Source organism: Chromatiales bacterium (assembly GCA_020445605.1).
In the GTDB taxonomy this organism is placed as follows: Bacteria; Pseudomonadota; Gammaproteobacteria; order JAGRGH01; family JAGRGH01; genus JAGRGH01.
This window is the reverse complement of record JAGRGH010000044.1, coordinates 1-54,131: the sequence shown is the minus strand read 5'-3', so window position 1 is coordinate 54,131 and position 54,131 is coordinate 1. Positions and strand designations below refer to the sequence as shown.

The following is a 54,131-nucleotide window of genomic DNA, read 5'->3' as shown; positions in this document are numbered from 1 at the left end:
GGCGCAGCGTTGCTGCCCCAAAATACGTCAGGCAAGGCGCGAGGAGAGAGGTTTGGCGTGTCTAAATGAACGACGAGCAACGCAGCATGACGGATTTTGGGGCGCAACCCCGCGGGACGGGGCCGTTGTGGTGTCCAACCGCGTTGCTGTTCGCTGATGTACGTCCAGTACACTGCGCTCACAGCGCCTTGTTGGCCACAACAACGGCCACCGTCGCTGCGTCATGCGTAGTGTGAGCAGGCCCTAGGACCCGATGGGCCTGATCGCATTCGACGGCGTCAGTTGCGGACTGGCGCGTACGCCCGAACGCGGCTCGAACGTCGCGCGGCTGTACGCGCTCTACGAGAGCCCCAACAAGCGGTTCTTCCCCGGTGGCTGGCCGCGGGTCGCCGTGTTCGCGGGGCGCCTGCGCGAGCGGCTGCGCCGCGGCGGGCATTCGATCGTGGATTCAGCACACAACGCCGTCGGCCAGTACCGGGCCGACGGCGATCGCATGCTGGATATCGCCGGATTCGGCTGTGGCGGCGCGCTGGCCGTGGAACTCACCCATGTGATCGCGGCCGACCCGAACCTGCGCGACGTGCAGATTCGCTTCGTCGCGCTCTGGGATGTGCTGCACGCCAACCGCGATCGCTGCCCGTACGCCGACGAACACCACCATCGCAGCCTGCACGCGCGCACGTTCAAGGCCGCGCATGTCATGGCGATCGACGAATCGCGCCGGGACTACGAACTGCAACGCCAGCCGCGCGCCTACGAGATGTGGTTTCGCGGCAACCACGACGACATCGGCGGCTGCGAGGGCAGCCGCGCACTGGCCGACCTGACGCTGGCGTGGATGTTGCGCAAGGCGCGGCTGCTGCGCCTGCCAATCCGCCCCGGCGCAATTGGCGGGCTGAAGCCCGACGCGCAGGCCGACATCTCGGTTCCAGCCGATGCCACGGAGTTCACCCGTCGCGAGGTCATGGAGAACGACCGCGTGCACGAGTCGGTCGGCTTCCGGATTGGCCCGCAGTTCAACAACCCGGACCCGGACCTGATCCGGATACGGCGTTGAGCCGCCGTGGGCACCGTCGGCAGACGGCGGCCGCAGACAGCCGCTCGTCGCAGGCATCGTGAGCGAGTACCTGCTCGCCGCCGGCTTCGCCGCCTACCTGCTCGGCGTGCTGGTGCTGGGATTTCGGGCTTGGCGACGTACGCGCGACCGCGCCGATTATCTGCTTGGCGGGCGCTCGCTCGGGCGGGTGGTCGCAGCGCTCTCGGCCGGGGCGTCGGACATGAGCGGCTGGCTGCTGCTCGGCCTGCCCGGATTTGCCTATGCCTCCGGCGTGCAGGCGCTTTGGCTGGTCGCGGGGCTCCTGATTGGCGCGTGGCTGAACTGGCGGTTTGTCGCGGCCCGGCTGCGCGAGCAGACCGCGCGCATGGGTAACGCACTGACGCTGCCGGCGTGGTTCGCCGCGCGGTTTCCCGATCGCGCCCGCGCGCTGCGGCTCGCGGCGAGCGTGCTGATCGTGTGCTTTTTCCTGTTCTACACGGCGTCCGGACTGGTCGCGGGCGGCAAGCTGTTCGGCACGGTGTTTGGCTGGGACTACCGGCTCGCGGTCGTGATCGGCGCGGCGATCATCGTGCTCTACACGGTGTTCGGCGGCTTCCTCGCCGTGTCTTGGACCGACGTCTTCCAGGGCCTGCTGATGCTCGCGGCGCTGGTGCTGACGGCGCTGCTGGCGACGGCCCTGCCGGACGCCAACGGCACGGTCCGGCCGGCAGACCGGCTGCTCGATCCGTTCGCGAGCCCCGATGGCGGCGCCATCGGCCTGCTCGGCATCGTCTCGCTCGCCGGCTGGGGGCTGGGTTACTTCGGCCAGCCGCACGTGCTCGCGCGGTTCATGGCGCTGCGCGATGCGGGGCTCGCGACCGGCGCGCGGCGGATCGGCATCGGCTGGGCGGCCACGGCGATGCTCGCGGCGGTCTGGGTGGGGCTCGCCGGCACGGTGCTCGCACCCGGCCTCGACGGCACCAGCCGGGAAACCGTGTTCATCGTGCTGGTGGAGCAACTGTTCCACCCGGCGGTTGCCGGCCTGCTGCTCGCCGCGGTGCTGGCCGCGATCATGAGCACGGCGGATTCGCAGCTGCTGGTGTGCGCCTCGGCGCTGGCCGATGACCTGCCTGGGCTGGCGGGCGTGCAACTGGACGAACGGCGGGCGCTGATGGCCAGCCGCGCGGCCGTCGTCGGCATCGCCCTGATCGCCACTGCGCTGGCATGGTCGCCGGACAATGCCGTGCTCGATCTCGTCGCCTATGCCTGGGGCGGGCTGGGCGCGGTATTCGGGCCCGCAATCCTGTTCGCGCTGTATTCACGGCGGGTCACCGGTACCGCCATTCTGGCCGGGATGCTGATCGGCGCCATCGCGATCGTTGCCTGGCACAACCTCTCGGGCGGGCTGTTCGAGCTTTACGAACTCGTGCCGGCGTTTGTGCTGGCGAGTGTCGTGATCGCGGTATTTTCCCGCCGCGCCCCGGCGCGATAGGCCTCGGGCCCGACCAACGGTCGGGAGATCGCGCCCGGATTCACATTTTGTGACGCGGTGCCGTAGACTTATCGTTCTAAAAATAAGAACATGAACCCATGCTCGGCGACCTGTTCACCTCCAAGATGCGGGTCAACATCCTGATCCGGCTGTTCCTGAACCCGGAGGCGCGCACGTATCTGCGGGAACTCGCGCAGGACTACGGCGCCTCGCCCGGCCACGTACACAACGAGTTGCAGCAGCTTTCGAGCGCCGGGCTGCTGCGCGCCGAGCGCGACGGGCGTCAGATCGTCTACCGTGCCGAACAGCGCCATCCGCTGTTTCCGGAGTTGCAGTCCATGGTGCGCAAGTCCCTGGGGATGGACCGCATCGTCGACAGCATCGTCTCTCGGCTGGGCAGCCTGCACGCGGCCTATCTCGTCGGTGACTACGCCAACGGCCGCGACACCGGGATCATTGACCTGGTGCTGGTCGGTGATATCGATCGCCACAACCTCGACGACCTGGTGATGAAAACCGAGCGTTACATCGGTCGGCGTATCCGCACACGTGTACTGACCGCCGACGAGTTCACGGCCATGGCCGACGGCGAATCACTGAATCCGCGCCTGCAGGTCTGGATCCACACCGGGGCGGAACTATGAGCGGGGCGCCCGACGAGACCGTGTACGACGCCAGCAGCCATCGTCAGGCGCTGTGGGCCGTCGCGGGCTGGCGCCAAATGTTTGTCGACCTCTGGCAGTCGCGCGAGCTGATCGGCCGACTGGCGGCGCGCGACATCGCCGTGCGCTACCGCAATGCGTTTCTCGGGCTGTTGTGGGCTGTAATCGTGCCGCTCGCCACCGTCGCGCTCTTTACCTTCCTGACATCGAAACGGGTGCTGCCAATTGGTGCGCCGCCGATCCCCTATCCGGCGTTTGCGTTGTCCAGCCTCATCGTCTGGCAGCTGTTCGGCAACACGCTGGCGGCATGCACTGCAAGCCTTGCGGGAGCCGGATCGCTGGTGACGAAATCGAGTTTCCCCAAGGAGTCGCTCGTCTTTGGTGCTGTCGGCCAGCCATTGCTGGACTTCGCGATCAAACTCCCGCTCGTGGCCGCGGCGTTTCTGTACTACGGCGTGACGCCGGACTGGAGCATTGTCCTGTTGCCGCTGATTCTCCTGCCCGCGATCCTGCTTGCGACGGGTCTCGGATTTTTGTTTTCCATCGCAAACCTGCTGACGCGCGATGTCGGCAATCTAGTCGGCATGTTCGTGACCTTCGGCATGTTCGCGGCACCCGTCCTCTACCCACCACCGGTGCGTGCCCCTTTCGATCTCGTCAACTACCTGAACCCGGTCAGCCCGACTCTGATCGCCGTCCAGGACGTGCTCGCGCACGGCGCCATGCAGCGCCCGGCACTGTTTGCGGCCGGCGCAGTGTTCTCGCTGGCGGTGTTTCTGGTTGGCTGGCGGGTGTTTCGGGTTGCGATTGTTCGGGTTGCCGAGCGCGCCTGACCCATGGCCGCCCATTCGACTTCGCGCATCTCGGTGCAAAACGTTGGCAAACGTTTCTGCAGGTCACTGAAGCGTTCGATGTGGTATGGCATGCGCGATGTTTCGAGCGAACTGCTCGGATTGCCGCTCGATACCACACGCCTGCGCCGGGACGAATTCTGGGCGCTCGACAATGTGTCGTTCGACGTCGCGCCGGGCGAGTGTCTGGGCGTAATCGGCCCGAATGGCGCGGGCAAGAGCACCCTGCTCAAGATGATCGCGGGCATCATCCCGCCGGACCGCGGGACCATCCGGGTACGTGGCCGTGTGGGCTGCCTGATCGAGGTGGGCGCAGGATTTCACCCGCTGCTGAGCGGTCGCGACAACGTGTACATCAGCGGCGCGATCCTTGGAATGAGCCGGCGGGAGATCCAGTCGAAATTCGACGACATCGTCTCGTTCGCCGGGCTAGAGTCGTTTATCGACTCGCCGGTCAAACATTTTTCCAGCGGAATGTTCGTACGGCTCGGCTTCTCGATCGCCGTGCACGCAAACCCGGAAGTGCTGCTGGTCGACGAGGCGCTGGCGGTCGGCGACCATGAGTTCACTATCCGCTGCCGAAATCGCATCGCAGAACTACAGCGCTGCGAAACCTCAATCGTGCTCGTTTCTCATTCCGAGATGCTGATCCGCGAGATTTCACAGCGCTGTATTCTGATGGCGCGTTCGGTCGCGCAGATTTATCCGAACGCAAATGGCGCATATGACGCATACTATAGTTCGGTCGAAAACAACGTTCACAATGCACCGGTCGACATCAATTACAACGGAAGGATTCGAATTGTTTCCGTCCAGAACAGCAAAGTACCGGCGTTCGTACGCTCCAAGACAGACGAACCACTTCTCGTTACTCTTCAGTATGAATGCGCCGAGTCGCTGGACGACACTTCGTTCTGCCTCCGCCTGTGGAACTCCTCCGGCGGGTTGGTTCTCGAGCTGGATTCCAAGAGCAGGGGCTTACCATTTGATGTCCCGGCCGGTCCAGGGACAATCGAGATAACCCTCGACCCTCTCCCGCTAAGTCCGGGTAGCTACTGGTTTGCGGGCGGTTTCCGGCGATCCACGGAAATCCTTTCATGGTCTACGAGGATCATCAATTTGCAGGTGACCAGCGCCCCAGGGCAATCAAGCGGGCCGGGCGTTCTACAACCCCGCGCATCCTGGAGCCTGACTCCCGAAATATTCCATCGAACCCAAGGTCAACTGACCTCACTGACCGGCAAGATCACCAGCTGATGAACGCCAGCGACCGAAAGCTGTTCCTTGCGGCCGGCCTCCAAAGCGGAGGAACGACCTTAATCTCGTGGTGCTTTCTGCAACGCGCAGACATGGACGGGGTCCTCGACCTGCCACATGACCGCCTGATGCCCATTCCAGCCGTGTCTACACGATTGGCCTGGGCCAAGGCGACAATTGCGTCTTTCCATTTTGATGAGATTGCCAGTTACTATCGCTGGTCGGGCTGGGAGGTCAAACCGTTGCTCGTTGTTCGTAATCCATTTGATGTGTATCGGTCCCTTAGCAACAAATGGTACGGATTCAACGGAACCACGTCGGATGATCCACCGCTTCTGGTTCGGTTCAGCCGTTTCCTCGCGGACTGGAGGCTCTTTCGGGACCGCCAATGGCCAATCGTCCAACATGAAGCACTGATCGCCACGCCTGAGATCACACTGCGCGACACCTGTTGCGCACTGGGCATAGACTGGGATCCGGCGATGCTCGATTGGCCCAAGGCTCGGAACTCGATCGCCGACGCAACAAGTGGAAACGAAACATTCCTTTCGACCACAACGCAGGAGAATGGAATCGCGGGTTCTCTGCAACGTTATTGCCCCACCGCACCTTCGCCGCTTTCTCGCGAGGTCGAAACCTGGATTGCAGATCAGTTTTCGGAATTCAACTCCTATCACAACTATAAAGATGCGATCCAACCGGACGACGATCCGCTACCGGAGTCACTACCGGTCTACTCTGGGACCCGCCACCAGAAGCTGATGCAATCGCTCACTGAGCTTCAGACCAGACTGGAGCAGACTTCGTCCGACCTCGCCAGGGTCCGTTCAAACCTGAAACGACTGACGAATCACCCCGTCATCGGCCCCGTTGTTCGCGCCTGGATCCGAATGGCAAACCCATCGTTGCGGACGATTTTCGATGATTGACCTGCTGATTCAGACTACCAAGAATGAGCCGACCCCATTGGTCGGAATCATAACGCGGACAAAAGACCGCCCGCTCATGCTCGATCGGGCAATGCGTAGTGTGCTGTCGCAAACAATAGATGACTGGCAACACGTGATCGTCAATGACGGTGGCGCGATAGAGCCTGTTCTGACACTGGCGAAGCGGTACGAGCATGTTTACGCCGGCCGACTTGCAGTGGTCTCCATCGGCACATCCGTCGGTATGGAGGCTGCGTCTAACATCGGCCTTTCGAACTCGAGCTCGCGTTATGTGTTGATTCATGATGATGATGACACCCTTGAACCGGCGTTTCTGGCCCAGGCCACTCGACTTCTCAGCGACCCTCCCAATCGCTTGGTTCGCGGCGTTGTGAGCTTGAGCACACTGATCAATGAGGCGGTCGATACCGACCAAATCCGACCATTGGGCCGGTCACTGTATCGTTCACTTTCGGGCTGCATTCGGATCGACCATATCGCAGCGGTCAATCAGTTCCCGCCCATAGCCTTTCTGTATGAGCGATCGGTACTCAACGAGATTGGAACCTATGATGATTCACTTCCGGTCCTGGGTGACTGGGATTTCAATCTAAGATTTCTGGCGCGCTATGAAATCGCCGTGATCGAGGAGCCGTTGTCGAACTACCATCACCGGCCAGGCTCACGAGATGCTCGGACAGGAAATTCATTGTTTGCCAACCAGCCCCAACATCGGCTTTACGACTCGATCCTCAGAAATCGGTACCTCAGGAGCGGTGACGCGACGCTGAGGGCGATCGGACAGCTGATGGCTGATCGGCCATCGGGCCCAACGTCAAGACCAAGTAACGCGAGGTTCGATGCGTTTTATCGGGTTCCGGGTGCTGCCGCAACGATACGCTGGTTCCGAAGACACGGGATGCTCCTAAGGCTCACCAGGGATGTTTGACGCGGCAGGCCATTTAATCCCGGCGAAATCCCGAGTCGCCGCCCCCCTGACCGGCATGCGTCCAGTTCGCAACGGTTGCGTTTCCAGGTACAACGACAACAGCCCTGGCGGAAACGATGATCAGTCGTAACGCTCTCAAGTTCAATGATTTTGGATCTGCCACCGACCGGGTCCGCGCCCTTGTGGCGACTGGCAAATGTCGGCTCGTTTCTATAGATGTGTTTGATACCGCCGTTTTCCGGCGCTGCGTCCCGGAACTCATTGTCGAGTCGGTGTGCCGGGAGGTTGGAAAGCGACTTGACCAGCATTCCGCAGCGGAGATAGAGCAAATCCGCCGCAAGCGCGAGTCCGTTTATTTCGAGCTGGCCGAAAATAGCAGGTCCTCCGGAAGGGACCCCGATATCGACCTGGCCACGATGTGTCTCACGTGGGCAGCCCGGCTTCTGCCGGGCAGGTCGGTCACTGAGCACGGCGCGCTTGCCGATTTCATGCTTTCAACCGAGGCAAAGTATGAAATCTGGGCCTGCGAACCCAACCTGGAGATACGACGCCTCGTTACAGAACTGGCCGAGGCTGGGCATCGAGTTATCTACTGTTCGGATATGTACCTCGGACAGACGATCATAGAGCGCATTCTTTCAAAGTGCGGATACGACCCAGGTTTTTCTCACGGTTACGTTTCTGGTGACCATCAACTTCTCAAGCGTACCGGCCGGCTGTTTGAGCACGTGCTGGAGTCCGAAGGGATAAGTCCAGCCGAGATGATTCACGTTGGGGACGATCCGCTTGCGGACGGGGAACGTCCCACAGCACTTGGAATCGCCAGCATAACCGTTCGCTCTACGGAACACCTTCGCCTTCGTCGTCTGGCGCGACGGGACTGGAATGACGCACGGCGTAACCGTGACTGGTTCGGCCCGCTCTCCCACCGATACGCCTGTTGGGACGAGCCCTTCAAGGGCGGCTATGCTGAGGCGTTTGGCATGGCGCTGATGGGGCCGGTTGTCGGATATTTTGCTCTGGCCATGGCCGAGTATTGTTCTAGTAACGCAATTGATCGGATCTATTTTCTTTCTCGGGAGGGGCTGGTCCTCAAGGGTATATTCAACGAATTCGCCGCCCTCTGCATGCGGAAGCAACCGGACACAGAGTACCTGTACGTATCCCGCCTGAGTACCGGGCTCGCAGCCATGCGCAGCTTTGGTTTGCGTGAGATGTTGGCATCGCTCGCCGCCAACGGCAAACCAACGGCCCGCAAGCTCCTGACGATGCTGAGTTTGGACGATCGCACCCTCGCTTCGATCACCAGTTCATGCGGTCTTCCGGGTGTCGACGCGCCGCTTCAGGAGCCATTCTCCCCAGAGGTAGCCAGGTTGCTGGCCCATCCCGACGTCACTGCGCGCGCGGCCGAACTCGGCGAAAATTCCCGGGTCGAGTTGATCAAATATCTCGAAGGGATCGATTTTTTTCGCGGCGGAAGGGTGGCGCTCGTCGACGTTGGATGGGGTCTGCAGATCCAGGAGAGCCTGGAATTGGCCATCCAGGATCATGCAGGCGCACCGGAAATACATGGCTTGTACCTGGGCGTCGACCGCCTCGGCGTAGCCCGGCGGCGGGCAGGGGTACGCGCAGTCGGCCTGCTTGCTGATGCACAGCAGTACGAGTGGTTCGCTGGTGCGATCTTCGACTTTGTACATCTGTTCGAGGTACTGACCCGCGCCCCGCACGGGACCGTGCTCGGCTACGAGGACGGGCACCCGTGCCTTGCTGCGTCGGGGACCCCAGCCCGTGCCGCCGAAGAACCGGATGACAGTGCGATCGTGCAGTGCCAAACAGGAATGCGAGCTTATGCCGCACAACTGGCAAGGTTTGCGGCCATGACCGGCATCAGCTCAAGCGAAATCGTTCGTCACGCTGCGACCGTGGCAACGCGGGTAATCCGTTTCCCGCGTGTCCGTGAGGTCGAGTTTCTTCTCGGATTTGAGAACATTGCTCACCTCGGGAGCAATGACAGCCGCCCCTTGGGATACCGCGCGCGGCTGACCCGGCCGTTGGATTTTTTCGGCGCGATAAATCGATCTCTCTGGAGCGAAGGAGCCGCAGTGCTTGGCGCAGGGCGCGTCGGGGCCGTAATTCTTGCAGTACTGAAATCCGCGCGGATATCACGTCGACTGCCCGCACAGCAACCCGTAAATTCAGGCCCCTCCGCCGACGCGCGCCACAACAGCATGCCCACGAGCCCCCATTCTCCATCCCCTCTCCCGCAAGAGTTGAGTAGCGCAAAATCGTCAATGGAGGCGCAGATCATGGAAATGGAGGGGCAACTCCAGAAGCGGCCCGGCCCGACAGCTCTCGCGACAATCAAAGAGGTATGGACACCCATTACCCGCGCGGAATTCCTGCTGATGAGCCTGACTGCCAGAGTAATCCCGTTCTACCTGTTCGCTCGCCGTCGCAAGCAGTTGGCGTTTTCTTCATTGCCGGCGCGGCCGTCCGGCCTCCCATCCATCTCAAGACCAGGATACCAGTCGGGGTGGGTGCGCTTCAGAGCCCTCACAAAGCCCTTCCGGAGAAATCCATCGCTTGGCAAAGGATAAACCGAAAGACGCCATCTACGTCTGCGGCGACCCACCGTCGGTGCGAAGCACGAACCGGCGCGACCGGGACCTGCCTATGGCTACGGCGGGAGCAATCTGCGCAACGTGTCCGACTCTTCATCGCGCACGATACTAGTGTCCTGTCCCCGCCCAACCTACCCCACCGAGGAGAACACGATTGTGACCAGCGGCTACATTCGAACTCAGGGAGCATACAAAACGGCGCGGCTGGCGCAGCGACGCCCCATGCAGGAAGCATTGGCCGCGTGCGCGCAGAGAGGGAGAAACAGAGCCCTCCTTCCCCCTCTTGAACTGATGCAGACCATAGGGAGCGCGGATGCAGACCATTTTGTTTCCGTACAGGCATCAATCTTTCAAGAAATCGTAATGCGGCTAGGCTTGACGCCCAACGACCACATTGTTGACATTGGCTGCGGCTGCGGCCGTCTCGCGATTCCATTCGGCTACTTCTTGAATCGGGATCATGGCCGTTACACCGGCACTGATGTGTGGGCCGAAGGAACAGATTGGTGCAGCCGTCAATTGTCCACGGAGTTCCCCAATTTGGACTTCCACTGCCTGCACGCCGACTCGAATTATTACTTCACCGACCACCCGGATTACGATACTCAGAACCACTTCCCGCTAAGTTTTCTCGCGGACAGTTCCGTCGACGGAGTGTTCGCGGTGTCAGTGTTTACTCACCTGACCTTGAACGATACGTCTTGGTATCTGAACGAAATAGCCAGAACTCTTCGCCCTGGAAAACTTGCTTATGTAACAGGGTTCATTATTGACGAGTGGTTTCATCACTACGTGGCGAGCAGCGGACTACATTCCGAGGTTCGGCAACACGAAGACGGTGGCTTCTATGCCTATCAGGGGCAGGATCACTTCGCCGGGCTAACGCTGGCCACCTGGCGCTCACTTTTTGACGCGGCCGGCCTGCATCTTGTATCCATCGACCTCGGGGCCTGGGCTGAGAAACCGGGCGCCAGATCCTTCCAGGACACATTCATCCTAATGGCGCCAGGTACCGCTTTTGTCAACGCCAAAACTTCCCCGAAGTCGGTAGAGACCCTGAATGAGGAACTGCGAGAGTTGCGCGCCCGACTGGCGCTTGCCGACCATTCACGCCCTACCGCAGAGCGGCCTTTAGCCTCGCTGCTCCCCCGCTTGCAAAGCCTCCTGCGCAGCACGATTCGACGCAAGCGTAAACAGGGCCACTAGCAGCAACGCGGCCTTTGCGCGGCTGCTGCGTCGCTGGGCGCGCCTTCCCCGATCGAAACACGGCGCAGTCGCACCGCTATCCGCAGCAGCGCCACTAATCAATGCCAGACAATGCGTGCCCGTCGTTTAACTCATCCATTGAGATCCACCATTCCTCGAAACGCGCCCAGTTCGACCGGTACATAGCCCCCGTCCGCCCCTTGGAATGCTCATATCACTCCGGTCCCTTCTTCGAACCACGTCGATCCGCGCTGACCGACGCCATCATGCCCTCAGCCACAAAAATGCACAGGCCCGAAAATACGACCCATTGCGCGACCTGCCCCAAGAAAAACAATAACAGATCCGGCTCGCCCGGATGGTATACCGACCTCAATCCGATCCAGTACCACATCGACACAAAGATAGCCGTCAAGACCACCCACGATAGCACCGAGTTCAGCCCATCTCTGGCGCGAACCCATTCGCTCAGTTGTGGTATGCAGAGAATGAGGAAAACGAGGCGATAATTCCAATTGTTTCCGATCAGAAAGGTCCCCAGATAGACGCCAGCCCCTGCAAGAAAGAAACTAAACCGCAATGACACCGCTTGTAGGTTTTTCTGCGCGCCGCGCCTTCCGGCGGAAACGACTGAAAATATGAGCACGCTCACAACGATCGCATAGGAGCTGACTCCGATGAGAATTCCCGCCATGGGGCTGGATTTCGCCAGTGAACTCCATAGAACATTAGTGCCGTAGCTGAGCCCCGTGCCGCCAGGGGTGTTTCCGGCTATTAGTTTCAGATCCTCCCAGGTGAACAGGACATACAACATTGTCAATATTGCAATTCCAAGAGCGCGCCAAACCATTCCGGACCGGCCCGCCTGCAGCCAAGCGAGCGCGGAAAACAGCGGATAGAGTTTGAGCAACGTGCCAATCGAAATGATCAGAGCGGACAACACCCGGCGGTTGGACGCAAACACTGCGGCCAACGCCACCAAGAAAAACATCAACAGGTCAGTGTTCGCCCGTTCAATTCCCAGCATACTGGACGGGGACAACGCCGCGATGGCAACCAATGCAGTCGTCGACGCAGGCTCGTCGCGCACCAGAAACACCAGGCCGAGGAAAAAGGAAGATACAAACGCCACGGCGAGCCATACCGAATGCTCGGCTCGCAGCCCCAACGCGTAGAGCACCTGCCAGATTCGGGGATAGTTCAGTGGGCGCCTCCATGGATCGGCGGGATTTTCTATCATGGGATCAAGACCCATCTCAGCAGTCCTCGCGCCGTGGGTGAGGGAACGAAGATCGGCGAACGGCGGCGAAATGGTCGGCACATTCCAGTACCGCCAACCCGCCTCGTATCCGACGATGTAAAAGAACACGATCACACCCATCGCCACAAAAAGCAGCGCGAGAGCCGGCCATGAGGACCGCACGCCAGAGGACATTGTCAGCTCTCGCGCCCGCCATCAACAATGGACGCGATGACAGCATCGGCGGGAAGGCAACGCTCCACGAGATCAGACAGACCGGACATCCCGCCCAGAAATTGGTGTGCAGACGCCATGTAACAAAGGTCTTCATCTATGTTTGTACTGGATTGAATACGCACAGAAACCCCCTGCTGCTTCAGTTGTTCAGCCACCAATCGAAGAAGTTTTAGACTCCTGCGAACCGCACGCTTAGACGGGTAGTAGCTGAGATTCAAGTCGTTCGACCCGAAATGCATGGCGGTCACTATGGTTGCGCTTTTCACGCCCGGGAACCTCTGCAACGGCAGCCGCGCATAGGCTCGAACTGCGCGAGAGAAATGCCGGGAGTGATCGTCGTTTTCCCAGTCATCCATGACATCACCCAATCGCAAATGGATTACCAGGCTATCGGGCGGCGGAACAGCGTAGTGCTTGCAATGCATGGAGACCACGTTTCGCCATGTTTCCCAGTCATTCTCTCTCCGCATGTTGCAGAGGTAATCACGAAGGATCGTTCCTGAATACTGTCGGTCGGCCAGAATGGTGTCTCGGTCCCGTTGCCACCGAAGCCCCTTTCGCAGCACAATATCGGTGATTCGGTACACAGAGTTGGAAGCAAGCAGCTTGACCTCCCCCTGGTAGGGCAAGGGTCGCAACATGCTCCAGATGGCATCCAGCACGTTTCGCACTATCAGCCCGGCCCTCGAGCGCCAAGGGCGGGCCTATTGTTCGAAACCTTCGAGAGATCGATCCGCGGTTTCAGATGCGCAATATCCATCGATTTCTGAAACCTGTCACTCGAGGCGCGCGCACTGAATACGCAGGAAATTCGGCGATCGCAGAGATTTTCAGGGCGCCATGCGAGACGGTTCAGGGCAATGGTCACCGAAGTAGGCATTCAGTCAAATGCGGGACATTGAGGTTGTAATTCCGGCCACGGGTGACACCCGGAGTATTGACGTAGCTCTATCCAGCATTCGCGATCAGACATTATGCCCCGTCTCAGTTCTGATAGTAGACGATGGCCTGTCCAACCCCGATGCAGTTGATCAATTTGGCCGCGCGATCATCGGTGCAAAATTCCGCCGGATTCCAAACCGCGGGCGCGGAATTTCTGACGCCCTGAACACCGGCATCGCCTGCTGCACCGCACCGTGGATAGCACGCATGGATGCGGACGACCGAGCTCACCCACGCCGGTTCGAGTTCCAGATGCGCCATCTGGAGTCCTCGTCCGCCAACACGCTTGGCTGCGGAACCCAGGTTCAGGTCTACGACGAGCACGGAAATTCGCTGACTCCGTCAGGCTATCCAACCGAGCCGCAGGATATCGCGCGCAGTCTATTGGAGCGGACCTGTCATGCGCACCCATCGCTCATTTTGCGGCGCGATTCGCTGGTGCGGTTCCCGTACCGACGGGCGCTCGATGGCGCGGAAGATGTCGATCTCGTGCTGCGTCTCAGCGGACACGGTCGAGTCGATAACCTGGCGGACGTGCTGCTGGATTACCAGATCCGCACCGGCCCAGGAGCACAGCGATCCCGACCCCGCCAGACCGCGCTTCAGGAACTGGCCTTCCGGCTCGCGCTGATCAGACGCTCTGGCCGGCCCGATCCGCTGGACGAGAACCCCGGGCTGGCCGAGCGATTTGTCGACTGGCGCCTTTCTCAACGTGGCTATGCCCCCGCGCGCCGGGCCGGCACTGCGCTGCGTTACGCTGCTCTCGCCGCGAAGGCCGGAAGTCCGTCACGGGCGATTGCAACGCTGACCCACGGGGCTGGAATCGATCTGCTGAACCCGGCAGCGTGGTGGTGGCTATGGCGCATTGCGCGCCGCTCGCCCGGCGCCCTCGCCCGCGACCAGACTCCGTTTCCCGAGTTGGCGCTAGCATAGCCTCCAGACACAGGCACCACCGGAACCAGGTCCGGCGAAACGTGGGAATTCGATGACAAAAGCGTATTTTCGCCGGCTTTATCGCAGGACCATGGACAAGGCATACGCCAGGGCCCGGGGGGAAATCAGCAAAGCCATGAACGCCGGCGGCGCCGTGCTCGATTGCGGCGCCGGAAGCGGATTCGAGTACACCATGCTGCGCAACGCACTGGGAACCACCGAATTCGAGTATCAGGGTATCGAATGGAACGCGCAGTTCGCCGAATCCGCCCGGGCCCAGGGGCTCAATGTTGTACGGGGGGATCTGAACCAACCCATCCCGGCTCCTGATGAGTCGCAGCGCTGCGTATTCGCGCTGTCGGTGCTCGAACACCTGCTCAACCCCTGCCGTTTCCTGAGTGAGTGTCAACGTGTGCTGGAACCTGAGGGCACACTGGTATTGCTGACACCCAACATCAGCACCTATTTCACGGCCGCACTGATTCTCGCCGGGCGCATGCCATCGAGCGGACCGCACCCGGACTCGCTGCAGCTGTTACAGAGCGAGGCTCCCGTACAGGTGTCCGACATCGGAACGCTGCAGGACGTGGAATCCGACACCCCGGTTCACCGCCATCTCGTCGTATTCAGCTATCTCGCCCTGACTCGGTATCTGCGCATGATCGGCTTCAAGAATGTCCGCGGTCACGGATTTGGACTGTATCCGTTTCCCAATTTCATGCAGCCGGTTCTGGAACGAATCGACCCCTACCATTGCCATCAGATGGTCTTCGTGGCCAACAAAGCCGGATCCGCCGACCGCCTGGACCAATGACAGCAGATCCCCGGCGCACCCAGAACCAACAAGCACAAGTGGATCAGCTGGCAGAACTGATTGTCCCCGCGCGCAACGCGCAAGCCCATTTGCCCCGGCTTGCGGAGTCTCTCAACGCGCTGGTCGTACCCGACGGCTGGCAGTTGCGGGTGACTGTCGTCGATGACGCCTCGACCGACAGCACCGCGGAAGCGGCCCTTCGCGCATTCCCCAAGTCGATGCAACTGGTGTGTACGCCCCAGAATCTTGGACGCGGCGGTGCTCTGAACCTCGGCGTCAGCGAATCCAGCGGTGCAATCATCGCGTTCCTAGACAGTGACTGCGCCCCCAAGGATCACGCCTGGCTACAGGCGCACCTCGGCACACTCGCATCGGCCGACGTCAGCCTCGGCGAACTGGTCGGCGACACTGGAGATGAATTCGCATACCGCTACTTTGATCGAGTAACCACCATGCGCCGTATGCATGCAAGGCGTGGTCAGCCGCTGGCACTGACGACGGCCAACGTCGTGCTCCGCCGCGAGTGGTTCGAACGGATCGGAGGATTCGACGAGGGCTATTCCCGCTACGGGTTCGAGGACCGCGACTTGCTGCTTCGGCTCAAGGAGGCCGGCGCGAGGATTCGCTACACGCCCGGCGCAGACGTCGTTACTGCGGTGGACACGGATCCTTCGCGACCGCTGGACAAGCTCGCCGAAGGCGCGCGCCACTCGGCGCCGCGCTTCCGTGCACGCCATCCGGCCTTTTACCGACAATCGCGCTACGGCCTGTTCGATGCCTCGGTCGGCCCCGCGCTGGTGCGCTGGAGCGCTCCGCTGCTCGCCACTCTTGCACGCCCTGCGCGAGCGCTGGCGCTGGCGCTCGCGCCGCGCGCGGCCATTCCGTTCGCGCTTCGGCGGATCGTCTACCAGCTCGCCGGCGCTCTTGCACACACGCGTGGAACCTGGCTCGCACGCAACGACCCGCCGCCGTCCGGTCTGATGCCCGCGCTGCTGGTACTGACCTCGACCTATCCACGCTGGGCGAACGACCATGAGCCGGCGTTCGTGCACGAACTGGCGCGACGTCTGACCGACCGCTTTCGCGTCACGGTGCTGGCACCGCACGCGCCGGGGTCGGCGCGATCCGAACGGCTCGATGGCGTGGACGTGCGGCGATTCCGTTACGCGCCGACCGCGCTGGAATCGCTGGCCTACGAGAGCGGTGTCCCCGCCCGGCTGCGCGCGAATCCGTTTCGCTGGCTGCTGGTACCGGGTTTTGTCATCGCGCAGTTCTGGTCGACCCAGCGCCTGATTCGGGAACTTCTCCCCGCGGCGATCCACGCACACTGGCTCATCCCGCAGGGCCTGCTTGCGCTCCTCGCCCGGACTGTGACGGGCAGCCGTGCCCGCGTGCTGGTAACTGCGCATGGTGCCGACGTGCATGTGGCGCGCGGCGCCTTTGCACGCCGCCTGTTGCGGCACACCGCGAACCGGGCCGATGAGGTGACCGCGGTCAGCCGCGCGCTGGCGCAGCGGCTGGTCGAGATCAGCGGGCGCCGCGAGGTGGTCGTTCGCTCCATGGGCGCCGAACTCGGCACGCCGCCCGAACCAGCGGTTGATGCTGGTCACCGCCTGTTGTTCACCGGCCGCCTGGTCGCGAAGAAGGGTGTGGACACGCTCCTCGCTGCGCTGCCGACGATCCTCGAGCGAGTGCCGGACGTGCATCTCGTGATCGCTGGTGACGGACCGGAACGCGCGGCATTGGAACAACAGACACAGAGCCTCGGCATCGCGGCCAACGTCGAATTCGCCGGCCCCTACCGCCCCGACCAGCGCGCGGCGCTGTATGCCGCAGCGGGTATTGCGGTGTTTCCGTTCCGCGTCGCGCCGGACGGCGACCAGGAAGGCCTGGGTCTGGTCGTGCTGGAAGCGGTGGCCCAGGGTCGACCGGTGATCGCCGGCGACGTGCCGGCGGTGCGCGACCTGATCGAGCCCGGGCGCACCGGGCTGCTGTTTCCGCCCGGGGATACCGACGCCCTTGCCCGGGCCGTCATCGAGCTGCTGGAGTCCCCCGAGCGCGGCCAGGCGCTCGCCAGCGCCGCGTACGCCGCGCTGGCGCCGCGCTATGACTGGTCGGCCATTGCTGACGCCTACGCACGCCTGCTCGCCCCAGAGGCAGCCTCAGGCGGCACCAGCCGCTGATTCGACGAACAATACGGGACACACACCGCGCATGCCGATCGATCTAGCCACCCACAGCGCACTCGCGGTCGCCTGGCTCGGCTATTTCGCGCTGCACTCGGTAGCGGCCTCGCTGGGCGTCAAGCGCGCCGTGGCGCAACGCTGGCCCGGCGCGATGCGCGGCTACCGGCTCGCGTTCAATGCCGTAGCGCTGGCGGCGCTTGCGCTGCCTTTGTGGCTGTCATGGTCGATCGAAAGTCCGTGGCTGTGGCGCTTCAGCGGCGCATGGCGCTGGGTCGCCGACGGGCTCGCCGTGGCCGCGATCGGCGGCTTCCTGTTTTCCCTGCGCGGCTACGATGGCGGCGAGTTCATCGGCCTGCGCCAGTGGCGCGACCGGGCCAGGGGCGTCGAGGACCAGGAGCGGCTGAAGATCTCGACCCTGCACCGCTACGTGCGCCATCCGTGGTACCTGTTCGCGATTGTGCTGATCTGGACGCGCGACATGAACCTCGCCTGGCTCATCAGCGCCGTCGCCATCAGCGCCTATTTCAAACTCGGCTCGCTGCTCGAGGAACGCAAGCTCATCGTCTATCACGGTGACGCCTACGCCCGGTATCGCGACGCCGTTCCCGGCATCGTTCCGCGGCCGTGGCGACACCTGAACGCGACACAGGCGCGTGAGATCGAGGCACAATCACGGCATGGCTGAACGCCCCGTACTGAAACGCGTCTGGGATTGCGACCGGATCACGGCCGTCGACGGCGCCGAGGTGCAGGAACTGCTGCATCCCGATCGGGACGGCGTCGACCTGCCCTACTCGCTCGCGATCGCGCGTGTGGAAGTCGGCGACCACACCGCACCCCACCGACTGGACCATGCGGAGGTCTATCACGTGCTCGACGGCCGCGGGCTCGCGCATGTGGACGACGCCAGCTTCGAGATCACCGTCGGTGACGCGTTGCTGATCCCCGCCGGAGCGCGGCAGTGGATCGAGAACATCGGTGCGGAACCGCTGCGCTTCGCGGCGATCGTCAGCCCGCCGTGGCGCGCGGAGATCGACCGGCGCGTGTAGTCGGTCCATCGTTCGACCGCGTTCGTCGCTCGGCACCGCGCCTGCAACCTGGCGCGGATTCTCGCGGTCTCATGCATGAGGGCCAGTCGCCTGATCGTGAACGGACGTCAGCCGTCCGGCGGCCCCGCCAATCCGGAGATCGCCCGCATGTTTCGAACCCTGAATCGATCATTCATCGCACTGCTGTTGTCCGCAACGGCAGCCGCCATCCCCGCCACCGCCAAACCACCACCCGAGTTTGATCTCGTGCGCGTCGCGCCCGGCACGTTCACGATGGGTACCGCTGATCTCGACGCGGTACGCTTCGAGGCAACGGAGCCTGACAAACTTCAGATCGACGACGAGACGCCCGCGCGCGAGGTCAGCATCACGCGTGCCTTCTGGCTGACGCGCACCGAGGTCACGCAGGCGCAGTGGCTCGCGATCATGGACACCAAGCCAGGCCCCGACAGCCACTGGAACCGGCCGGACTGGGAACGACTGCCCGTCGTGTCGGTGAGCTGGGACGACACTCAGGCCTTCATCCGCACGCTCAACGCCCTGCCAGGCAACTGGCGTTATCGTCTGCCGACCGAGGCCGAGTGGGAGTTCGCCGCGCGCGCCGGCAGTGACGGGTTGCGACCGATGCCGCTCGAATCGCTTGCCGGTCACGCGTGGTACATCGCCAATTCCGGCGATGAACCACAGCCGGTCGGCACCCGCATGGCGAATGCGTGGGGTTTTTACGACCTGCTCGGCAACGCCTGGGAGTGGGTCGCGGATCGCTACGCACCGGACACCTATCGCGTCGCATCGCAAGCGGATCCGGCCGGCCCGTCCACCGGCGGCAAGCGGGTCCGGCGCGGTGGCTCATACCACTGCCCTTCGCACCTGGTCCGCCCCGGGTATCGCGCCGCGGACGCGCCTGACACGCGCTATTCGGTACTCGGCTTTCGGCTGGCGGCCGACCGCCTGCCTTGATCAGGCGAAGTGCTTGCACCAGACTAGTCGTCAATTCCCTGTTTTCGAATCGGAGGTGACGAACATGTCGATCGATCGAGTTGTGATGGCCTTCGCCGGCGTCGTGATCCTCGCGAGCGTGCTGCTTGCGCACTACCACAATGTGAACTGGCTCTGGCTCACCGGATTTGTCGGCCTGAACCTGCTGCAATCGGCGTTCACGGGCTGGTGCCCGCTCGCGCGCATCCTGAAGGCGACCGGCACGAAACCGGGTGCGGCGTTCGAATAGCCGGCACCGTTACAGACACCCGCCTCGCAAGCCCGGTTCGCCGGGCTTTTTCATGTCCGTTTGACGGCAGCGAAAGCGGCCATCTATATTGCCGGCCCCGCTTCAGGTGCCGCAACGCTCTGGCGTTGCGGAGAATCGGGAAGCCGGTGCGCCGGGCGAGAATGAACCTCGTCGCGGCAATTCCGGCGCTGCCCCCGCAACGGTAGGCAGGCACAGGGTCCGAACGTCAACACGCCACTGGGTTGCGACCCGGGAAGGCGGTTCGGCCCGGGCATGTGATCCGCGCGATCACGTGCCGCCTGCGAGCCCGGAGACCGGCCTGAAGCCCCTGATCGCGTCGCGGCGGGCGGCACAGGTCGGTCACGGGTGCCACCCGTCCGTCCTGTTTTCGCGCGCCGCGTATGTATCCACTGCGAGGCGCCGAAGATGTCCGAGAACCACTCCCTGCCGCTGGCGTTCGTGCTGGCCGTCTGTGTTGCGCCCTGCGCGCAGGCGCTGGACGAAGCGATCGTCGTCACCCCCACGCGCACGGTACAGTCGGTCGCCGATCTGCCGGGCCAGACCATCGTCATCGATACGGATGCGATCGCCTCGCGTCAGCCGCGCGATCTCGCCCAGTTGCTGCCGTTCAACGTCGGCGTGGAAATCGGGGGCAACGGCGGCCCCGGCCAGCCCGTATCGACCTTCATCCGCGGCACGGACAGCAACCACACGCTGTTGATGATCGACGGCGTGCCGATCAACCCCGGCACCATCGGCATCGCGGCAATTCAGAACATTGCAACGGGATGGATCGACCGGGTCGAGATCGTCGAAGGGCCGGCATCGACGCTCTACGGCTCCGAGGCGATCGGTGGCGCGATCAATCTCGTGCCCAAACGGCCGCGCGCGCGCGGCGTCTCGGGCGAGGTGTTCGCGACCGCGGGCGGCGATGACGAGCAAGCCCTGGGCGGTGTACTGACCGGGCGCGAAGGTCCATGGTGGGGCACCGCGATGCTCGAACGGACCCGCACCGATGGATTTCCATCGCGTGTCGAGTCCGATCTGGACCGTGGCTACGAACGTGACACGGCGTTTCTCTCCGCGGGCTGGTCCGGGGCGATGTCGGAGTTCGCCTTCACGCACTGGCGCGCGGACGGCAACACCGAGTACCTGGATTTCTTTCTGACTCCACTGGACCAGGACTTCGTCAACAGCGCACAGATCCTTTCGGGACGCGCGTATCTGGGCGAGCATCTGACCTCGACGCTGAAGCTCAGCCGTTTCGTCGAACGCATCGATCAGAACCAGAGCGACGACTACGCACACACACGCCGCCATGCGCTGGACTGGCAGAACGATCTGCGTCACGGCGCGCACCTGATCACGGCTGGTCTCACGCTGTCGCGCGAGGATGTGGGGTCGCTCGTGTTCGGCAGCGGCTACGAGGAGCGCACCGATGTGCGCGAGCTGTTCGTGCAGGATGACATCAGCATCGGCCGGCACCGCTTCATTGCGGGCTTGCGGCTGCATGACCACGAAAGCGCGGGGACACACACCGTCTGGAGCGCGTCCTACCGGTTCCGGGTGAGCGAGCAGCTCGATCTCTACGCGAGCGCCGGTACGGCATTCCGCGCGCCCGATGGCCTCGACCGCTTCGGTTTCGGCGGCAATCCGGATCTCGCGCCGGAACGCTCGCGCAGCGCCGAAGTTGGACTCAAGTGGCGCTCCGGCGGACAGCAGGCATCACTGGCGCTGTTCGATACGCGGATTCGCGACCTCATCAACTTCGAGGATCCGGACGGTTTTCTCGGTCCGATCCCCGGACGCAACGAAAACATCGATCGCGCGCGCATTCGTGGCGTGCAGGGACGCTGGTCGCTTGCGAGCGGCCCGTGGCGGCTCGCCGCCGAGGCGCAGTGGCAACGCCCGCGCAACGAGACGCTCGGGCGCGACCTCGCGCGGCGCGCCGAGCTCGGTGGCGTGCTGAGCGCCGCGTTCGTGCAGCCCGCGTTCGATGTACGGCTCGATGCGCTCGCGCAATCGGATCGTTTCGATTCTGACTTCTCGGACGCGCAGATCGCCGGCTATGGACGCGCAGACCTCGCGGCACGCTGGCGGTTCGCACCGGGCGCGAGCATCGAGGCACGGGTCGAAAACCTGACCGACCGCGCCTACCAAACCGCCGATGGCTTCAACAGCCAGGACCGTACGATGTGGGTCACGCTGCGCTATCGGCTCGGTTCGGGGGTCGATTCAGACAGCCAGCTGTAACCGTTCGCAAATTCGCGTGACCAACACGGGTCCCGCTCGGTGGCGCGCGGTATGATCTGGGCTTCTACCTGTCACATCGCGAGGCGGAAATGGGAATTCTCGATACCTTGATCAAGGCCCAGGGTGGCGACCTTCTGAACCGCATCGGCGGCCAGGTCGGACTGGACCCGGCGCGGGCACAGCAGGCGGCGGAGGCACTGGTGCCTGCGCTGTCCAAGGGCCTGCGACGCAACGCCGAAAACAGCGGCGGACTTGATGCACTGCTCGGCGCAATCCGCAACGGCGGTCACGAGCGCTATCTGGAAGACGCCCGTGCATTCGACCGCAAGGAGACGGTGCAGGACGGCAACGGCATCCTTGGCCACATCTTCGGCAGCAAGGACGTCAGTCGCGCCGTGGCGAGCCAGGCCGCCAGCAATACCGGCATCGACGCCGGCATCCTGAAGAAGATGCTGCCCATGCTTGCAGCAGCCGCCATGGGCGCGCTGGGCAAGCAATCCGGCGCGAGCGGACCGCTCGATGGACTTCTCGGCGGTCAGTCGAAACAGGGCGGTGGCGGACTGCTGACCTCGTTCCTCGACGCCGACGGCGATGGCTCGATTGCCGATGATCTGCTGGGCATGGCGGGGAAGTTCTTCGGCCGGTAGCCGGATCGCCCAGGCAACAAAAAACCCTCGCGGCCAGGGGGTCGCCGCGAGGGTCAAATCGCGCCATTCGGCAGGGGTAAGACCGATGGCGCCGGGCCGTCCAGGGAGGGGAAACGGCCCTTTACGCACGCACGAGAGGTCTGACTGGGGGCTGGGAGAAAAGTTCCGTGGCCGCACAAATTGACCGATCCCGGGCGGCTGCCTACTATTAGCGCCATGCCTAGCAGTTCAACTGACTCCTCCGCCGACGGCGAACTCCGCGCGCTGGAAACCCGCGTCGAGGATCTGATCCGCACCTGTTCGACGCTGAAGTCGGACAACCGCACACTGCGCTCGCGCCACGACGAGTTGATGGCGGAACGCGCTCGGCTGATCGAAAAAACCGAAGAGGCCCGGCGCCGTGTCGAAGGCATGATCACCCGGCTGCGTGCGATGGAAAGCAGTTCATGAGCAGCGACGGCGACTCGGTCAGCGTGGCGATCCTGGACAAGGACTACCGCGTCAGCTGCCAGCGCGACGAGACCGAGGCCCTGCGTCGGTCCGCGCAGTATCTCGACCAGCGCATGCGCGAGATTCGCGCCAGCGGCAAGGTCATCGGCAGCGAACGCATTGCAGTGATGGCCGCACTGAACATCGCCCACGAACTTCTTCAGGGCGAGGCCGGCAGCCGCACCCTGAACAATGCGGTCGGCACGCGAATCCGTTCCCTTCGCGAACGAGTCGAAACCGCACTGACCGACACCAACCAGCTCGAACTGTAGCCACGGTCACACGTCACAATGCGCGGGCGTGCTCGGGCCACCCACGCAACGTCGCCACATTCCCCGCCCCTGTATCCCGCAACGGCGCACGCAGTGCGCTGGCCAGTCATGCCGCAGTTGTGCTCCAATGCAGTCACGGCATTCCCTGTGGTGTTCGTATCGGCCCGTAATCCCCTTGAGCGTATGACTTACCCAGGGATGTTTCGCGCGGTGCAGGCGTGCATGCCCGCTCCCGCGGGAAGCCCGAAACACCGCCGTCGCGTCCCACTTGAACCTTCGGTTCAAGGGTAAGGATTCGATACGGCACACGCGGGGAATGCCATCCCACCGACCTTGACCAACCTGCCCGTCATCGATCCCGTCAGCGAACTGCGACGCCGCATGCGCAGCCTCCGGGCGGGCCTATCCAAAAGCGCACAAACCGCAGCGGCCCGATCCCTGGCACGCAGGTTTGCCCAAATCCCCGAACTGCGGTTCGCTCGCAGAATTGCTGGATATCTGGCCGTTCGCGGTGAGATCGACCCGGCAGACATTCTGCGACGAGCGCGGCGGCGCGGCGCGCGCGTGGCATTGCCCAGTGTTCTCGGCCCGCAGCACATGGCGTTCTTCTGGGACAGCGCAGAGCGCCCGGCACGCACCAACCGCTTTGGTATCCGCGAGCCGGTGCCCACGTCCCGCAACCGCTGCCGACTGTCGGCGCTCAGCGTCGTACTGCTTCCTGCGCTGGCGTGTGACCCACGTGGTTCACGCATCGGTACGGGCGGCGGATTCTATGATCGAGCGCTTGGTTCACGATGTGGCGCCGGTGCGCAGGCATCGCGTCCGCTCCTGGTCGCAGTCGTGCACGATTTCCAGATCGTCGACCGCATCGAATCCCGCCCATGGGACGTACCCGTTGACTTTGTCCTGAGCGAGCGTCGCACACTGGACTGCCGTCTGAAACGCACGACTGCCCGACAAGAGATTCATTAAAATAAAAGGAAAAGCTGGACTGGCGCAGTCGACCGACATCCGTTCTGTAGTCGTTGGCCCGCATCGCTCCGCCTCACACACTGTAGGTTGGCGCACATCATCAAGCCTGAGTCTGATGGGATTCGAACACGGCCTTCACACAAGACACCCGGCGCCTGTTTCGGCGTTTCGCTTCGTGCAATCTGCGAAACCGGTCCCGAAATTCGTCGATCCCGAGATTATTTTGCGGAAATCGTGAAATAACTCTTGACATTTCTGTGTGGTTAGCTAGTTTTGGCGATGACAACAGCGCATGCTGTTGTAACTGCTGAAACACCGCGCGGAGGTATACAGATGGCAGTCAAGAAACGCGCCGCCAGCAAAAAGAAGGCGGCACCGAAGAAGAAGGCAGGCGCCCGCAAGAAGAAAGCGGCCGCCAAGAAGGGAACGCGAAAGAAAGCCACCCGCAAAAAAGCGGCGACCAAGAAAAAGGCCGGACGCAAAAAAGCCGCACCAAAGAAAAAGGCCGGGCGTAAAAAAGCCAGCCGTAAAAAAGCAGCGCCAAAGAAAAAGGCCGGACGTAAAAAGGCCAGCCGCAAGAAGGCAGCGCCAAAGAAAAAGGCTGGACGTAAGAAGTCCGCCACGAAGAAGAAGGCGGGACGCAAGAAAGGCACCGCCAAGAAGAAGGCCGGTAGAAAGAAGGGCGCAGGGCGCGTAACCCGCAAGGTTCGCCCGCGCAAGAAGGCCATGGCCGCGGCCCCCGAAGCCGCTCCTGCGGCGCCGGCGATGGCATAGGCCCGGTTTCCGAGCCTGACAATGGAAGCCCGCGCTACGCGCGGGCTTTTTTTCGCCTGCGATTCAGCTCAGCAGCGCAATTCAAAAGCCAGCTCCATGCGGCCGATCGGCCGAATCTGCACGCCGGATCACCCGTCTGACCGTTCAGACTCTCCGCGGGTCGATACAAACAGACGGTAGGCGGGATTTTCGGTCTCGTCATCCACGGAATAGCCCGCCTCGCGCACAGCCGCGAGAAATTCCCGCCGCTCGGCGGTGGACAGCTGCAAACCGATCAGAACGCGTCCATACGCGGCACCGTGGTTGCGATAGTGAAACAGGCTGATGTTCCAGCGCGTGCCGATATGCGAGAGAAACTGCAGCAACGCGCCGGGGCGTTCCGGAAACATCAGTTTGAATATCGATTCGTCACGCACCTCGTCCGAACGACCGCCAACCATGTAGCGGATATGCAGCTTTGCCAACTCGTTATCGGTCATGTCCGTCACGGCCAGACCGCGGGCACGCAAACGCTCGATCATTTCGACCCGTTCGGACGAACTGCGCGAGATCTCCACGCCCACGAAAACCTGAGCCGACTGCGGTCCTGAATATCGATAGTTGAACTCGGTGATCCGCCGTTTGCCGAGAATCTTGCAGAACTGCAGAAAGCTGCCCGGTTCTTCGGGAATGGTCACCGCCAGCAAAAACTCGCGCTGTTCACCGACTTCCGCGCGCTCGGCGACATGGCGCAAACGATCGAAGTTGATGTTCGCGCCGCTCACGATTGCAACGTAGTTGCCACCGTCGGCGCGTTTTCCCAGGTGCTTCTTCAATCCGGCAACCGACAGCGCCCCGGCGGGCTCGGCAATCGAGCGGGTGTCCTCGAAGACATCCTTGATCGCCGCACAGATCTCGTCGGTTGAAACCAGCACCACCTCGTCGACGAGCCGGCGGCAGATCTTGAGCGTTTCAGCCCCGACCTGTCGTACGGCCGCACCATCGGCGAAAAGCCCCACCTCGCTCAGCCGCACACGACGCTTCGCCTTCAGTGCCCGGTACATGCTGGGTGCATCGTCCGGCTCGACGCCGATGACACGGGTTGAAGGGTGCACATACTTGATGAATTCGGCGACGCCCGAGATCAGCCCGCCGCCGCCGATGGGTACGTAGACAGCGTCGATCGGATCGGGATGCTGACGCAGAATCTCCATCGCGACAGTGCCCTGACCTGCGATGACGTCTGGGTCATCGAACGGATGGATGAACTCGGCACCGTTGTCTTGCGCCATCGCGACGGCATGCGCATAGGCCTCGTCATAACCATCGCCGTGCAGCTCGACGCGCGCGCCGTAGGATCGCACGGCCTCGACCTTGATGCTCGGCGTGGTCACCGGCATTACGATCGTGGCCGCGACACCGAGCCGCTGGGCGGCGAGCGCCACGCCCTGGGCGTGATTACCGGCCGAGGCTGCCACCACCCCGGCTTTGCGACGCTCTGCAGACAAGGACACAATCTTGTTGTACGCACCGCGCAGCTTGAATGAGAACACCGGCTGCAGGTCCTCGCGCTTGAACCACACGCGTGCGCCGAGCCGCCGGGACAGTCGCGACGCGAGTTCCAGTGGTGTTTCCGTCGCGACGTCGTAGACGCGCGCACGCAGAATCCGGTCGATATAGGCGCTACCCATGTACGGTCCAGCTCACTCGACAGAGCAAAGGCATTCGCTATGATAGCTGGCTTGTCCTGCGGAGATGATCATGGATCAAAACGAAATGAAACGCGCCGCGGCCGAAGCCGCGCTCGAATTTGTCCGCCCCGGCAGCATCGTCGGGGTCGGCACCGGCTCCACGGTGAACTTCTTCATCGACGCGCTTGCGCGGATCAAGGGACGGATCGACGGCGCCGTGTCGAGTTCCGAAGCGTCCAGTACACGACTCAAAACCCACGGGATCGAGGTGCTCGACCCAAATGCCGTCGGCGACATACCGCTGTACGTCGACGGTGCGGATGAGGCCAACGGTCAGCTGGAACTGATCAAGGGCGGCGGCGGCGCGCTGACGCGCGAGAAGATCGTCGCGGCCTCGGCCGAAAAGTTCGTCTGTATCGTCGACGCCGGCAAACGCGTCCGGGTGCTCGGGAAGTTCCCGCTGCCGGTCGAGGTGATCCCGATGGCGCGCGGTCTGGTCGCACGCGCACTCGCACGCATGGGTGGCAACCCGGTGCTGCGCGAGGGCTTCGTCACCGACAACGGCAACCAGATTCTGGATGTGCACGGGCTGGAGATCGCCGAACCCATCAAGCTCGAGCGTGCGATCAATGATCTGGCCGGCGTCGTGACGGTGGGCATCTTCGCCCTGCGGCCCGCGGACGTGCTGGTGGTCGGCAGCGCCGACGGCGTCGCGACCGTCACGCGCTAAGGAAGCTCTGATCAATCCGTCCCGGATTGCCAGGGCAGCGAAAACGAAAAAGTGTGATTTTTCGTTTTCTTTCATTTTCCACGGCTTGCAGCCGCGGTTGTGGCGGCACGTCCATGTGCCGCGGGAAACTCTGACAATTCAGAATTTCCCTAACGACTCGCCGCGAACGATCGGGTTCTGGTCGTTCGCGGATTTCTATCCCGCACGAAAAACGGGGCCCGAAGGCCCCGTTTAAAACATGCACAAAAAACGGGGCCCGAAGGCCCCGTTCAAGGGTATGCACAACGTGGTTGTTATTAGAAGCTCGTCACGAGGCCGACCGAGAACGCATTGGCTTCTTCGACGCCATAGTTCTGGATCTGACGCTCGCTGTCGACGTACTGGATGTAACCCTTGGTCTTCTTGCTGAAGTGGTGGTCCAGACCAATGCCGAACGAATCCGGATCGCTGCCGCCGTCGGTCTTGGCGTACAGGGCCTTGACTTCATTGTTGCCGAACTTGAAGCCGGCGTTGATGAAGAAGGATTCCGAATCGGGGTCCGAGCGGTCTTCGTAGACGGCGGCGACACGGAACGCACCCGCGTCATAGCCGACGCCTGCGCGCCACATGGTTTCCGGAGCGGCGCCCAGATCTTCAACATCTTCGTAGGCGATCGCGGCGTACAGGCCACCGGCGCTGTACATGGCGGCGATCGAGATGCCGTCGTGCAGATCGTCGCCGTCGGTGCCCGGGGCTTCACCCGGGACGATGGCGGCGGCGATGTGCAGGCCACCGAAGGTCGGCGAAATGTAGGCAATCGCGTTGCCCGCACGGCGGTCGACCATGCCGGCCGTCGCGTTGTAGTCGCCAGCCTCGTCGCTGAAGTAATCGAGCGAACCGGTGGAGATCTTGTACGGGGTGTCGTGGTTGCCGACGCGGACTTCACCAAAGCCGCCCTTCAGGCCGACAAACTGGTTACGCGCGGTCCAGAGCGGGCCGTTGTCGCCACCGTTGTCGTCGATGTCAACCTGGAATTCGGCCTGGTAGGTAACGGCCAGACCGCCACCCAGGTCTTCGCTGCCCTTCACGCCGAGACGCGAGGCGCGGCTCTTGACGTAGAAGGCGTCGCCGGAGACGTCGCCGTCCCAACGGTCGATGGACACATGGAATTTACCGTAGACCTTCGGGTCGGCATTGGCAGCCAGCGGGGCAACCATGACCGCAGCGACGGCGGCTACAAGAAGTTTCTTTTTCATCAAACTGTCTCCCGATGAATTAGTCGTTGCTATGACGTCAGAAGCTGTAGAGTTTCCACGCAGGCGGGTACCTGCTTATGGTCTGCCGGCGTACTTTAGCCGAACGGTTGCCAGATTGCAACAGTTTGTGTGAAAAAACGCACACAGAATTGCGACACAGGTCTAAAGCCGGCAATTTGTTGCAAATAAGCAACAATCCTTGGCAATCCGTTCGCTATCAGCGGCGAGAATTGGCTGGGGGACCAGGATTCGAACCTGGGCTGGCGGAGTCAGAGTCCGCAGTCCTACCGCTAGACGATCCCCCATCTAGATTCAAGGTCCCGCGCGCCTCGCCGGCGCGCTGGGGACCAGGATTACTCCGCACCTCCATGTGCTCCGCCGTTCCCGTCGCCGCTTCGCGGCGTTCCGTCGGCGCGGTGGTCAGCGGGCACCTTACAGGCAGTTGGAACCGGAATTCCAACCGCCTGCAGGATCAGCGCTTCGAGAACTGCGGACGCTTGCGGGCCTTGTGCAGCCCGACCTTCTTGCGCTCGACCGCGCGGGCGTCGCGCGTGAGGAAGCCGGCCTTGCGCAGCGGCGAGCGCAGGTTCTCGTCGTAGGCGACCAGCGCGCGCGACAGGCCATGGCGGATCGCGCCCGCCTGACCGCTCGGGCCACCGCCGCGCACCCGCACCTCGATGTCGAAGCGGCCGTCCAGATCGGTCACGGCCAGCGGCTGGCGCACGATCATGCGGGCCGTCTCGCGGCCGAAGTAGGTGTCGAGCGAGCGACCGTTGACGTTGATCGCGCCGGCGCCCGGGCGCAGAAACACGCTGGCCGTGGAGGTCTTGCGGCGGCCCTTGCTCGGGGTCTGGATGTCAGCCATACCAATTAATACCTGTTATGAAATTCAGATTTCGAGGGCACGTGGCTGTTGGGCCGCATGGCGATGCTCGGCGCCCGGGTACACGCGCAGCTTGCTGAACATCGCGCGACCCAGGGGGTTGCGCGGCAGCATGCCGCGGACGGCGAACTCGATCGCCCGCTCGGGGTGGGTCTCGAGCAGCTTGCCCAGCGAGATCGACTTCATGTTGCCGATGTAGCCGGTGTGCCGATGGTAGTGCTTGTCGGCAAGCTTGTTGCCGGTCACCCGCACCTTCGCGGCGTTGACGACGACGATGTAATCGCCGGTGTCAACGTGCGGGGTGTACTCGGGCTTGTGTTTGCCGCGCAGGCGGCTGGCGACCTCGCTGGCCAGGCGGCCGAGCGACTTGCCCTCGGCATCCACGACCAGCCAGTCACGGCGCACTTCTGCGGGCTTGGCGGAAAATGTTTTCATCTTGAGCGGCGCTCTTTACGCGTTCCGGAAATACATAAAACCGTCTCGTGCGAGACGAAAGGCGCGGAATATTACTACACGATCGGCGCGCTGGCCAGCCCTGGTTGTGGGTTGACGGCCGGGACGCGCAAAGCTCAGATCGTCAGGCGGTCGACGACATGCCCGCCGACCAAGTGGGCGTCGATGATCTCGTCGATGTCCTCGCGATCGACATAGGTGTACCAGACCGCCTCGGGATAGACGACCAGCACCGGACCCTGCTCGCAGCGATCCAGACAGCCGGCCGTATTGACCCGCACGCCGCCGGGCCCGGCCAGACCGAGCGCCTTGACCCGGGCCTTGGCATAATCGCGCAGGGCCAGGGCAGCATGCTGCTGGCAGCACGCGCGACCGTCGTCGCGCTCGTTGGTGCAGAAAAACACGTGGTGGCGGTAGTACGACATGGACGCCCGAAACGGGTGAATGGCGATGATCTATTCTGACACGACGCGAAACCTGTCCCCGTTGGACCGCCTCCTCGCGGGCGCCGACCGGGCGCTGCGCACGGTCACCGACACCGCGACCGCGCGGCAGCCCTCGCCGGCCGCGGGTATCGCAGAACGCGAACTCGATTCGGGGCAGCGCACTGAATCCGCCCGACTGATGCGCGTGAACCACGTCGGCGAGATCTGCGCGCAGGCGCTCTACCAGGGCCAGGCGGCGGCGGCACGCACCCCGGTGGTAGCGGACGCCATGCGCCAGGCCGCCGAGGAAGAAAACGACCACCTGGCCTGGTGCAGCGAAAGGATCACCGAACTCGGCGGACGCCCGAGCGTTCTCAATCCACTCTGGTATGCCGGCGCGTTCGCCATTGGCGCGGCCGCCGGACTGATCGGGGACCGAGTCAGCCTCGGCTTTGTCGCGGAGACCGAGAAACAGGTCGGCGCCCACCTCGACGAACACCTGCACCGCCTTCCGGATCCGGACGCCCGCTCGCGCGCCGTGCTCGAGCGCATGCGCGAGGACGAACTGCGCCACGCGACCAAGGCCATGGAGGCCGGCGGGACTGAACTCCCGTTCGCGCTGCGGCGACTGATGCACTTCGCTGGCCGCGTGATGACCCGGACGGCGTACTGGATCTAAACAGGTCGTTGAAACAGGCCTATCCATGGCCTTTCCAACGTCGCAACCGAAAAGCGCGGTTTTCGGTCGCTCACAAAAATCAAACACTCGCGTGTTCGATTTTCGGGCGCGACGTCCCTGTCTCGCGTTATCAGGCTGCTGAAATGAGAATTTCAACAGCCTGATAAACACCCCGTCCGCTCAGCGCCCGTAGAAAATCTCTTCCATCTCGCGCCGCACCCGACCGAGGATCTCGTCGTGGTCGGTACGTGACAGCTCCGCTGCCTTGATGCCGAACAGGTAGGCGTCGAGATCGAGCGTTCGCAGCATCATCTTGGTGTGGTACATGCGTTCCTGCTGCACGTTCACATCCATGCAGTGATAGCGGTCGAGCGTATCGTCGGACAGGAAGTACTGGATGGAGTGAATGTCGTGGTCGATGTAGTGCTTGCGCCCGGTGGTGTCGCGGGTAAATCCGCGCACCCGGTAGTCGACCAGCACAATGTCGGACTCGAAGCTGTGGATCAGATAATTCAGCGCCTTCAGCGGTGATACCGTCCCGCAGGTCGACACATCGATGTCGGCGCGGAAGCTGGAGATGCCCTCGTGCGGGTGAATCTCCGGATAGGTGTGCACCGTGAGATGACTCTTGTCCAGATGCGCGACCACCGCATCCGGCAGCGGCCCTGGCGTTTCGGAATTCGTGATGCCGGGTGGCGTCTCGCCTTCATCGGCCACGAGCATGGTGACGCTCGCACCCTGCGGGTCATAGTCCTGGCGCGCGATGTTCAGGATCGTCGCGCCGATGATCTCGGCGACATCGCTCAGGATATGCGTCAGGCGATCGGCGTTGTAGGCCTCATCGATATAGTCGATGTACTCGCGCTGCTGCGCGGGCGTTGCCGCATAGCAGAGATCATAGATGTTGAAACTGAGGGACTTCGTGAGATTGTTGAAGCCCTCCAGCGTGATCTTGCCCGAATCGCTCATCTTGGTCTGGCCACCCAGCTAAAAACCAACCCTAGAAACCGATCCACCGACATCATGGATCGACCAGTTCAAAGTCATGCGTGATCTCGGCGGTCTTGCCGAGCATGATCGACGCAGAGCAGTACTTCTCGGCGGACAGGTGCACGGCCCGCTCGACCGCCTTGGCATCAAGGCCCTCGCCACTCACGCGAAAGTGCACATGAATCCGCGTGAAGACCTTTGGCGGCTCCTCGGCACGCTCGGCCTCGATCTCCACGCTGCAATCCCGAACCTGGTGGCGCCCGCGTTGCAGGATGTAGACGACATCGAACGCGGTGCATCCGCCCAGCCCGAGCAGCAGCATCTCCATCGGCCGCGGGCCGATGTTGCGGCCACCGAACTCGGCGGCGCCATCGAGCACGAGCGCATGACCCGAACCACTCTCGGCGATGAAGCTCGCGCCCTCGACCCAACGCACCGATGCTTTCATGACCCCTCCCCCGGACAGGCGCGCGAGCCTATCACAACCGCCTGCCTGCGGCGCGGACAAGGCCGCCGCACTTTGCTAGACTCCGACCACAAGCCGCACCACAGGGAGAGCGACCATCGCCATCGTCACGCCCGTAGACCCGAAGCCATTCGTCGGGCCGCTGCTTGCCTACTGCCACCGCAAGAACTACCCGGCGAAGACGGACATCATCCGCCCCGGCGATCCGCCGGACACGCTTTATTACATTGTCGACGGATCGGTCACCGTCATCATCGAGGATGAAGACGGCAACGAGCTGGTGCTTGCCTACCTGAACGCGGGTGATTTCATCGGCGAGATGGGCCTGTTTTCCAAACAGGACTCGCGCGGCGCGCTGGTGCGCACCCGTGTGAAGAGCGAAATCGCCGAAATCAGCTACCGCAAGCTCCTGCAACTGTTCGACAGCGGCCTGCGCGAGGTGCGCGAGGACCTGCTGTTCGCCATCGGCGCCCAGCTCACCAAGCGCCTGCTGGAGACCTCGCGCAAGGTTCGTGACCTGGCGTTCGTGGACGTGTCCGGACGGGTCGCGCGCACGCTGCTGCAGCTGTCGAAACAGCCGGACGCGATCACGCATCCCGAGGGCATGCAGATCCGCATCACGCGCCAGGAACTTGCGCGAATCGTCGGGTGCTCGCGCGAAATGGTCGGCCGGGTCCTCAAGAACCTGGAGGGCGACGGCATGGTCGCGTGCAGCGGCAAGACCATGGTCGTGCGCACGCGCCGCACCGACGAAGACTGAGACGCCCGCGGGAGCGCCGCTCAGCCGAACAGCCGTTCGAGTTCCGCGCCAGGCGAGGCCGCACGCATGAACGCCTCGCCCACCAGAAACGCCTGCACACCCGCGGCGCGCATGCGCGCGACATCTTCGCGGGCATGGATGCCGCTCTCGGTCACGACGATTCGATCCGCGGGCATCCGTTCGAGCATCGCCAGCGTCGTTTCAAGGCGCACGTCAAACGTGCGCAGATCCCGATTGTTGATGCCGATCAGCGCCACATCCAGCGCCAGCGCACGTTCGAGTTCTTCCACATCGTGGACCTCGACGAGCACGTCCAGCCCCAGATCAGCGGCCATGCGCGCCAGTTCGCGCAGCTGGACATCGCCGAGTGCGGCGACGATCAGCAGGATGCAGTCCGCGCCGATCGCGCGCGATTCATACACCTGATAGGGATCGATGATGAAATCCTTGCGGATCACCGGCAGCCCGCATGCCGCGCGCGCGCGGCGCAGGTAGTCCTCGCTGCCCTGGAAAAAATCCGCGTCGGTCAGCACCGACAGACAGGTCGCGCCATGTGCCGCGTAGTCGCGCGCGATCTCGGCCGGATGGAAGTCCGCACGCAGCACGCCCTTGCTTGGCGAGGCCTTCTTGATCTCGGCGATGACGGCCGGTCCACCGCTCGCAACACGCGCGCGGATCGCCTCGACGAAGCCGCGCGCGGGAACCGTGTCGATGCGTTCCATCAGCGCTTGCAGGCTGACCTGTGCGCTGCGCTCGGCAATCTCCTCGAGCTTGCGGCGCAGAATGCGCTTGAGGATATCCGGCGTGTCCGCGCGCACAGCGACGGTCACTGCGCGCCGGAAAACGCCACGAGCCGGCCGAGACACTCGCGTGCCGCGCCGTTCGCGGTGAGTTCGCGCGCCCGCTTCACGCCGGCTGCATGGTCATCGGCAAGCCCGGCGACATACAGCGCGGCACCGGCATTCAGCGCGACGATGTCGGCCGCCGCACCCGGCTCGCCATCGAACACCGCACGGATGCGCGCAAGACTCTGCTGCGCATCGTCGACGGCGAGCTGTGCAATATCGGCCCGGGTGCAGCCGAAAGCCTCCGGTTCGATCCGATAACGACGGATCTCGCCACCGCGAAGTTCCGCGACTTCGGTCGTGGCACCGACGGAAATCTCATCGAGCCCGTCGTCGGAATGCACGACCAGCACATGGCGGCTGCCCAGTTCCCGCAGCACCTCGGCCATCGGCTCCAGCCAGCGCGCATCGAACACCCCGAGCACCTGGTTCGGCGCCCCGGCCGGGTTCGTCAGCGGGCCGAGCAGATTGAACACCGTGCGCACCGCCATTTCGCGCCGCGGCCCGATCGCGTGCTTCATCGCGCCGTGATGCGCGGGGGCGAACATGAATCCGACGCCGACCTCGTCGATGCAGGCGGCGACCTGTTCGGGCGTCAGATCAAGTCGAACGCCGGCGGCCTCCAGCACGTCCGCGCTGCCCGAGCGACTGGAGATCGAACGGTTACCGTGCTTCGCCACACGCGCCCCGCCCGCGGCCGCGACAAAGGCCGCGGCCGTGGAAACGTTGAACATGCGCGCACCATCGCCACCGGTACCGCAGGTGTCCACGAGATGCGCACGATTGGCAACGACCACCGGCGTCGCGAGTTCGCGCATGACCCGCGCGGCGGCGGCAATCTCTGCGACGGTTTCGCCCTTCATCCGCAGGCCCACCAGGAACCCGCCGATCTGCGCCGGGGTCGCGCCGCCGGTCATGATCGTGTGCATGACGGCCTGCATCTCGTCGCCCGCCAGATCTCCACGGTCGATGACCCGGGCGATGGCGCCCGGCAAGCTCAGCGTGTTCATCGTTTCAGAAAATTCCCCAGCAGTTCGTGCCCATGGCGCGTCAGGATGGACTCCGGATGAAACTGCACGCCCTCGATCGGGAAACTGCGGTGGCGCAGCCCCATGATTTCGTCGCGGCTGCCGTCGCCGCGCAGCGTCCACGCGGTCTCCTCGAGTTCGTCCGGCAGGGTGCCACGTTCGACGACCAGCGAGTGATAGCGGGTCGCATCGAACGGCGTTTCCAGTCCGGCGAAAACGCCCTGCCCCGCGTGATGGATCGGCGAGGTCTTGCCGTGCATGACTTCACGCGCGTGCACCACGCGCCCGCCGAAGGCCTGGCCGATGGCCTGGTGCCCGAGACACACGCCGAGGATCGGCACGCGTCCGGCGAATTCGCGGATGACGTCCAGTGAGACACCGGCCTCGGTCGGCGTGCACGGCCCGGGCGAGATCACGATGCGCTGCGGGTGCATGGCCTCGATGGCGGCGAGATCGACGGCGTCGTTGCGCACCACCCGGACATCGGCGCCAAGCTCGCCGAAATACTGCACGAGGTTGTAGGTGAACGAGTCGTAGTTGTCGATGACCAGCAGCATCGTTCAGTCCTCCAGCCGCAGGCCCGAAACGGCCAGCGCCGCGGCGCGAAAGATCGCGCGACCCTTGTTCATGGTCTCGTCCCATTCGCGCGCCGGCACCGAGTCGGCCACGATTCCGGCGCCGGCCTCAATATAGAGCCGTCCGTCGCGAATCACGGCGGTGCGGATTGCGATCGCGGTGTCCATGTCACCGTTCCAGCCCAGATAGCCGACCGCGCCGGCGTAGACGCCGCGCTTGACCGGCTCGAGTTCGTCGATGATCTCCATGGCGCGGACCTTTGGCGCGCCGCTGACCGTGCCGGCGGGAAAGGTCGCGCGCAGCGTATCCATCGCATCCAGCCCGGAGCCGATGCGGGCCTCGACGTTCGAGACGATGTGCATGACGTGTGAATAGCGCTCGATGACCATCTGTTCGGTCACCCGCACGCTGCCGATCTCCGCGACCCGCCCGACGTCGTTGCGCCCGAGGTCGATGAGCATCAGATGCTCGGCGCGTTCCTTCGGATCGGCAAGAAGCTCCTGCTCCAGCGCCAGATCTTCGTCGTTGTCGCGACCGCGCGGGCGCGTGCCGGCGATCGGCCGCACGGTCACAATATCGCCCTCGAGCCGCACCAGGATCTCCGGCGACGAACCGACGATCTGGAATGCGCCGAGGTCCATGAAGAACATGTACGGCGACGGGTTCAGGCTGCGCAGCGCGCGGTAGAGATCCACCGGCGGCGCCGCAAACGGCACGGACATGCGCTGCGCAAGCACGACCTGCATGACGTCGCCGTCGACGATGTAGTCCTTGATCCGGCCGACCGCCGCCTCGTACCCCTCGCGCGTGAACGCCGAGACGAAATCCGCTTCGTCCAGTCGTTTGCCGGCCGCGGGGCGGGCTGCATGCGCAACGGGCTCATCGAGCCGGCTGATCAGTTCCTCCAGCCGGGCACGCGCGCGCTCGATTCCATTCGCCGCGTCCAGGTCCGCCAGCACGATCAGGTGCAGATGGCCGCTGAGGTTGTCGAACACCAGCACCTCATCGCTGACGAGCAACACGATATCCGGACACCCAAGTGTGTCCGGTGGCGTGCCCGCCGCGAGTCGCGGCTCGATGTAGCGCACGACGTCATAGCCGAAATAGCCGACCAGCCCGCCGGTGAATCGCGGCAGGTGCTCGCGCGGCGCGACCCGCATGCGTTTCGCGAAGGCGTCGACCCAGGCCAGCGGATCATCGATCTCGGCGGTCTCGACCTCGGTGTCGTCGACGATGTGCCGGACTCGCCGTCCGGTCACCTCGATGCGCGCCCGTGCGGGCAGGCCGATGATCGAATAGCGGCCCCATTTCTCGCCGCCGTGCACGGATTCGAACAAAAAGGAAAACGGGCCGGCCGCGAGCTTGCGGTAGGCCGACAGCGGCGTGTCCAGATCGGCGAGCACGCGCCTGGCCAGCGGCGCATGCGTATAGCCCGCCGCACGCAGCGCGTCGAAATCAGGATGGGTCATGACGGTTTCCGGTGAGTGGCAATCCAATGGTGGGCACGACGGTGCCGGGCGCACACCCGGCACAGCAATCCGTCACCACCATCGCCAACGCATCGGAACCATGCGGAAAGTCTCTCTCAGGCCGCGTCCGCAAGCAACGCCGGCAGTTCGGCGAGCGAATCGATCACCGCGTCGGGACTGGCCAAGCGGATGTCCTGACCGTGGTTGTAGCCATAGCTGACGCAGACGACACGGAAACCGGCGGCGCGCGCCGCCTTGACGTCGCTGATCGAGTCGCCGACCAGCAGCGAGTCGGCCGGGGCCGCGCCGAAGTGCTCCGCCGCATGCAGCAAGGGCAGCGGGTCGGGCTTTTTCTTCGGCAGCGTGTCGCCGGCGACGACGATGCCGAAGTCGTTGCGCACGCCGAGCGCCTCGAGCAGCGGCAGCGTGAACCGGCCGGCCTTGTTCGTCACGCAACCGAGCGCAAAGCCGGCGGCGCGCAGGCGATCCAGCCCTTCGCGCACCCCGGGATACAGACGGCTGCGCTTGCAGGTGTTGCGCTGGTAGCAGTCCAGGAACACCGGCATCGCCCGCTCGAACAGCGCGAGTTCGGGCATGCCGTCCAGGTCATCGGTCAGCGCGCGCTCCACGAGTCGCTCGACCCCGTTGCCGACCCACTCACGCACGCGCGACTCGCCGCGTGCCGGCAACCCCACCGCGCGCATGGTCTCGTCGACACACAGCGCGAGGTCCGGGACCGAATCGACGAGCGTGCCGTCGACGTCGATCAGGATCATGGACGGCCGCCCGAACATGCTTCGATGGCTCAGGCCGCCTTGGCCTTCGCGGCAGCGAGCTCGGCGCGCATCTTGCCGACCACGGTGTCGTAGCGGTTCGGGTCCGAGGCAGCCGCCGCGCTGAAGATCGCCGAGCCCGCGACGAACGTATCGGCGCCGGCCTCGCGAATCTCGCGGATGTTGTCGACCTTCACGCCGCCGTCGATCTCGAGCCGGATGTCGAAACCCGATTCGTCGATGCGCCGGCGCGCCTCGCGCAGCTTGTCGAGCGCGGAGGGGATGAACTTCTGGCCGCCGAAACCCGGGTTCACCGACATCAGCAGGATCATGTCGATCTTGTCCATGACGTGATCGAGGTACGACAGCGGCGTGGCCGGGTTGAACACCAGACCCGACTTGCAGCCGGATTCGCGCACCAGCGCCAGCGAGCGGTCGATATGATCGCTGGCCTCGGGATGAAACGTGATGTAGCTCGCGCCGGCCTTGGCGAAATCCGGGATGATGCGGTCGACGGGCTTGACCATCAGGTGAACGTCGATCGGCGCGGTCACGCCATGCTTGCGCAGCGCCTCGCAGACCAGCGGCCCGATCGTGAGGTTCGGCACGTAATGGTTGTCCATGACGTCGAAATGCACGATGTCGGCCCCAGCCTTCAGGACCATGTCCACTTCGTCGCCGAGGCGGGCGAAGTCTGCCGACAGAATCGACGGCGCGATCCAGTTCTCTGCCATGGGAATACCTCCGGACAAAATGGCACCCGACCCGCCGGACACGGCGGCCGGGGAAAAAGGCCGGATAGGGTACCGAAACGCGCGCCCGGATGCAGCCGGCGGGAGGCGGCCGGACGCCGGCGCCGCCTGTCGGCGTGCGCGATGTTCAGAGATCGGGGGTCAGTTCAGACCGAGGCCGATGACCAGCCCCAGCGCGGTGCCGATGCCGATGAAGATGCCCATGACCATGAGCCCCACGGCCACATTGCCCTTGTGCAGCTCATCGCCGATGCTGAACGGCACCATGCGATTCATCCACTTGCAGCCCAGCCGCATGAAGTACAGCGTCAGCAGGCCGCCCAGGATGGCGTAGAGAAAGTTCAGAATGACAGGATCGAGATACGAACTCATGGCCGGCGCCTCCCCTCGGTTTTTTTCAAAGCTTAGCGAGCGCGGCGGCCGGACGCCACGTCGCCAACAGCATTCGGGTCGGATTCATGCGTGAGCTGTTCGAAAACCTTGCGGTCGGGTTGCGGCTCGTCACGGGTCTGCCGGTCGATCCGGCGCGCCTGCGCCCCGGGGTGGACGCGTTTCTGGCGCTGGTCGTGACGGCGTTTGCGGTGAATCTGGCCGGCGACTGGCTCGCAACCGAGCCACCACGCGAGTTCGACGTCTACGGGCTCGCGGGCCATGCGGCGGTGCTGGTGTGCGCGGCGCTGGCGTTCTATCTCGCCAGCCGTCTCGCGCGCCTGCCCGATCGCCTGGTCGCGGTGGCGACCAGCGTGGCGGCCGCCGATGTGTGGCTGGGCGCGGGCCTGGCGGCCGTGGAACTGGCGCCGCCGGGCGGCAGCGAGGACTTCTGGTGGCTGGTCCTCGCCTGGCTCCTGACGGCACTGCTGCGCGCATTCGCCCTGCCGCTGCGCGCGCGGCGCCTTGCGGCGGGCACGGCCGCCGTCCTTTATCTCGCCGCGGCGGTCACGATCGGCGAGGCCGGCATCTCCGGCGCGCTGTTCCACTCGACCGCCGAGCCGCGCGAACGCGTTGCGATGCCCGCCGACCCCGAGGCCCTGATGTACCGGCAGATTCCGCTCCTGACCGGCGCGCTGTCCGCGGTCCAGGCCGGCCGGCCGGGCGTCGTCGACCTGTACTTCGTCGGCTTCGGTGGCGACTCGACCCAAGACGTGTTCGCCCGCGAGGTGCGCTACGCCCAGACGCTGTTCGACCGCGAGTACGACACGACGGGTCGATCGGTCATCCTGACCAGCGAGCCGAAACTCGAACGCGCGCCGCCGATCGCGTCGGCCTCGAACCTGGCGGCGACGATCCGCATGCTCGGCGAGCGCATGAACCGCGACGAGGATGTGCTGTTCCTGTACCTGACCAGCCACGGCACGAAACAGCGCCTGTCGGTGCACTACCCGCCGTTGCCGCTCAACGACGTGCGCGCGGACGACCTCAAGCGCTGGCTCGACGAGGCCGGCATCCGCTGGCGCGTGCTGGTCGTTTCGGCCTGTTACTCGGGCTCGTTCATCGACCGGCTCGCGACCGATTCGAGCCTGGTGCTGACCGCATCGGCGGCGGACCGCACCTCGTTCGGCTGCGAAAACGGCGCGGATTTCACCTGGTTCGGCCGCGCCCTGCTTGCCGATGCGCTGGGCAACGGCACGGGCATGATCGAAAGCTTTCGCGCGGCGATGGATGCGGTCGGCGCCCGCGAACGGCGTGCGGGCGAGCAGGCTTCCATGCCGCAACTGCACGTCGGCCCGCTGATCGACCCCTTGCTGATCCGCCTCGATGCGCGGCTGCGGCGCCTGCGCGAGACCCGCGAGGAGCCACCCGTATCGCCACGCCCGGCGGCACCCTCGCCGGCAAGCCCGATCGGTTAACCCCGCTCGCGCTGGATCAGCTCCCACGCCTGACGGATCTCGTGGGTCTTCTCGTTCGCGAGTTTGATCATTTCTTCGGGCACACCGCGCGCGGCGAGCTTGTCCGGGTGATGCTGACTGAGGAGCTTGCGATATGCGCGCTTGACCTCGGCATCCGTCGCCGACGCCGGCACGCCGAGGATCGCATAGGCCTGCTCCAGTGTCGGCCCGCGCGGTTTCGGTGCCGCGCCAGCCTGGCCCGCACCCGCGCCGCCGAAACCGGCCCCGGCCTGCAACATCGAGACGAGCCGTTCGAACGCGGCGCGTGGATAGTCGAGCGCATCGCAGACCGCCAGCAGGATGCGATGCTCGGTCTCGTCGAGTGTCCCGTCGACCAGCGCGATCTGCGCCTGAATCTCCACGAACATCTGCCGCAGCATGACCTGGCGGCCCAGGTGCACGCGCAGCTGGCGCAGTTCCCCGGCGAGATCGAAGCCGGGCGATTTGCCGCGGTTGAACTCGGCGATGGCGCGGGCGCGCCGCTCGCCGTCGAGATTCAGGTGGCGCATGACCGTTTCGGCGAGCCGGATCTCGTCCGGGGTGACGCGGCCATCGGCCTTCGCGATCGCGCCCATCACCGCGAACGCGCTGTCGAAGAACACGCGCTGGACGGTTGCCCGGTCGGCCGTGCCGATGCCGAGGTCCGCAAACCGACCGCCGGCCATGCCCTTGTCAAACTGATGGCCGAGCAGGGCGCCGAGCAGCGCGCCGATCAGACCGAACGCCATGTAACCGAAAATCGCGCCGAGAATCTTGCCGAAGAACATTCGCGGATCAGAGACCTGCCTGGAGGGTCGGCTATCCTACCGTGGCAAACCAGACGCCACGACCCCGATCTTCCGATGGAATACACAACGCTCGGCCGCACCGGCATCCGCGTGAGTCGCATCTGTCTCGGCACCATGACCTTCGGCGAGCAGAACACCGAGACCGCGGCGCACGCGCAGCTGGACCTCGCGCTGGAGCGCGGCGTCAACTTCATCGACGCCGCCGAGATGTACCCGGTGCCGCCGAAACCGCAGACCCAGGGCCGCACCGAGCAGTACATCGGCAGCTGGCTGGCGCAGCGCGGACGCCGCGACGACGTCGTGCTCGCGACCAAGGTCAGCGGCCCCGCGGCGTGGATGGAGTACCTGCGACCCGGTACCGTACGGCTCGACCGGCGCAATCTCGAGGCCGCGCTCGCCGCGAGCCTGAGACGGCTCGGCACCGACTATGTCGACCTCTACCAGGTGCACTGGCCGGACCGGCGCACGAACTACTTCGGCGAACTCGGCTACCGCCACCAGCCCGATCACCATGCGACGGTGCCGATCGAAGAGACCCTGGTCGTGCTCGACGCGTTCGTGCGCGCCGGCAAGGTTCGCGCGGTGGGCATCTCGAACGAAACGCCCTGGGGCGCCATGCGCTATCTGGACATTGCTGGCCGCACCGGACAGGCGCGCGTGGCCAGCATCCAGAATCCCTACAGCCTGCTGAACCGCAGCTTCGAGGTCGGTCTGGCGGAGATCGCGATGCGCGAATCGCTCGGCCTGCTGGCCTATTCACCGCTGGCGTTTGGTGTGCTGAGCGGCAAATACCTGAACGGCGGGCGGCCGGCCGGCGCGCGGCTGACCCTGTTCACGCGCTTCGACCGCTACAACAACGCGCAATGTGAGCGCGCGACGCACGCCTATGTGGACTTGGCGCGCACCCACGGCCTGGACCCCGCGCAGATGGCGCTGGCCTTCGTGAACCAGCAACCGTTCGTGACCGCGAACATCATTGGCGCAACGACGATCGGGCAGCTCGAATACAACATCGCGAGCATCGATCTGAAACTCGGCGACGCGGTCCGCGCCGGCATCGAGGCGATTCACACGGCACAGCCCAATCCCGGACCGTGAATGGCCGAATTCAGTCGCTCCGGGGGAATTCGCGCAGGTAGACAGGCGGCGAAACAGACGACAGGCGTGGAGCCGATGGCCGGATTTGAACCGGCGACCTACTGATTACGAATCAGTTGCTCTACCAGCTGAGCTACATCGGCACGCAGTGGACGCGCCAGTATAATGAGCACCTGAGCGGGTCACAACGCACCGGCCCGCGGGTTCAACGCCAAACGCCCGGAGGTCGCTTCAATTGGATTTTGAGCTCTCCCTCGAAGACGACGACGACACGCCGCCCATCAAGTGCCCGCGCTGCGGCTATCTGCGCAAACCCGACGACGACGAGCGCGCGCCGCGCTGGCAGTGCCCGCGGTGCGGAGTGTCCTACGAGAAGGCCGGCGTTTCACCGGACCAGCTCTACGATCGCGACTGAACGACCTCGCCGCCGGCCAGGACAGGCCGGTACGGCAGCGGATCGATCTCGGGTTCCCCCGCGGACAGCAGCGCACGTAGCAGCCGCGCGCTGCCCGGTGCCAGCACGATGCCGTTGCGGTGGTGGCCGCAGTTCAGATACAGCCCCGGCACTTCGGCCACCGCGCCAATAAACGGCACACCGTCCGGCGAACCCGGACGCAGACCCGCCCAGTGCGCCTCGATCGGGCAATCGGCCAGCCACGGCGCCATGCCGACCGCGGCCGCGCGCAGGGACTGCGCGGCCTCGTCCGTGGTCGCCTTCTCGAAGCCCACGTCCTCCATCGTGCTGCCGCACAGCACCCGGCCATCGCGCCGCGGGATCAGGTAGCGCCCCTCGCTCAGCACCATCGGCGCCAGCCGCCCGGCCGCGCCCGAGTACAGCAGCATCTGCCCGCGCACGGGTGCGACCGGCAGGTCCAGGCCAAGGGGCGCGAGCAACCCGGCGCTCCAGGCGCCGGCGGCGACGACCACGTTCGGCGCGCCAAGCGCCGTTCCATCGGCCAGCCGGACACCGGCCACGCGACCCGCGACGGTTTCGATTGCCGTCGCGGCACGGTCCGTGATGAGTTCGACGCCAGCGGCGACCGCCGCCAGCGCCAGGGCGCGACCCAGCCGTGGCGTACGCAGCTGCGCGAAATCGGGAAACGCCAGCGCCGGACCCGTCAGATGAACCCCGGTTTCCCGCGCCACCGCGTCGACATCGAGCGGTCGACAATCCAGGCCGTGTTCTCCGGCCCAGGCCCGGGCGGGTTCGACGTCGCCGAGCGCGCCGATCCACATGCCGCTTGCCGTGTACTCGATCGCCACGCCGGTTTGCGCCTCGAGCCGCGCCGTCCACTGCGGCCAGAGCCGATGACCCTCCAGCGCCAGCGCCTGCACCGCGCGCGGGTAGCGCCACGGGTACAGCGGTGCGACGATGCCGCCACCGGCCCAGGACGACTCTCGCGCGGCGGCACCACGTTCGACGACCGCCACGCGCAGACCCGCGCCGGCCAGTTCCAGCGCCGCCGTCAATCCAGCAGCGCCCGCGCCGATGATCACGACGTCTTGCGTGCTCATGCCGGCCTGCGACGCCGTTCACGTTCCGCGCGCGCGGCGCGGCCACTCATCGGGAAACCCAGCGTTTTCATCAAGATGGGCTTGGGAAAGGCCGTGCGGGCCGAGTAGATTCAGCGTATGCGTCAGGCACTTGGCATGACATTGATCGAGCTCATGGTCACCCTCGCGGTCGTCGCGGTGGTCGTGACCGTGGCCGTTCCGTCGTTTCTGGGCATGTTACAGAACAACCGCGCGAGCGCCGAGGCCAACCGCCTGGTCGGCACCCTGAAGCTGGCGCGCTCGGAGGCGATCAAGCGCAGCACCCCGGTCGCGGTGTGCGCGGCGAACGCCGATCAGACCAACTGCTCGGGCGCAAACACCTGGTCGGCGAACGGCTGGATCATGATCCTGGACCCGGACGGCACGGCCGGCACGCTGGACTCCGACGATTCCATGCCCAACTCACCGGACGACACCGTTCTGCGCAACTACGCCAAACCCGCGGGCAGTCCGACGATCGCCGACGGCGGTGACGACTTCGTGCGTTTCGTGCCCTCCGGCGCGCTCGACGACGACTCGCACGCCGCGGCCGTCACCCTGACCGTGACCCATTCGAGCTGCAAGGGCGACCAGGTCCGCAATCTGAGCATTTCGCCGTCGGGCCAGGCGACCCTGTACTACAGCGCGTGCCCGAGCACATGAACGCAATGCCACCCGTTCCCGCCCGGCAACGCGGCTTCACCGTATGGGAGGTGCTGGTCGCCGTCGTGCTGCTCGCCGTCGGCCTGCTCGGCATCGCCGGCCTTCAGCTCAGTTCCCTGCAGGGCAACCACAGCGCCTATCAGCGCACGCTGGTCACGGCCATGGCCTCGGACATCAGCGAGCGAATCCGCGCCAACGAGAACGACTGCGACTGCATCACCGACAACGACACCTGCACGACCTCGCAGCTCGTCGCCTGCACACCGTCGGGCTGGAACACCGAACTCGCCAGCCAGCTGCCCGAAGGCGAAGGCATCGTCTGCCGCGACTCGACCCCGGACGACGGCACCGGGTCCGGCCTGGGCGACGCGGGCTGCGACAACAGCGGCGATGTCTACGCGATCAAGGTCTGGTGGCGCGACAACCGCAACCCCAACGCCCTGCAGCGCTTCAGCTACAGCTTCCGGCCATGAACGGCAATCCGCACCGCCAGTCCGGCGTCACGCTGACCGAGCTCATGGTCGCCCTGGCGCTGAGTATCCTGCTGCTGGGCAGCGTCGGACAGGTGTTCCTGAGCACGAAGGAGACCTACAAGACGCAGGAGACCCTTTCGCGCCTGCAAGAGAACATGCGCTTCGCGCTCACGAAGGTCGTCGAGGACTTGCAGACCGCGGGCTTTGCGGGCTGCGCGAAGTCGGCGAAGTCCGGCACCTCGAACGTCACCTCCGTGCTGAACGTCTCGGCGGGCACGGCCACCCCGCACGACTACACCCACGCCATCTGGGGCGTGGAATCGGGCTCGAACAGCCAGGACGAGATCTACGTCCGCCACGCGCTTGGCGGCAGCGCGCTGGAGATCGATCGGGGGTCGAGCACCAAGACCTCCTACGCATTCAGCAGCACGCGCTACGACGCCCTGCCCGAAGACCTGCAGATCGAGCAGTGGGACGTCGCCGCCGCGACGGACTGCGAGAAGACGCTGGTGTTTCTGGTCACGAACGATCCGGACGCGGATGACTCCGCCGATGTCGGCAACAGCACCGCACCGTCCGACGAGGAGACCGAGGGCCTGACCAACGGCACGGTCTCCGACACCGCGCAGCCCGGCACGAGCCCGTTCCAGCTTGCGGTGCTCTACAAGGTCGAAGCCGTGCGCTACTACGTGGACGACAATCCCAGCGCGCCCAGCGGCTCGACGGTACGCACGCTGTACCGGCAAGTCGGCAGCTCCGCGGGCCAGCCGCTGGTCGACGGCGTGCAGACCTTCAACCTGACCTACGGCGAGGACACCACCGGCGACGGCAATGCCGACACCTATTCGCGCTGGGACCAGATCACGACCAACGCGCGGCGCCAGTCCATCGTCAGCGTTCGCGTGGCGCTGGAAGTCAACGACGGACTGCCGATCGCAGACGCCACGGTTTCCAGCGCCGGGGTCGCCGAAGCCGCCGCGGACTTCAAATCGATGCTCGTCACCGTGCGGCTGCGCAACCGTTTCGGCAGTGGTTGAGCGCATGAACACCCTGAAACCCGTCGCAGCAAGAATGCCTGTGGGCGCGCGGCGCGAAAGCGGCGCGGTGCTAATCACGGCCCTGTTGATCCTCGTCATCCTGACCGTGCTCGGCATCTCGGCGACCGGCGATTCCACGCTCGAAGAGCGCATGGCCGGCAACTACCGCGACCAGATGAGCGCGCGCGAGGCCGCCGAGATGGGCATCCGCTCCGCCGAGGACTGGCTGCGCTCGAACATCTACAACGCCGCGCAGCTCGACTACACGGCATCGCCGTCGTCGCTGACCTCGCTGTACTTGCCGACCACAACCGCGTTCCTGTTCAGCCCGGCGGACCCGGCGCCATCCGGATTGACGCTCTCCGGCGTGACCTCACTCGCGATGCCGCCAGACCTGGACCTGCGCAACGCCGACAACTGGGAACCCGTGAACGAGTCCGACTACGACTTCAACTACGCCAATGCCGTCTCGGGCAGCACGCTGGCCTCACTCGGGCTGATCCGCTCGCCGCGCTACGTCATCGAGTACGTCGGTCGCGGTGCGACCACCGGCCAGAACCTCGTGCAGGACGCCGAGGGACAGGCCTTCACAATCGTGCGGCTCGGTTTCCGCATCACCTCGGTCGGCTGGGGCCGGCAGATCGAAGTGAACGACGCCGGCAACGAGCGCCCCATCACCGCCCAGGTGCTGCAATCGCATTTCGAGATTCCGCTGTGAGCCGCTCACGGCCGGAGGTGACAACGATGTCCACACCACACCGCATCATCGCGAACACGCTTCGCCACATCGCAACGCTGGCCACGGCCGCGGGCATGACGCTCGCCGCCGGCCAGGCCGCGGCCGCCCCCGGCACGCTCGCGGACATCCCGGTGTTCCTGCAGCAGCCCGTGCAGTCGAACATCATGATCCTGACCGACGATTCCGGCTCGATGGACTGGGAAGTCATGATCCGAGCATCGGGCACGGGCAGCCAGGGTGGATCGGGCTGGATCGATCTCTCGCCGGACAACAGCACGGAGCGCCTGGAGCTGTGCGCGGGCTACAACGCACTTATGTACAACCCGAACGTCACCTACACGCCATGGGTTGGCACAGACGAAGGAGGCGTGGCGTACGCCGACCAGTCCGTAACGGCAGCGAGGGAAAACCCGTACCTGGCGAATCCCGAGAACAACTGCAATTCCGGCAATGGCGACCAGGGCGACAACAACGGCTACTGCAATCTCCTGACGCAGGTCGGTCCGCAAGGCTCGTCCGACCCCCAGAGCATCAGGGGTGCCTTTTACTACCCGTGGAACGACGCCGACAACGACGAGGAATACGACAACGGCGAGTGCCCGACGGCAAGCGAAAACCGCGTGTACGTCAGCACCCTGAGTGACGCTCAAAAGACCAATTTCGCCAACTGGTATTCCTATTACAGAAAGCGCGAGTACGTCGCCAAACGCGCGCTGTCGGAGGTCATCAGCGAATCCAAGCAGCGCATCGGGCTTTCGACCATCAATCGCAACAACGGCATCACTCGCAACTATGGAGTGCAGCCGCCGTACGGATCTGCCTATCGAGACCCACAGGAGGTCGGCACCGAGATCGCAGATGTGGATGACATCAGCGTGCCGCTCGACACCTCGGCCGCGGACAACAAGTTCAAACTGATGCGCAATCTTTTCCGCATCAATTCAAACAGCGGCACGCCGCTGCGTAGCGGCCTGAACAACGTAGGCAAGTACTTCAGCGCAGCTGACAGCACCGGCACGAACCTGTTCGGTTTCAGTGCCAGCGATGAGACCCCCATCCTGTCCGCGTCCGATGGCGGCGAGTGCCAGCAGAACTTTGCGGTGGTGATGTCCGACGGGTACTGGAACACCGATTCAGGCGACGAGTGGAGTACCACGACCGGCAGCAGCGGAGTAGGCAACACTGACACCGACGGCACCGGCGATTGGGACGGCCAGTCGTATGCGGATACCTACAGAAACACGCTGGCCGACGTTGCAATGAAGTGGTACGAGACTGACCTCGATACCACGCTGACCGGCAAGGTGCCATCGTCGAACATCGGCAGTTCGGCCGATCAGGATGACAATACCGAACAGCACATGGTGACCTTCACCGTGGCCTTCGGACTGAGCGGCAACACGAGCTGCAACCCGACCGACCGGACCACCTCGGTGGCCAGCCAGAACTGGCCCGAGATCTGCGATAACCCAAGCGCGTCGTCGGGGTCCGGCTGGCCGAACCCGGTCGCGGATTCGGCCACGACCATCGACGACATGCGCCACGCGGCGTGGAACGGTCGCGGTCAGTTTCTGTCGGCGGGCGATCCGCAGGATCTCATCGATTCACTGCTGGAGGCATTTTCGGACATCGACAATCGCAATACAGCGGCCGCAGCCGCGGTGGCCGTCAACTCGACCAACCTCGGCGCGGGCGGCCTCGTGTACCAGGCCAGCTTCGATTCGAGTTCGTGGTCCGGCAACGTCAAGGCCTTCGCCTACGACAGCAACACGCAGGCCTTTTCGAACACGGCAAGCTTCGCCGTGGCCAGCAAGCTGGAGGATCAGGTTTCGGGCGCAAACAGCGCACCCGCGCGGCAGATCATCACGTTCAACGGCACCCAGGGCGTGCCGCTGACGTTTCCTGGCGATGGTGGTGTTCTGAACTACCTGATCTACCTCACCACCAATCTACTGGGCACCTCGAGCTATCTGAGCCAGACCCAGGTTCGCGACCTGCTTTCCGATGCGCCATACGATTACGACAACCTGGTGACCAACATCCTCAATGTCCTGTTTGCCAGTGCACGGCAGGCCAACTTCGAGCATGGCGTGAAGATCATTGACTGGCTGCGCGGCGACCGCAGCAACGAGGATGACGACACCGGGCTTCGCGAGCGCGACAGCGGCGACCTGCTGGGCGACATCGTCAACTCCGCGCCGCTGTATGTCGGCAATCCGGCGGCGAACAAGTACCCGGACACCATCGAGCCGTCACCGGCGCCGGCCTACTCCTCGTACGTAACCGCCACCAACCGCACCGCCATGGTCTACATCGGCGCGAACGACGGCGCGCTGCACGGCGTCGACGCGACGACCGGCTACGAGAAGTTCGCATATTTCCCGGGCATGCTGTTCAGCGCCGGCGGCTATGTCTCCGCATTGTCCAGCCCGGACTACGAACACAAGTACTACGTCGATGGTTCGCCGACGGCGGCCGATGCCTACATCGACTTCGACGGCAACAGCTCCGATGAGTGGGGTACCGCCCTGGTCGGCTCGCTGCGCGCCGGCGGCAAGGGCATCTTCGCGATGAACATCACGAACCCGGCGAACTTCAGCGAGGCGAACGCGGCCAGCATGGTGATGTGGGAGATCACCAACACCGCGTCCGGATACGAAGCACTGGGTTACACCTTCGCACGGCCGACGATCGCCAAGCTCCACAACGGCAAATGGGGCGTGATCTTCGGCAACGGCTACAACAACACCAGCAACGGCCGTGCCGTGCTGTACATCGCCGATCTGGAGGACGGCTCGCTGATCAAGGCGATCGACACCGGCGTGGGCTCGGTCGCGAACAGCAATTGCGCGGACGGAAGCAGCGACTGCAACGGCCTGTCGACGCCGGCCGTGGTCGACTTCAATTTCGACGGCGTTGCCGACCGCGTCTATGCCGGCGACGTGCACGGCAATCTGTGGGCGTTTGACATCTCGACGGTTTCGACGGGGTCGTGGGCCTCGATCGGCGGCTCTTCACCGCTGTTCCGCGCCCGCAACGACGCCGACGCCAAACAGCCGATCACCACGCAGCCGGCGGTGGCCTTCCATCCGACCGAGCGCGGCTCGGCGACCACCCCCAACTTGCTCGTGTTCTTCGGCACCGGCGAATTTGTCTCAAGCACGGCGAAGTCCAACACCGACACCCAGACCATGTACGCGGTCTGGGACCGCGGCCCGGCGAGCGGTAATCCGCTGACGGCGAAGAGTCTGCCGATCGTGCGCTCGAACCTGGTCGAGCAGACCATCAGTCTGTCGTCGGTCGATCCGGACGGCGGCGGCACCGACCCGGCCAATGACGTTCGCCTACTCACACGCGAGGCCGTGAACTATCAGGACAAGAGCGGCTGGTATGTGGACCTGCCGACCAGCAGCGAGCGCGTGATCGTCAGCCCGCTGATCCTCGGCGAGGTCGTCGCCTGGGTCACGGCCATCCCGCAGGGGACGCTGTGCGACAGCGCCGGCAAATCCTGGGTCATGGCCGCGGACCTGCTCACGGGTGGTGAACCCGACTTCGTGGTGTTCGATGTCGACGGCAACGGCAGCTTCGACAATGACCAGACCGATGCCGGCGAGAACCCGGCGGGCGTGTACTCGGCAGACCTCTACTGGCAGCCGACCGCGCTGGGCGGCCTGACCACGGCCTATGACCAGACCAGCAGCAGTAGCAGCTCCGGCAGTTCGTCGGGCGCCAGCGGGTCGTCGGGCAGCGGTTCGTCCAGCGGCGGCAGCAGTGGCGGGGCGAGCGCGTGCTCAGGCACCGGCGCGGGCGCCGGCAAGGTCGTGATCTCGAAGGACGACTCGAGCGGCTCCGGCCCGGCGCTGGACACCAAGGACATCCAGTATCAGGCCGGCCTGTGCACGCGCACGTCCTGGACCCATGTCGGTTACTGAGGAGGGTGAACAACATGAAGACCCTGTCGACCCGAATCCTTGCCGCGACCCTTGGCAGCCTTTGGGCGCTCACGGCCGGCGCCGTGAGCGTGGTGGAGATCCCTACACAGAACGCGAAACCTGCACCCGCGGCGAACATTCCATCGTCCACGCCGACGACGGCGACTGCCCCCTCTCGCGGCTTCGACTATTCGCGATTCACCTTCGTCGGCCAGCTCAGCAATGTCGAGCAGCCAGAAGGACGCCTTGATTTCGTTGAAACGTCATTCATGGTCGGAAAGGATTCAAGATTCTATGATGCGCGTGGGCTGCCGATGAAAATCGAAGAGCTTGAGCCCGAGGTCTGGCTGGGCATCACCGTAACCGAAAGGCTCGATCGACAGTTCAATGCACCTTTTGTACGCGAGGCGCGTATCGTTCCCCCGCGCCCGGAGGAATGATGTTCGCCACCTGCGGACCGCGCCCGATGCGGGGCTTCTCGCTGATCGAGCTGATGATCGCGCTCGCGGTGCTCGTGGTACTGACCACCGTCGCGATCCCGGCCTACAACAGCTACGTGATCAAGGCCCAGCGCAGCGAGGGGCGCAAGGCACTGATGCAGATTGCGCTCGCGCAGGAACGCTTCTTCACCATCAACAACCGCTACACGGCGAACATCTCGTCGCTGGCGCGCGACCCGTCGGACCCGGACGCACCGTTCGATGGCAACAGCGCCGATACCGACCCCAAATACGCCATCGCGCTGACCGTCACGAACTCAGGCCAGCGCTACACGACCACCGCGACGCCGAAATCGGGCAAGGCCGTCTCGAACGACAGCGACTGCACGAAGATCAGCCTGAACTACCTTGGTGTGCAGTCCGGCTCCGGCGCGTCATCGGACGCCTGCTGGTAAAGAAGGCAAAAGCCTGAACCCGGGGAAACCGTGATCAATCCATCGTAAGGATTGACAGAGCAGCGAAAACGAAAAAGCGTGGGTTTTCGTTTTCTTTCGTTTTCCACGGCATGCAGCCGTTGAAAACGGCGGCACTCCACTGCGCCGCGGGTTCAGGTCACGGCGCGTTTCAGTTCGCGCGGCAGGGAAAAGACCACCTCTTCACGCCGGCCGTCGAGTTCCTCGACGCCGTCGGCGCCCCATTCGCGCAGCCGTTCGAGCACCTGCCGAACCAGCAGTTCCGGCGCCGACGCGCCGGCCGTCACGCCGATGCGTTCGGCACCGTCGATCCACTCGCGACGGATGTCGTCCGCACCATCGATGAGATAAGCCGGCGTGCCGAGTTTCTCCGCGAGTTCACGCAGACGGTTGGAATTGGAACTCGAGGGCGAACCGACCACGAGCACGCGATCGCAACGCTCGGCAAGGCGTTTGACTGCATCCTGCCGGTTCTGCGTGGCGTAGCAGATGTCGTCCTTGCGCGGACCGCGGATGCGCGGGAAGCGCGCGCGCAAGGCTTCGACGATCGCGTCGGTGTCGTCGACCGAAAGCGTCGTCTGCGTAACATACGCGAGCCGCGCGGGATCACGCGGCACCAGCCGGGCCACATCGTCGAGCGTTTCGACCAGATAGATGGCACCGCCCGCACCACGATACTGACCCATGGTGCCCTCGACCTCCGGATGCCCGCGGTGGCCGATCAGGATGACCTCGACCCCCTGCGCGGCGAGCCCGGCGACCTCCAGATGCACCTTCGTGACCAGCGGGCAGGTCGCGTCGAACACGCGCAGGTCGCGCAGGTCTGCTTCTTCGCGCACCTGCTGCGAAACACCATGCGCGGAGAAGATCACCGTGGCGCCGGCCGGCACCTCGGCAATCTCGTCGACGAATACCGCGCCGCGCCCGCGCAGGTCTTCGACCACGAAGCGGTTGTGCACGACCTCGTGACGCACATAGATCGGCGCACCGAAGGATTCCAGCGCGCGCTCGACGATATCGATTGCGCGGTCGACCCCGGCGCAAAAACCGCGCGGATTCGCAAGCAAAATCTGCATCGTTACGACGATACCGCCGGGCCCGCCACCGCTTCAAGCGGGCGGGCGAACCCCGAGTACTTCGACGGTCAGCACCAGGTCATGCCCGGCCAGCGGGTGATTGAAGTCGACCGAGACCTGCTCGGCATCGATTGCGACGATGCGCCCGGGCGTCGTGCTGCCGCCGGGGGTGGCGAACTCGAGGATCACGCCCTCCTCGAGCTGGCCTTCGGCGAAATCCGCGCGCGCGAGCACGTGCACGAGGTCGGGATCGGGCCAGCCGAAGGCGGCCTCGAAGGGAACGAAGATCTGCTCGCGCTGGCCTTGCGCAAGCCCGCGCAGGGCACGCTCGATCGGCTCGGCAAACGTGCCGTCACCGAGCGTGAACTCGAACGGCTCGCCGCCGAAGCTGGACTCCACGACCTCGCCGTTGCCCAGCGCGAGTTCCAGGTGCATGCGCACGCGGCTGCCGGCGCGGATGGTGGGGACGTCCGTCGGTTCTGACACGGATTGCGGAGTTTGATGTGAATCGCCGGGTATGCACGCCGGCGCTGCCGCTCAGTCGCGGCGCCAGTAGACCTCGCCGCCGTCGAGCCGCGCACAGATGCGTGCGGCCACGAACAGCCAGTCCGAAAGGCGATTGAGGTAACGGGCGCCACCACGCGGTGCGGTGTCGCCGAGCGCCAGCACACAACGCTCCGCGCGGCGGCAGGTCGCCCGCGCCACGTGCAGACGCGCCGCCGCATCGCCACCGCCCGGCAGGATAAACTCCTTGAGCGGCGGAAGACCGGCGTTCATGTCGTCGATGGCGCGTTCCAGCGCCGCGACATGCTCATCGCCCAGCGTGTCCTGCCCCGGCAGCGCGAGGTCCGCGCCGAGATCGAACAGGCGGTGCTGGAGCCTGCGCAACTGATCGCGCAGTGCGGCGCCGAGCGCGCTGGCGGCCAGCGCGAGCCCGAGCGTGGAATTCAGCTCGTCGACCGCGCCGATGGCTTCGATGCGCGCGTCGGTCTTTTCCAGGCGCGTGCCATTGGCGAGGCCGGTCGTGCCATCGTCGCCGGTGCGGGTGTAGATGCGGGTCAGTCGGTTTCCCATCGCGCGCGGACTATACCCTAACGGAAGCCCTGATCAATCCGTCCCGGATTGCCAGGTCCACGAAAACGAAAAAGCGTGGTTTTTCGTCTTCTTGCATTTCTGCTGGCCAGAACGCCAGCAGAAATGGCGGCACCTCCCTGTGCCGC

The 54,131-nt window shown here is 64.3% G+C and carries 56 protein-coding genes, 2 tRNA genes, 1 other RNA gene and 1 riboswitch; of the genes, 36 read left to right on the top strand and 23 right to left on the bottom strand.

What is annotated here, in order from left to right:
* Nucleotides 1-253: 253 nt before the first annotated feature.
* From KDG50_09605 to KDG50_09565, 9 genes are all read left to right on the top strand, one after another.
* Nucleotides 254-1,057 (top strand): DUF2235 domain-containing protein, encoded by an 804-nt coding sequence (locus tag KDG50_09605; protein MCB1865674.1) that lies wholly within the window; start codon nucleotides 254-256, stop codon nucleotides 1,055-1,057.
* Nucleotides 1,058-1,115: 58 nt separating this feature from the next.
* Nucleotides 1,116-2,528, top strand: coding sequence for a sodium/proline symporter PutP (gene putP, locus KDG50_09600; GenBank protein ID MCB1865673.1), 1,413 nt, complete (start codon nucleotides 1,116-1,118; stop codon nucleotides 2,526-2,528).
* 98 nt (nucleotides 2,529-2,626) lie between these two features.
* Nucleotides 2,627-3,172 (top strand): winged helix-turn-helix transcriptional regulator, encoded by a 546-nt coding sequence (locus tag KDG50_09595; GenBank protein ID MCB1865672.1) that lies wholly within the window; start codon nucleotides 2,627-2,629, stop codon nucleotides 3,170-3,172.
* Nucleotides 3,169-4,023, top strand: coding sequence for an ABC transporter permease (locus KDG50_09590; protein MCB1865671.1), 855 nt, complete (start codon nucleotides 3,169-3,171; stop codon nucleotides 4,021-4,023). The genes KDG50_09595 and KDG50_09590 overlap by 4 nt, the downstream gene beginning before the upstream one ends.
* A gap of 3 nt (nucleotides 4,024-4,026) precedes the next feature.
* Nucleotides 4,027-5,298, top strand: coding sequence for an ATP-binding cassette domain-containing protein (locus KDG50_09585; protein ID MCB1865670.1), 1,272 nt, complete (start codon nucleotides 4,027-4,029; stop codon nucleotides 5,296-5,298).
* Nucleotides 5,298-6,227, top strand: coding sequence for a hypothetical protein (locus tag KDG50_09580; protein MCB1865669.1), 930 nt, complete (start codon nucleotides 5,298-5,300; stop codon nucleotides 6,225-6,227). The genes KDG50_09585 and KDG50_09580 overlap by 1 nt, the downstream gene beginning before the upstream one ends.
* Entirely contained in the window at nucleotides 6,220-7,176 is a 957-nt protein-coding gene (locus KDG50_09575; GenBank protein ID MCB1865668.1) for a glycosyltransferase, read from the top strand. Before KDG50_09580 ends, KDG50_09575 begins: the two co-directional genes overlap by 8 nt.
* Nucleotides 7,177-7,292: 116 nt before the next feature.
* Entirely contained in the window at nucleotides 7,293-9,773 is a 2,481-nt protein-coding gene (locus KDG50_09570; GenBank protein ID MCB1865667.1) for a hypothetical protein, read from the top strand.
* 180 nt (nucleotides 9,774-9,953) lie between these two features.
* Nucleotides 9,954-11,003, top strand: a complete 1,050-nt coding sequence (locus KDG50_09565) for a class I SAM-dependent methyltransferase (GenBank protein MCB1865666.1) — start codon at nucleotides 9,954-9,956, stop codon at nucleotides 11,001-11,003.
* Nucleotides 11,004-11,217: 214 nt separating this feature from the next.
* Here KDG50_09565 and KDG50_09560 read toward each other — a convergent pair whose 3' ends face one another.
* Both KDG50_09560 and KDG50_09555 read right to left on the bottom strand, forming a co-directional pair.
* A complete protein-coding gene (locus KDG50_09560; GenBank protein ID MCB1865665.1) occupies nucleotides 11,218-12,438 on the bottom strand; it encodes a hypothetical protein in 1,221 nt (406 codons plus the stop codon).
* A gap of 2 nt (nucleotides 12,439-12,440) precedes the next feature.
* Nucleotides 12,441-13,142 carry a hypothetical protein gene (locus KDG50_09555; GenBank protein MCB1865664.1) on the bottom strand — a complete coding sequence of 234 codons (702 nt, stop codon included), beginning with the start codon at nucleotides 13,140-13,142 and terminating at the stop codon, nucleotides 12,441-12,443.
* Between the two features lie 226 nt (nucleotides 13,143-13,368).
* Here KDG50_09555 and KDG50_09550 point away from each other — a divergent pair, with 226 nt between their 5' ends.
* From KDG50_09550 to KDG50_09485, 14 genes are all read left to right on the top strand, one after another.
* Nucleotides 13,369-14,355, top strand: coding sequence for a glycosyltransferase (locus KDG50_09550; GenBank protein ID MCB1865663.1), 987 nt, complete (start codon nucleotides 13,369-13,371; stop codon nucleotides 14,353-14,355).
* A 91-nt stretch (nucleotides 14,356-14,446) separates the two neighbouring features.
* The gene (locus KDG50_09545; protein ID MCB1865662.1) at nucleotides 14,447-15,169 is read left to right on the top strand and encodes a methyltransferase domain-containing protein; all 723 of its coding nucleotides are present in this window, start codon (nucleotides 14,447-14,449) and stop codon (nucleotides 15,167-15,169) included.
* Between the two features lie 38 nt (nucleotides 15,170-15,207).
* Nucleotides 15,208-17,352, top strand: a complete 2,145-nt coding sequence (locus KDG50_09540; protein ID MCB1865661.1) for a glycosyltransferase — start codon at nucleotides 15,208-15,210, stop codon at nucleotides 17,350-17,352.
* 31 nt (nucleotides 17,353-17,383) lie between these two features.
* Entirely contained in the window at nucleotides 17,384-18,040 is a 657-nt protein-coding gene (locus tag KDG50_09535; GenBank protein ID MCB1865660.1) for a hypothetical protein, read from the top strand.
* Nucleotides 18,033-18,404 (top strand): cupin domain-containing protein, encoded by a 372-nt coding sequence (locus KDG50_09530; GenBank protein MCB1865659.1) that lies wholly within the window; start codon nucleotides 18,033-18,035, stop codon nucleotides 18,402-18,404. The genes KDG50_09535 and KDG50_09530 overlap by 8 nt, the downstream gene beginning before the upstream one ends.
* A gap of 75 nt (nucleotides 18,405-18,479) precedes the next feature.
* Nucleotides 18,480-19,364: an SUMF1/EgtB/PvdO family nonheme iron enzyme gene (locus KDG50_09525; protein ID MCB1865658.1), complete on the top strand. Its 885-nt coding sequence runs from the start codon at nucleotides 18,480-18,482 to the stop codon at nucleotides 19,362-19,364.
* Between the two features lie 64 nt (nucleotides 19,365-19,428).
* On the top strand, nucleotides 19,429-19,632 hold the full coding sequence (locus tag KDG50_09520) for a DUF2892 domain-containing protein (GenBank protein MCB1865657.1): 204 nt from the start codon (nucleotides 19,429-19,431) through the stop codon (nucleotides 19,630-19,632).
* Nucleotides 19,633-19,719: 87 nt separating this feature from the next.
* Nucleotides 19,720-19,970, top strand: a riboswitch (cobalamin riboswitch).
* A gap of 88 nt (nucleotides 19,971-20,058) precedes the next feature.
* Nucleotides 20,059-21,885 carry a TonB-dependent receptor gene (locus KDG50_09515; protein ID MCB1865656.1) on the top strand — a complete coding sequence of 609 codons (1,827 nt, stop codon included), beginning with the start codon at nucleotides 20,059-20,061 and terminating at the stop codon, nucleotides 21,883-21,885.
* A gap of 89 nt (nucleotides 21,886-21,974) precedes the next feature.
* Nucleotides 21,975-22,532: a DUF937 domain-containing protein gene (locus KDG50_09510; GenBank protein ID MCB1865655.1), complete on the top strand. Its 558-nt coding sequence runs from the start codon at nucleotides 21,975-21,977 to the stop codon at nucleotides 22,530-22,532.
* A 216-nt stretch (nucleotides 22,533-22,748) separates the two neighbouring features.
* Nucleotides 22,749-22,982, top strand: a complete 234-nt coding sequence (locus tag KDG50_09505; GenBank protein ID MCB1865654.1) for a TIGR02449 family protein — start codon at nucleotides 22,749-22,751, stop codon at nucleotides 22,980-22,982.
* Nucleotides 22,979-23,293 carry a cell division protein ZapA gene (locus tag KDG50_09500; GenBank protein MCB1865653.1) on the top strand — a complete coding sequence of 105 codons (315 nt, stop codon included), beginning with the start codon at nucleotides 22,979-22,981 and terminating at the stop codon, nucleotides 23,291-23,293. The genes KDG50_09505 and KDG50_09500 overlap by 4 nt, the downstream gene beginning before the upstream one ends.
* A 139-nt stretch (nucleotides 23,294-23,432) precedes the next feature.
* A non-coding RNA gene (gene ssrS / locus KDG50_09495) (6S RNA) lies at nucleotides 23,433-23,613 on the top strand.
* Between the two features lie 13 nt (nucleotides 23,614-23,626).
* Nucleotides 23,627-24,265: a 5-formyltetrahydrofolate cyclo-ligase gene (locus KDG50_09490; protein MCB1865652.1), complete on the top strand. Its 639-nt coding sequence runs from the start codon at nucleotides 23,627-23,629 to the stop codon at nucleotides 24,263-24,265.
* A 333-nt stretch (nucleotides 24,266-24,598) separates the two neighbouring features.
* Nucleotides 24,599-25,039 (top strand): hypothetical protein, encoded by a 441-nt coding sequence (locus tag KDG50_09485; protein MCB1865651.1) that lies wholly within the window; start codon nucleotides 24,599-24,601, stop codon nucleotides 25,037-25,039.
* 128 nt (nucleotides 25,040-25,167) lie between these two features.
* Here the strand turns inward: KDG50_09485 and ilvA are convergent, their stop codons facing one another.
* Nucleotides 25,168-26,709, bottom strand: a complete 1,542-nt coding sequence (gene ilvA / locus KDG50_09480) for a threonine ammonia-lyase, biosynthetic (GenBank protein ID MCB1865650.1) — start codon at nucleotides 26,707-26,709, stop codon at nucleotides 25,168-25,170.
* A 70-nt stretch (nucleotides 26,710-26,779) separates the two neighbouring features.
* On the opposite strand from ilvA, the gene rpiA reads away from it, so the two are divergent.
* Nucleotides 26,780-27,439, top strand: coding sequence for a ribose-5-phosphate isomerase RpiA (rpiA, locus tag KDG50_09475; protein MCB1865649.1), 660 nt, complete (start codon nucleotides 26,780-26,782; stop codon nucleotides 27,437-27,439).
* 296 nt (nucleotides 27,440-27,735) lie between these two features.
* Here the strand turns inward: rpiA and KDG50_09470 are convergent, their stop codons facing one another.
* The 5 genes from KDG50_09470 to KDG50_09450 all read right to left on the bottom strand — a co-directional run bounded on the left by KDG50_09470 (nucleotide 27,736) and on the right by KDG50_09450 (nucleotide 30,435).
* Nucleotides 27,736-28,674, bottom strand: a complete 939-nt coding sequence (locus tag KDG50_09470; protein ID MCB1865648.1) for a porin — start codon at nucleotides 28,672-28,674, stop codon at nucleotides 27,736-27,738.
* A 231-nt stretch (nucleotides 28,675-28,905) separates the two neighbouring features.
* A tRNA-Gln gene (locus KDG50_09465) sits at nucleotides 28,906-28,979 on the bottom strand.
* A 167-nt stretch (nucleotides 28,980-29,146) separates the two neighbouring features.
* Nucleotides 29,147-29,539 carry a 30S ribosomal protein S9 gene (gene rpsI / locus KDG50_09460; GenBank protein ID MCB1865647.1) on the bottom strand — a complete coding sequence of 131 codons (393 nt, stop codon included), beginning with the start codon at nucleotides 29,537-29,539 and terminating at the stop codon, nucleotides 29,147-29,149.
* A gap of 24 nt (nucleotides 29,540-29,563) precedes the next feature.
* Entirely contained in the window at nucleotides 29,564-29,992 is a 429-nt protein-coding gene (gene rplM, locus KDG50_09455; GenBank protein MCB1865646.1) for a 50S ribosomal protein L13, read from the bottom strand.
* Between the two features lie 134 nt (nucleotides 29,993-30,126).
* Complete coding sequence (locus KDG50_09450) at nucleotides 30,127-30,435, bottom strand: (2Fe-2S) ferredoxin domain-containing protein (GenBank protein MCB1865645.1); 309 nt, start codon at nucleotides 30,433-30,435, stop codon at nucleotides 30,127-30,129.
* A gap of 25 nt (nucleotides 30,436-30,460) precedes the next feature.
* Between KDG50_09450 and coq7 the strand changes: the two genes are divergently transcribed.
* The gene (gene coq7, locus KDG50_09445; protein MCB1865644.1) at nucleotides 30,461-31,114 is read left to right on the top strand and encodes a 2-polyprenyl-3-methyl-6-methoxy-1,4-benzoquinone monooxygenase; all 654 of its coding nucleotides are present in this window, start codon (nucleotides 30,461-30,463) and stop codon (nucleotides 31,112-31,114) included.
* 180 nt (nucleotides 31,115-31,294) lie between these two features.
* Here coq7 and speD read toward each other — a convergent pair whose 3' ends face one another.
* Together speD and KDG50_09435 are read right to left on the bottom strand one after the other, a co-directional pair.
* Nucleotides 31,295-32,083, bottom strand: a complete 789-nt coding sequence (gene speD / locus KDG50_09440) for an adenosylmethionine decarboxylase (GenBank protein ID MCB1865643.1) — start codon at nucleotides 32,081-32,083, stop codon at nucleotides 31,295-31,297.
* Between the two features lie 52 nt (nucleotides 32,084-32,135).
* Nucleotides 32,136-32,552, bottom strand: a complete 417-nt coding sequence (locus tag KDG50_09435) for an OsmC family protein (protein ID MCB1865642.1) — start codon at nucleotides 32,550-32,552, stop codon at nucleotides 32,136-32,138.
* A gap of 115 nt (nucleotides 32,553-32,667) precedes the next feature.
* Between KDG50_09435 and crp the strand changes: the two genes are divergently transcribed.
* Nucleotides 32,668-33,330, top strand: a complete 663-nt coding sequence (gene crp, locus KDG50_09430) for a cAMP-activated global transcriptional regulator CRP (protein MCB1865641.1) — start codon at nucleotides 32,668-32,670, stop codon at nucleotides 33,328-33,330.
* 20 nt (nucleotides 33,331-33,350) lie between these two features.
* Here the strand turns inward: crp and trpC are convergent, their stop codons facing one another.
* The 7 genes from trpC to KDG50_09395 form a co-directional block, all read right to left on the bottom strand.
* A complete protein-coding gene (gene trpC, locus KDG50_09425; protein ID MCB1865640.1) occupies nucleotides 33,351-34,148 on the bottom strand; it encodes an indole-3-glycerol phosphate synthase TrpC in 798 nt (265 codons plus the stop codon).
* A gap of 8 nt (nucleotides 34,149-34,156) precedes the next feature.
* On the bottom strand, nucleotides 34,157-35,176 hold the full coding sequence (trpD, locus tag KDG50_09420; protein MCB1865639.1) for an anthranilate phosphoribosyltransferase: 1,020 nt from the start codon (nucleotides 35,174-35,176) through the stop codon (nucleotides 34,157-34,159).
* A gap of 5 nt (nucleotides 35,177-35,181) precedes the next feature.
* A complete protein-coding gene (locus KDG50_09415) occupies nucleotides 35,182-35,760 on the bottom strand; it encodes an aminodeoxychorismate/anthranilate synthase component II (protein ID MCB1865638.1) in 579 nt (192 codons plus the stop codon).
* A 3-nt stretch (nucleotides 35,761-35,763) separates the two neighbouring features.
* Nucleotides 35,764-37,248: an anthranilate synthase component I gene (locus tag KDG50_09410; protein ID MCB1865637.1), complete on the bottom strand. Its 1,485-nt coding sequence runs from the start codon at nucleotides 37,246-37,248 to the stop codon at nucleotides 35,764-35,766.
* Nucleotides 37,249-37,364: 116 nt separating this feature from the next.
* Nucleotides 37,365-38,042, bottom strand: coding sequence for a phosphoglycolate phosphatase (locus tag KDG50_09405; GenBank protein MCB1865636.1), 678 nt, complete (start codon nucleotides 38,040-38,042; stop codon nucleotides 37,365-37,367).
* An 11-nt stretch (nucleotides 38,043-38,053) separates the two neighbouring features.
* Nucleotides 38,054-38,755, bottom strand: a complete 702-nt coding sequence (rpe, locus tag KDG50_09400) for a ribulose-phosphate 3-epimerase (protein ID MCB1865635.1) — start codon at nucleotides 38,753-38,755, stop codon at nucleotides 38,054-38,056.
* 159 nt (nucleotides 38,756-38,914) lie between these two features.
* Nucleotides 38,915-39,145, bottom strand: a complete 231-nt coding sequence (locus KDG50_09395; protein ID MCB1865634.1) for a DUF350 domain-containing protein — start codon at nucleotides 39,143-39,145, stop codon at nucleotides 38,915-38,917.
* An 86-nt stretch (nucleotides 39,146-39,231) separates the two neighbouring features.
* Between KDG50_09395 and KDG50_09390 the strand changes: the two genes are divergently transcribed.
* Entirely contained in the window at nucleotides 39,232-40,620 is a 1,389-nt protein-coding gene (locus KDG50_09390; GenBank protein MCB1865633.1) for a hypothetical protein, read from the top strand.
* Here KDG50_09390 and djlA read toward each other — a convergent pair.
* Nucleotides 40,617-41,426 (bottom strand): co-chaperone DjlA, encoded by an 810-nt coding sequence (djlA, locus tag KDG50_09385; protein ID MCB1865632.1) that lies wholly within the window; start codon nucleotides 41,424-41,426, stop codon nucleotides 40,617-40,619. The two genes, KDG50_09390 and djlA, sit on opposite strands and share 4 nt — an antisense overlap.
* 75 nt (nucleotides 41,427-41,501) lie before the next feature.
* Between djlA and KDG50_09380 the strand changes: the two genes are divergently transcribed.
* Entirely contained in the window at nucleotides 41,502-42,545 is a 1,044-nt protein-coding gene (locus tag KDG50_09380) for an NADP(H)-dependent aldo-keto reductase (protein MCB1865631.1), read from the top strand.
* Between the two features lie 67 nt (nucleotides 42,546-42,612).
* Here KDG50_09380 and KDG50_09375 read toward each other — a convergent pair.
* Nucleotides 42,613-42,688: transfer RNA gene (locus KDG50_09375), tRNA-Thr, on the bottom strand.
* 92 nt (nucleotides 42,689-42,780) lie between these two features.
* On the opposite strand from KDG50_09375, the gene KDG50_09370 reads away from it, so the two are divergent.
* Nucleotides 42,781-42,960 (top strand): hypothetical protein, encoded by a 180-nt coding sequence (locus tag KDG50_09370; GenBank protein ID MCB1865630.1) that lies wholly within the window; start codon nucleotides 42,781-42,783, stop codon nucleotides 42,958-42,960.
* Here KDG50_09370 and KDG50_09365 read toward each other — a convergent pair.
* Nucleotides 42,945-44,060: an FAD-dependent oxidoreductase gene (locus KDG50_09365; protein MCB1865629.1), complete on the bottom strand. Its 1,116-nt coding sequence runs from the start codon at nucleotides 44,058-44,060 to the stop codon at nucleotides 42,945-42,947. The genes KDG50_09370 and KDG50_09365 overlap by 16 nt on opposite strands.
* Nucleotides 44,061-44,177: 117 nt before the next feature.
* Here KDG50_09365 and KDG50_09360 point away from each other — a divergent pair, with 117 nt between their 5' ends.
* The 7 genes from KDG50_09360 to KDG50_09330 are packed head-to-tail and all read left to right on the top strand — an operon-like array spanning nucleotide 44,178 to nucleotide 51,817.
* On the top strand, nucleotides 44,178-44,741 hold the full coding sequence (locus KDG50_09360) for a GspH/FimT family pseudopilin (protein MCB1865628.1): 564 nt from the start codon (nucleotides 44,178-44,180) through the stop codon (nucleotides 44,739-44,741).
* On the top strand, nucleotides 44,726-45,214 hold the full coding sequence (pilV, locus tag KDG50_09355) for a type IV pilus modification protein PilV (GenBank protein ID MCB1865627.1): 489 nt from the start codon (nucleotides 44,726-44,728) through the stop codon (nucleotides 45,212-45,214). Before KDG50_09360 ends, pilV begins: the two co-directional genes overlap by 16 nt.
* A complete protein-coding gene (locus tag KDG50_09350; GenBank protein MCB1865626.1) occupies nucleotides 45,211-46,251 on the top strand; it encodes a PilW family protein in 1,041 nt (346 codons plus the stop codon). The genes pilV and KDG50_09350 overlap by 4 nt, the downstream gene beginning before the upstream one ends.
* A gap of 34 nt (nucleotides 46,252-46,285) precedes the next feature.
* A complete protein-coding gene (locus tag KDG50_09345) occupies nucleotides 46,286-46,969 on the top strand; it encodes a hypothetical protein (GenBank protein MCB1865625.1) in 684 nt (227 codons plus the stop codon).
* A gap of 26 nt (nucleotides 46,970-46,995) precedes the next feature.
* The gene (locus KDG50_09340) at nucleotides 46,996-50,922 is read left to right on the top strand and encodes a hypothetical protein (protein ID MCB1865624.1); all 3,927 of its coding nucleotides are present in this window, start codon (nucleotides 46,996-46,998) and stop codon (nucleotides 50,920-50,922) included.
* A gap of 5 nt (nucleotides 50,923-50,927) precedes the next feature.
* Entirely contained in the window at nucleotides 50,928-51,362 is a 435-nt protein-coding gene (locus KDG50_09335; protein MCB1865623.1) for a hypothetical protein, read from the top strand.
* 26 nt (nucleotides 51,363-51,388) lie between these two features.
* Nucleotides 51,389-51,817: a type IV pilin protein gene (locus KDG50_09330; GenBank protein MCB1865622.1), complete on the top strand. Its 429-nt coding sequence runs from the start codon at nucleotides 51,389-51,391 to the stop codon at nucleotides 51,815-51,817.
* A gap of 152 nt (nucleotides 51,818-51,969) precedes the next feature.
* Here KDG50_09330 and ispH read toward each other — a convergent pair whose 3' ends face one another.
* From ispH to KDG50_09315, 3 genes are read right to left on the bottom strand one after another with little or no spacing between them, the layout of a single operon-like run.
* On the bottom strand, nucleotides 51,970-52,911 hold the full coding sequence (gene ispH, locus KDG50_09325) for a 4-hydroxy-3-methylbut-2-enyl diphosphate reductase (GenBank protein ID MCB1865621.1): 942 nt from the start codon (nucleotides 52,909-52,911) through the stop codon (nucleotides 51,970-51,972).
* Nucleotides 52,912-52,944: 33 nt separating this feature from the next.
* Nucleotides 52,945-53,397: an FKBP-type peptidyl-prolyl cis-trans isomerase gene (locus KDG50_09320; GenBank protein MCB1865620.1), complete on the bottom strand. Its 453-nt coding sequence runs from the start codon at nucleotides 53,395-53,397 to the stop codon at nucleotides 52,945-52,947.
* Nucleotides 53,398-53,448: 51 nt separating this feature from the next.
* Nucleotides 53,449-53,985: a cob(I)yrinic acid a,c-diamide adenosyltransferase gene (locus tag KDG50_09315; GenBank protein MCB1865619.1), complete on the bottom strand. Its 537-nt coding sequence runs from the start codon at nucleotides 53,983-53,985 to the stop codon at nucleotides 53,449-53,451.
* Between the last annotated feature and the right edge of the window lie 146 nt (nucleotides 53,986-54,131).

Excerpts from the sequence above, each read along its gene's own strand:
- KDG50_09585 (MCB1865670.1), top strand. The coding sequence starts at position 4,027 with ATGGCCGCCCATTCGACTTCGCGCATCTCGGTGCAAAACGTTGGCAAA.
- KDG50_09345 (MCB1865625.1), top strand. The coding sequence starts at position 46,286 with ATGCCTGTGGGCGCGCGGCGCGAAAGCGGCGCGGTGCTAATCACGGCC.
- KDG50_09575 (MCB1865668.1), top strand. The coding sequence starts at position 6,220 with ATGATTGACCTGCTGATTCAGACTACCAAGAATGAGCCGACCCCATTG.
- KDG50_09470 (MCB1865648.1), bottom strand. The coding sequence starts at position 28,674 with ATGAAAAAGAAACTTCTTGTAGCCGCCGTCGCTGCGGTCATGGTTGCC.
- KDG50_09560 (MCB1865665.1), bottom strand. The coding sequence starts at position 12,438 with ATGTCCTCTGGCGTGCGGTCCTCATGGCCGGCTCTCGCGCTGCTTTTT.
- coq7 (MCB1865644.1), top strand. The coding sequence starts at position 30,461 with ATGATCTATTCTGACACGACGCGAAACCTGTCCCCGTTGGACCGCCTC.
- KDG50_09360 (MCB1865628.1), top strand. The coding sequence starts at position 44,178 with ATGCGTCAGGCACTTGGCATGACATTGATCGAGCTCATGGTCACCCTC.
- KDG50_09435 (MCB1865642.1), bottom strand. The coding sequence starts at position 32,552 with ATGAAAGCATCGGTGCGTTGGGTCGAGGGCGCGAGCTTCATCGCCGAG.
- speD (MCB1865643.1), bottom strand. The coding sequence starts at position 32,083 with ATGAGCGATTCGGGCAAGATCACGCTGGAGGGCTTCAACAATCTCACG.
- KDG50_09590 (MCB1865671.1), top strand. The coding sequence starts at position 3,169 with ATGAGCGGGGCGCCCGACGAGACCGTGTACGACGCCAGCAGCCATCGT.
- KDG50_09390 (MCB1865633.1), top strand. The coding sequence starts at position 39,232 with ATGCGTGAGCTGTTCGAAAACCTTGCGGTCGGGTTGCGGCTCGTCACG.
- KDG50_09415 (MCB1865638.1), bottom strand. The coding sequence starts at position 35,760 with ATGCTGCTGGTCATCGACAACTACGACTCGTTCACCTACAACCTCGTG.
- KDG50_09315 (MCB1865619.1), bottom strand. The coding sequence starts at position 53,985 with ATGGGAAACCGACTGACCCGCATCTACACCCGCACCGGCGACGATGGC.
- KDG50_09500 (MCB1865653.1), top strand. The coding sequence starts at position 22,979 with ATGAGCAGCGACGGCGACTCGGTCAGCGTGGCGATCCTGGACAAGGAC.
- KDG50_09545 (MCB1865662.1), top strand. The coding sequence starts at position 14,447 with ATGGACAAGGCATACGCCAGGGCCCGGGGGGAAATCAGCAAAGCCATG.
- KDG50_09605 (MCB1865674.1), top strand. The coding sequence starts at position 254 with ATGGGCCTGATCGCATTCGACGGCGTCAGTTGCGGACTGGCGCGTACG.
- KDG50_09340 (MCB1865624.1), top strand. The coding sequence starts at position 46,996 with ATGTCCACACCACACCGCATCATCGCGAACACGCTTCGCCACATCGCA.
- KDG50_09350 (MCB1865626.1), top strand. The coding sequence starts at position 45,211 with ATGAACGGCAATCCGCACCGCCAGTCCGGCGTCACGCTGACCGAGCTC.
- rplM (MCB1865646.1), bottom strand. The coding sequence starts at position 29,992 with ATGAAAACATTTTCCGCCAAGCCCGCAGAAGTGCGCCGTGACTGGCTG.
- ispH (MCB1865621.1), bottom strand. The coding sequence starts at position 52,911 with ATGCAGATTTTGCTTGCGAATCCGCGCGGTTTTTGCGCCGGGGTCGAC.
- ilvA (MCB1865650.1), bottom strand. The coding sequence starts at position 26,709 with ATGGGTAGCGCCTATATCGACCGGATTCTGCGTGCGCGCGTCTACGAC.
- KDG50_09510 (MCB1865655.1), top strand. The coding sequence starts at position 21,975 with ATGGGAATTCTCGATACCTTGATCAAGGCCCAGGGTGGCGACCTTCTG.
- djlA (MCB1865632.1), bottom strand. The coding sequence starts at position 41,426 with ATGTTCTTCGGCAAGATTCTCGGCGCGATTTTCGGTTACATGGCGTTC.
- KDG50_09450 (MCB1865645.1), bottom strand. The coding sequence starts at position 30,435 with ATGTCGTACTACCGCCACCACGTGTTTTTCTGCACCAACGAGCGCGAC.
- KDG50_09395 (MCB1865634.1), bottom strand. The coding sequence starts at position 39,145 with ATGAGTTCGTATCTCGATCCTGTCATTCTGAACTTTCTCTACGCCATC.
- KDG50_09505 (MCB1865654.1), top strand. The coding sequence starts at position 22,749 with ATGCCTAGCAGTTCAACTGACTCCTCCGCCGACGGCGAACTCCGCGCG.
- KDG50_09515 (MCB1865656.1), top strand. The coding sequence starts at position 20,059 with ATGTCCGAGAACCACTCCCTGCCGCTGGCGTTCGTGCTGGCCGTCTGT.
- KDG50_09520 (MCB1865657.1), top strand. The coding sequence starts at position 19,429 with ATGTCGATCGATCGAGTTGTGATGGCCTTCGCCGGCGTCGTGATCCTC.
- KDG50_09330 (MCB1865622.1), top strand. The coding sequence starts at position 51,389 with ATGCGGGGCTTCTCGCTGATCGAGCTGATGATCGCGCTCGCGGTGCTC.
- KDG50_09595 (MCB1865672.1), top strand. The coding sequence starts at position 2,627 with ATGCTCGGCGACCTGTTCACCTCCAAGATGCGGGTCAACATCCTGATC.
- KDG50_09405 (MCB1865636.1), bottom strand. The coding sequence starts at position 38,042 with ATGTTCGGGCGGCCGTCCATGATCCTGATCGACGTCGACGGCACGCTC.
- KDG50_09365 (MCB1865629.1), bottom strand. The coding sequence starts at position 44,060 with ATGAGCACGCAAGACGTCGTGATCATCGGCGCGGGCGCTGCTGGATTG.
- rpe (MCB1865635.1), bottom strand. The coding sequence starts at position 38,755 with ATGGCAGAGAACTGGATCGCGCCGTCGATTCTGTCGGCAGACTTCGCC.
- KDG50_09380 (MCB1865631.1), top strand. The coding sequence starts at position 41,502 with ATGGAATACACAACGCTCGGCCGCACCGGCATCCGCGTGAGTCGCATC.
- KDG50_09485 (MCB1865651.1), top strand. The coding sequence starts at position 24,599 with ATGGCAGTCAAGAAACGCGCCGCCAGCAAAAAGAAGGCGGCACCGAAG.
- KDG50_09570 (MCB1865667.1), top strand. The coding sequence starts at position 7,293 with ATGATCAGTCGTAACGCTCTCAAGTTCAATGATTTTGGATCTGCCACC.
- rpsI (MCB1865647.1), bottom strand. The coding sequence starts at position 29,539 with ATGGCTGACATCCAGACCCCGAGCAAGGGCCGCCGCAAGACCTCCACG.
- KDG50_09525 (MCB1865658.1), top strand. The coding sequence starts at position 18,480 with ATGAGGGCCAGTCGCCTGATCGTGAACGGACGTCAGCCGTCCGGCGGC.
- KDG50_09580 (MCB1865669.1), top strand. The coding sequence starts at position 5,298 with ATGAACGCCAGCGACCGAAAGCTGTTCCTTGCGGCCGGCCTCCAAAGC.
- KDG50_09410 (MCB1865637.1), bottom strand. The coding sequence starts at position 37,248 with ATGACCCATCCTGATTTCGACGCGCTGCGTGCGGCGGGCTATACGCAT.
- KDG50_09530 (MCB1865659.1), top strand. The coding sequence starts at position 18,033 with ATGGCTGAACGCCCCGTACTGAAACGCGTCTGGGATTGCGACCGGATC.
- KDG50_09550 (MCB1865663.1), top strand. The coding sequence starts at position 13,369 with ATGCGGGACATTGAGGTTGTAATTCCGGCCACGGGTGACACCCGGAGT.
- KDG50_09535 (MCB1865660.1), top strand. The coding sequence starts at position 17,384 with ATGCCGATCGATCTAGCCACCCACAGCGCACTCGCGGTCGCCTGGCTC.
- rpiA (MCB1865649.1), top strand. The coding sequence starts at position 26,780 with ATGGATCAAAACGAAATGAAACGCGCCGCGGCCGAAGCCGCGCTCGAA.